This is a genomic window from Falsiroseomonas sp. (assembly GCF_030695085.1).
Lineage (GTDB): Bacteria > Pseudomonadota > Alphaproteobacteria > Acetobacterales > Acetobacteraceae > Falsiroseomonas.
In genome coordinates this window covers 1-55,162 of sequence record NZ_JAUYTS010000064.1, presented here as the reverse complement: position 1 = coordinate 55,162, position 55,162 = coordinate 1, and the positions used below count along the sequence as shown (strand labels likewise).

The 55,162-nt window shown below is 70.5% G+C and carries 57 protein-coding genes (1 of these 57 cut by a window edge); 26 read left to right on the top strand and 31 right to left on the bottom strand.

The window, feature by feature from the left end:
- Positions 1-516, top strand: partial view of a YncE family protein gene (locus Q8S40_RS08055; RefSeq protein WP_305669970.1) — the 3' portion only. Its footprint begins 588 nt before the window's first position; 516 of the gene's 1,104 nt are visible here — the last part of the coding sequence; its start codon lies off the left edge, out of view; its stop codon occupies positions 514-516.
- A complete protein-coding gene (locus tag Q8S40_RS08050) occupies positions 513-1,283 on the top strand; it encodes a polysaccharide deacetylase family protein (RefSeq protein ID WP_305669969.1) in 771 nt (256 codons plus the stop codon). Before Q8S40_RS08055 ends, Q8S40_RS08050 begins: the two co-directional genes overlap by 4 nt.
- A 1-nt stretch (position 1,284) precedes the next feature.
- Here Q8S40_RS08050 and Q8S40_RS08045 read toward each other — a convergent pair whose 3' ends face one another.
- A complete protein-coding gene (locus tag Q8S40_RS08045; RefSeq protein ID WP_304807745.1) occupies positions 1,285-1,629 on the bottom strand; it encodes a YMGG-like glycine zipper-containing protein in 345 nt (114 codons plus the stop codon).
- Positions 1,630-1,760: 131 nt separating this feature from the next.
- On the opposite strand from Q8S40_RS08045, the gene Q8S40_RS08040 reads away from it, so the two are divergent.
- Both Q8S40_RS08040 and Q8S40_RS08035 read left to right on the top strand, forming a co-directional pair.
- Positions 1,761-2,897, top strand: coding sequence for a galactose oxidase (locus Q8S40_RS08040; RefSeq protein ID WP_305669968.1), 1,137 nt, complete (start codon positions 1,761-1,763; stop codon positions 2,895-2,897).
- The gene (locus tag Q8S40_RS08035) at positions 2,897-3,532 is read left to right on the top strand and encodes a histidine phosphatase family protein (RefSeq protein WP_305669967.1); all 636 of its coding nucleotides are present in this window, start codon (positions 2,897-2,899) and stop codon (positions 3,530-3,532) included. The genes Q8S40_RS08040 and Q8S40_RS08035 overlap by 1 nt, the downstream gene beginning before the upstream one ends.
- On the opposite strand, the gene chrA is transcribed toward Q8S40_RS08035, so the two are convergent.
- The 3 genes from chrA to Q8S40_RS08020 form a co-directional block, all read right to left on the bottom strand.
- Entirely contained in the window at positions 3,489-4,823 is a 1,335-nt protein-coding gene (chrA, locus tag Q8S40_RS08030; RefSeq protein WP_305669966.1) for a chromate efflux transporter, read from the bottom strand. The genes Q8S40_RS08035 and chrA overlap by 44 nt on opposite strands.
- Complete coding sequence (locus Q8S40_RS08025) at positions 4,823-5,638, bottom strand: sulfurtransferase/chromate resistance protein (protein ID WP_305669965.1); 816 nt, start codon at positions 5,636-5,638, stop codon at positions 4,823-4,825. Before Q8S40_RS08025 ends, chrA begins: the two co-directional genes overlap by 1 nt.
- 303 nt (positions 5,639-5,941) lie before the next feature.
- Positions 5,942-6,673 carry a sulfite exporter TauE/SafE family protein gene (locus tag Q8S40_RS08020; protein WP_304807767.1) on the bottom strand — a complete coding sequence of 244 codons (732 nt, stop codon included), beginning with the start codon at positions 6,671-6,673 and terminating at the stop codon, positions 5,942-5,944.
- A gap of 109 nt (positions 6,674-6,782) precedes the next feature.
- Between Q8S40_RS08020 and Q8S40_RS08015 the strand changes: the two genes are divergently transcribed.
- Entirely contained in the window at positions 6,783-8,411 is a 1,629-nt protein-coding gene (locus Q8S40_RS08015) for a thiamine pyrophosphate-binding protein (RefSeq protein WP_305669964.1), read from the top strand.
- A gap of 11 nt (positions 8,412-8,422) precedes the next feature.
- Positions 8,423-9,040, top strand: coding sequence for a pyridoxamine 5'-phosphate oxidase family protein (locus Q8S40_RS08010; RefSeq protein ID WP_305669963.1), 618 nt, complete (start codon positions 8,423-8,425; stop codon positions 9,038-9,040).
- A gap of 6 nt (positions 9,041-9,046) precedes the next feature.
- Here the strand turns inward: Q8S40_RS08010 and Q8S40_RS08005 are convergent, their stop codons facing one another.
- The 12 genes from Q8S40_RS08005 to Q8S40_RS07950 all read right to left on the bottom strand — a co-directional run bounded on the left by Q8S40_RS08005 (position 9,047) and on the right by Q8S40_RS07950 (position 21,489).
- The gene (locus Q8S40_RS08005; protein WP_305669962.1) at positions 9,047-9,226 is read right to left on the bottom strand and encodes a hypothetical protein; all 180 of its coding nucleotides are present in this window, start codon (positions 9,224-9,226) and stop codon (positions 9,047-9,049) included.
- Between the two features lie 63 nt (positions 9,227-9,289).
- Positions 9,290-10,963 (bottom strand): acyl-CoA dehydrogenase family protein, encoded by a 1,674-nt coding sequence (locus Q8S40_RS08000; protein ID WP_305669961.1) that lies wholly within the window; start codon positions 10,961-10,963, stop codon positions 9,290-9,292.
- 5 nt (positions 10,964-10,968) lie between these two features.
- Positions 10,969-12,177, bottom strand: coding sequence for a CoA transferase (locus Q8S40_RS07995; protein ID WP_305669960.1), 1,209 nt, complete (start codon positions 12,175-12,177; stop codon positions 10,969-10,971).
- 29 nt (positions 12,178-12,206) lie between these two features.
- Positions 12,207-13,940: a ShlB/FhaC/HecB family hemolysin secretion/activation protein gene (locus Q8S40_RS07990; protein WP_305669959.1), complete on the bottom strand. Its 1,734-nt coding sequence runs from the start codon at positions 13,938-13,940 to the stop codon at positions 12,207-12,209.
- A 41-nt stretch (positions 13,941-13,981) separates the two neighbouring features.
- Positions 13,982-14,770 carry a heme ABC transporter ATP-binding protein gene (locus Q8S40_RS07985; RefSeq protein ID WP_305669958.1) on the bottom strand — a complete coding sequence of 263 codons (789 nt, stop codon included), beginning with the start codon at positions 14,768-14,770 and terminating at the stop codon, positions 13,982-13,984.
- Positions 14,771-14,786: 16 nt separating this feature from the next.
- Positions 14,787-15,869 carry an iron ABC transporter permease gene (locus Q8S40_RS07980; RefSeq protein WP_305669957.1) on the bottom strand — a complete coding sequence of 361 codons (1,083 nt, stop codon included), beginning with the start codon at positions 15,867-15,869 and terminating at the stop codon, positions 14,787-14,789.
- Positions 15,869-16,738 (bottom strand): hemin ABC transporter substrate-binding protein, encoded by an 870-nt coding sequence (locus Q8S40_RS07975; protein ID WP_305669956.1) that lies wholly within the window; start codon positions 16,736-16,738, stop codon positions 15,869-15,871. The genes Q8S40_RS07980 and Q8S40_RS07975 overlap by 1 nt, the downstream gene beginning before the upstream one ends.
- Entirely contained in the window at positions 16,735-17,763 is a 1,029-nt protein-coding gene (locus Q8S40_RS07970; protein WP_305669955.1) for a hemin-degrading factor, read from the bottom strand. Before Q8S40_RS07970 ends, Q8S40_RS07975 begins: the two co-directional genes overlap by 4 nt.
- An 18-nt stretch (positions 17,764-17,781) precedes the next feature.
- On the bottom strand, positions 17,782-19,797 hold the full coding sequence (locus Q8S40_RS07965) for a TonB-dependent hemoglobin/transferrin/lactoferrin family receptor (protein WP_305669954.1): 2,016 nt from the start codon (positions 19,795-19,797) through the stop codon (positions 17,782-17,784).
- Between the two features lie 82 nt (positions 19,798-19,879).
- Positions 19,880-20,062: a hemin uptake protein HemP gene (gene hemP, locus Q8S40_RS07960; RefSeq protein ID WP_304811397.1), complete on the bottom strand. Its 183-nt coding sequence runs from the start codon at positions 20,060-20,062 to the stop codon at positions 19,880-19,882.
- 116 nt (positions 20,063-20,178) lie between these two features.
- Positions 20,179-20,529 carry a hypothetical protein gene (locus Q8S40_RS07955; protein WP_304811396.1) on the bottom strand — a complete coding sequence of 117 codons (351 nt, stop codon included), beginning with the start codon at positions 20,527-20,529 and terminating at the stop codon, positions 20,179-20,181.
- 57 nt (positions 20,530-20,586) lie between these two features.
- A complete protein-coding gene (locus tag Q8S40_RS07950; RefSeq protein ID WP_304811394.1) occupies positions 20,587-21,489 on the bottom strand; it encodes a LysR family transcriptional regulator in 903 nt (300 codons plus the stop codon).
- Positions 21,490-21,633: 144 nt separating this feature from the next.
- On the opposite strand from Q8S40_RS07950, the gene Q8S40_RS07945 reads away from it, so the two are divergent.
- The 4 genes from Q8S40_RS07945 (at position 21,634) to Q8S40_RS07930 (ending at position 26,212) form a co-directional block, all read left to right on the top strand.
- On the top strand, positions 21,634-23,175 hold the full coding sequence (locus tag Q8S40_RS07945) for an MmgE/PrpD family protein (protein ID WP_305669953.1): 1,542 nt from the start codon (positions 21,634-21,636) through the stop codon (positions 23,173-23,175).
- Positions 23,176-23,253: 78 nt separating this feature from the next.
- Entirely contained in the window at positions 23,254-24,384 is a 1,131-nt protein-coding gene (locus Q8S40_RS07940; protein WP_305669952.1) for a bifunctional 2-methylcitrate synthase/citrate synthase, read from the top strand.
- A 318-nt stretch (positions 24,385-24,702) separates the two neighbouring features.
- Entirely contained in the window at positions 24,703-25,665 is a 963-nt protein-coding gene (locus Q8S40_RS07935) for a hypothetical protein (RefSeq protein ID WP_305669951.1), read from the top strand.
- Between the two features lie 76 nt (positions 25,666-25,741).
- Positions 25,742-26,212, top strand: a complete 471-nt coding sequence (locus Q8S40_RS07930; RefSeq protein ID WP_305669950.1) for a GNAT family N-acetyltransferase — start codon at positions 25,742-25,744, stop codon at positions 26,210-26,212.
- Between the two features lies 1 nt (position 26,213).
- Here the strand turns inward: Q8S40_RS07930 and Q8S40_RS07925 are convergent, their stop codons facing one another.
- From Q8S40_RS07925 to Q8S40_RS07870, 12 genes are all read right to left on the bottom strand, one after another.
- Positions 26,214-26,849 (bottom strand): aldolase, encoded by a 636-nt coding sequence (locus Q8S40_RS07925; RefSeq protein WP_305669949.1) that lies wholly within the window; start codon positions 26,847-26,849, stop codon positions 26,214-26,216.
- Positions 26,842-28,104, bottom strand: a complete 1,263-nt coding sequence (gene otnK, locus Q8S40_RS07920; protein ID WP_371136815.1) for a 3-oxo-tetronate kinase — start codon at positions 28,102-28,104, stop codon at positions 26,842-26,844. Before otnK ends, Q8S40_RS07925 begins: the two co-directional genes overlap by 8 nt.
- A 1-nt stretch (position 28,105) precedes the next feature.
- Positions 28,106-28,981, bottom strand: coding sequence for a class I SAM-dependent methyltransferase (locus Q8S40_RS07915; protein WP_305669948.1), 876 nt, complete (start codon positions 28,979-28,981; stop codon positions 28,106-28,108).
- Positions 28,981-30,024, bottom strand: coding sequence for a glycosyltransferase family 4 protein (locus Q8S40_RS07910; RefSeq protein ID WP_305669947.1), 1,044 nt, complete (start codon positions 30,022-30,024; stop codon positions 28,981-28,983). The genes Q8S40_RS07915 and Q8S40_RS07910 overlap by 1 nt, the downstream gene beginning before the upstream one ends.
- 2 nt (positions 30,025-30,026) lie before the next feature.
- A complete protein-coding gene (locus Q8S40_RS07905; protein WP_216876660.1) occupies positions 30,027-30,425 on the bottom strand; it encodes a 6-carboxytetrahydropterin synthase in 399 nt (132 codons plus the stop codon).
- A 12-nt stretch (positions 30,426-30,437) separates the two neighbouring features.
- Complete coding sequence (locus tag Q8S40_RS07900) at positions 30,438-31,415, bottom strand: zinc-binding alcohol dehydrogenase (protein ID WP_305669946.1); 978 nt, start codon at positions 31,413-31,415, stop codon at positions 30,438-30,440.
- Positions 31,412-32,188, bottom strand: coding sequence for a RibD family protein (locus Q8S40_RS07895; RefSeq protein ID WP_305669945.1), 777 nt, complete (start codon positions 32,186-32,188; stop codon positions 31,412-31,414). The genes Q8S40_RS07900 and Q8S40_RS07895 overlap by 4 nt, the downstream gene beginning before the upstream one ends.
- Positions 32,189-32,244: 56 nt before the next feature.
- Positions 32,245-32,757 carry a permease gene (locus tag Q8S40_RS07890; RefSeq protein WP_304811368.1) on the bottom strand — a complete coding sequence of 171 codons (513 nt, stop codon included), beginning with the start codon at positions 32,755-32,757 and terminating at the stop codon, positions 32,245-32,247.
- Positions 32,754-33,308, bottom strand: coding sequence for a permease (locus Q8S40_RS07885; protein ID WP_304811366.1), 555 nt, complete (start codon positions 33,306-33,308; stop codon positions 32,754-32,756). Before Q8S40_RS07885 ends, Q8S40_RS07890 begins: the two co-directional genes overlap by 4 nt.
- Positions 33,309-33,384: 76 nt before the next feature.
- Positions 33,385-33,780, bottom strand: a complete 396-nt coding sequence (locus tag Q8S40_RS07880; protein WP_304811364.1) for a hypothetical protein — start codon at positions 33,778-33,780, stop codon at positions 33,385-33,387.
- Positions 33,777-34,130 (bottom strand): rod-binding protein, encoded by a 354-nt coding sequence (locus Q8S40_RS07875; protein ID WP_305669944.1) that lies wholly within the window; start codon positions 34,128-34,130, stop codon positions 33,777-33,779. Before Q8S40_RS07875 ends, Q8S40_RS07880 begins: the two co-directional genes overlap by 4 nt.
- A complete protein-coding gene (locus Q8S40_RS07870) occupies positions 34,130-35,239 on the bottom strand; it encodes a flagellar basal body P-ring protein FlgI (protein ID WP_305669943.1) in 1,110 nt (369 codons plus the stop codon). Before Q8S40_RS07870 ends, Q8S40_RS07875 begins: the two co-directional genes overlap by 1 nt.
- Positions 35,240-35,432: 193 nt before the next feature.
- Between Q8S40_RS07870 and Q8S40_RS07865 the strand changes: the two genes are divergently transcribed.
- Entirely contained in the window at positions 35,433-35,861 is a 429-nt protein-coding gene (locus tag Q8S40_RS07865; RefSeq protein ID WP_305669942.1) for a flagellar assembly protein FliX, read from the top strand.
- A gap of 134 nt (positions 35,862-35,995) precedes the next feature.
- Positions 35,996-36,409 (top strand): RNA polymerase-binding protein DksA, encoded by a 414-nt coding sequence (dksA, locus tag Q8S40_RS07860; RefSeq protein ID WP_304811405.1) that lies wholly within the window; start codon positions 35,996-35,998, stop codon positions 36,407-36,409.
- Between the two features lie 33 nt (positions 36,410-36,442).
- Here the strand turns inward: dksA and rsgA are convergent, their stop codons facing one another.
- Together rsgA and Q8S40_RS07850 are read right to left on the bottom strand one after the other, a co-directional pair.
- Complete coding sequence (rsgA, locus tag Q8S40_RS07855) at positions 36,443-37,516, bottom strand: ribosome small subunit-dependent GTPase A (RefSeq protein ID WP_305669941.1); 1,074 nt, start codon at positions 37,514-37,516, stop codon at positions 36,443-36,445.
- Between the two features lie 30 nt (positions 37,517-37,546).
- A complete protein-coding gene (locus tag Q8S40_RS07850) occupies positions 37,547-38,275 on the bottom strand; it encodes an SOS response-associated peptidase (RefSeq protein ID WP_305669940.1) in 729 nt (242 codons plus the stop codon).
- A 219-nt stretch (positions 38,276-38,494) separates the two neighbouring features.
- On the opposite strand from Q8S40_RS07850, the gene Q8S40_RS07845 reads away from it, so the two are divergent.
- The 12 genes from Q8S40_RS07845 (at position 38,495) to phoB (ending at position 51,627) form a co-directional block, all read left to right on the top strand.
- Positions 38,495-39,439, top strand: coding sequence for a TAXI family TRAP transporter solute-binding subunit (locus Q8S40_RS07845; RefSeq protein ID WP_305669939.1), 945 nt, complete (start codon positions 38,495-38,497; stop codon positions 39,437-39,439).
- A 147-nt stretch (positions 39,440-39,586) separates the two neighbouring features.
- Positions 39,587-41,437, top strand: coding sequence for a TRAP transporter permease (locus tag Q8S40_RS07840; RefSeq protein ID WP_305669938.1), 1,851 nt, complete (start codon positions 39,587-39,589; stop codon positions 41,435-41,437).
- Between the two features lie 36 nt (positions 41,438-41,473).
- Positions 41,474-42,346: a fumarylacetoacetate hydrolase family protein gene (locus Q8S40_RS07835; protein ID WP_305669937.1), complete on the top strand. Its 873-nt coding sequence runs from the start codon at positions 41,474-41,476 to the stop codon at positions 42,344-42,346.
- Between the two features lie 83 nt (positions 42,347-42,429).
- Positions 42,430-45,237 carry an autotransporter outer membrane beta-barrel domain-containing protein gene (locus Q8S40_RS07830; protein ID WP_305669936.1) on the top strand — a complete coding sequence of 936 codons (2,808 nt, stop codon included), beginning with the start codon at positions 42,430-42,432 and terminating at the stop codon, positions 45,235-45,237.
- An 82-nt stretch (positions 45,238-45,319) separates the two neighbouring features.
- The gene (locus Q8S40_RS07825) at positions 45,320-45,661 is read left to right on the top strand and encodes an STAS domain-containing protein (protein ID WP_305669935.1); all 342 of its coding nucleotides are present in this window, start codon (positions 45,320-45,322) and stop codon (positions 45,659-45,661) included.
- Positions 45,658-46,083, top strand: coding sequence for an ATP-binding protein (locus tag Q8S40_RS07820; RefSeq protein WP_305669934.1), 426 nt, complete (start codon positions 45,658-45,660; stop codon positions 46,081-46,083). The genes Q8S40_RS07825 and Q8S40_RS07820 overlap by 4 nt, the downstream gene beginning before the upstream one ends.
- A gap of 153 nt (positions 46,084-46,236) precedes the next feature.
- Positions 46,237-47,298 carry a phosphate ABC transporter substrate-binding protein PstS gene (gene pstS / locus Q8S40_RS07815; protein WP_305669933.1) on the top strand — a complete coding sequence of 354 codons (1,062 nt, stop codon included), beginning with the start codon at positions 46,237-46,239 and terminating at the stop codon, positions 47,296-47,298.
- An 81-nt stretch (positions 47,299-47,379) separates the two neighbouring features.
- Positions 47,380-48,363 carry a phosphate ABC transporter permease subunit PstC gene (gene pstC / locus Q8S40_RS07810; RefSeq protein ID WP_371136814.1) on the top strand — a complete coding sequence of 328 codons (984 nt, stop codon included), beginning with the start codon at positions 47,380-47,382 and terminating at the stop codon, positions 48,361-48,363.
- Positions 48,364-48,366: 3 nt separating this feature from the next.
- Positions 48,367-49,269 carry a phosphate ABC transporter permease PstA gene (gene pstA, locus Q8S40_RS07805; protein ID WP_305669932.1) on the top strand — a complete coding sequence of 301 codons (903 nt, stop codon included), beginning with the start codon at positions 48,367-48,369 and terminating at the stop codon, positions 49,267-49,269.
- A gap of 95 nt (positions 49,270-49,364) precedes the next feature.
- The gene (gene pstB, locus Q8S40_RS07800; protein ID WP_304811403.1) at positions 49,365-50,150 is read left to right on the top strand and encodes a phosphate ABC transporter ATP-binding protein PstB; all 786 of its coding nucleotides are present in this window, start codon (positions 49,365-49,367) and stop codon (positions 50,148-50,150) included.
- A gap of 17 nt (positions 50,151-50,167) precedes the next feature.
- Positions 50,168-50,887, top strand: coding sequence for a phosphate signaling complex protein PhoU (gene phoU, locus Q8S40_RS07795; RefSeq protein ID WP_305669978.1), 720 nt, complete (start codon positions 50,168-50,170; stop codon positions 50,885-50,887).
- 26 nt (positions 50,888-50,913) lie between these two features.
- Positions 50,914-51,627 carry a phosphate regulon transcriptional regulator PhoB gene (phoB, locus tag Q8S40_RS07790; RefSeq protein WP_304811341.1) on the top strand — a complete coding sequence of 238 codons (714 nt, stop codon included), beginning with the start codon at positions 50,914-50,916 and terminating at the stop codon, positions 51,625-51,627.
- A gap of 10 nt (positions 51,628-51,637) precedes the next feature.
- Here phoB and Q8S40_RS07785 read toward each other — a convergent pair whose 3' ends face one another.
- Positions 51,638-52,642 (bottom strand): hypothetical protein, encoded by a 1,005-nt coding sequence (locus Q8S40_RS07785; RefSeq protein WP_305669931.1) that lies wholly within the window; start codon positions 52,640-52,642, stop codon positions 51,638-51,640.
- 131 nt (positions 52,643-52,773) lie between these two features.
- Here Q8S40_RS07785 and Q8S40_RS07780 point away from each other — a divergent pair, with 131 nt between their 5' ends.
- Positions 52,774-53,178: an OmpA family protein gene (locus Q8S40_RS07780; RefSeq protein WP_305669930.1), complete on the top strand. Its 405-nt coding sequence runs from the start codon at positions 52,774-52,776 to the stop codon at positions 53,176-53,178.
- Positions 53,179-53,253: 75 nt separating this feature from the next.
- Positions 53,254-55,162, top strand: a 1,909-nt coding sequence (recQ, locus tag Q8S40_RS07775) for a DNA helicase RecQ (protein ID WP_305669929.1), incomplete at its 3' end; no start/stop codon positions are given.

The following is a 55,162-nucleotide window of genomic DNA, read 5'->3' as shown; positions in this document are numbered from 1 at the left end:
ACCCATTTCGTGGCGCTGGACCCCGCGAGCCAGGCGGTGGTGCCCGCCTTCACCCTTGGCCGCGGCGCCCACACCATCTACCCGGCGCCGGATGGCCGCGCGCTGTTCGCCACCAGCCGGGTGGATAGCCGCATCGCGGAGATCGACCCGGACACATTGGCGGTGCGGCGCTGGTGGGCGATTCCGGGCGGTCCCGATTGCCTGACCTTCGATACGCAGGGCCGCGTCTGGATGACGCTGCGCTGGTCCGGGCGCATCGCCATCCTCGACCCGGTTGCGGATCGGTGGGAGACGGCGCGGGTCGGCCGCTCCCCGCACGGCATCTTCTACAAGGCGCTCGGCCACGGGGCTGATTTCGCGCTGGCGATGCCCGGCGCCACCTCCGGCACCCGCCCGCTGGTGGCGCCGATGCCGGGGCGCCCTGCCGCGGTTCCGCCGCCGCCGCCTGGCCTGGTGCCCGGCAGCATCCCGGTGGCGCCACCGGTGCTGCCGGCCTCTCTGCGGCGCGCACCATGAGGCGGCGGCTCCTGCTCGGCGGCGCGCTGGTTGCAAAGGGTCTGGCGACCCTGGCCGCGCCGGCCCTGGCGCAGGTGGCGCCGCGCGGCTGCCGCGGCCCGGTCTACCTGACCATCGACACGGGCTGGAGCCGGGAGGCGGAGGCGATCGCCGCCATCCTGCGCCGCCACGCCGTGACCGCCACGCTGTTCATCGCGGATGAGCCGACCTTCCGCGGCGACACCTCCCTCTCCGAGTCCTGGGCGCCGTTCTGGCGCGCCCGCGTGGCGGAGGGCCACAGCTTCGCCAGCCACACCTGGCGGCACTGGTATTTTACCGGCGATCCGGGCCCGGGGCGCACCACCTTCCGGTCCCGGCGGGGCCAGGGGCAGGAGGTGCTGGACCAGACCGCGATGTGCGCCGAACTGGATCGGCCGATCGCGGCGCTGCGCCGTTTCGCGCCGGAAGCGCGGGTGCTGCCGCTGTGGCGGGCGCCGGGCGGCATCGTCACCCGCAACGCGGTGGCGCTGGCCGCCGGCTGCGGGCTGCGCCACCAGGGTTGGACCCGCAACGGCTTCCTCGGTGATGAACTGGACAGCGGCGCCCACCCCAACGCCGCCCTGCTGCGCCGCAACCTGGCCAATATCGGGCCGGGGGAGGTGCTGGTGATGCATTGGGGCGTGCGCAGCCGGCGTGAGCCTTTCGCCGGCATCATGGAGGCGCTGGTCACAGGCCTGCTGTCCCGCGGCCTGTGCTTCGAAGCCCTGCCGCCGCAGGGCGTCGCCTGACTCAGCGATAATTCGGGCGGTAGCCGGCGGGCGGGGCGCCCTGGTGCCAATTGCCATACTGGTCGTACCAGCCGCCGTAACGCGGGTCCGTCTGCTGCGCCACATAGGGGTCGCGCGGGATGCGATCCGGCTCTGGTGCCGGGGTCAGCGCGCCACCCACGGCGCCGAGTGCACCACCGATCAAGGCGCCGCGCCCGGCGCTGCCGGTGACCGATCCGATCAGCGCGCCGGCACCCGCGCCCAATGCGCCGCCTGCCAGGGCCCGCTGGTTGCGGTCATTCGGGTCGGAACATGCGGCCAGCAACACCAGCGGTGCGGCCAGCAGGGCGAGGCGGGCGGTCATCATGGGCAATCTCCTGTTCGTCCGGCGGTAGCGCACCATCATGGTCACAACGCCATCACGTTGCGTCGGTTCGTCGGGATCGGTCACGGCACCGGGTATTGAAGCTATCCGGCCATGTAGAACATATTGATGGCATGAACGCGGCGGGAGGCCAGGTGATGGACAGGCGGATGGTGCTGGGCGGTGCCATGGCATTGCTGGGCGGGGCCAAGGTGGCGGGCGCGCAGCAGGCGGTGCCGCATCACGGTCTGCCGATCCCCTCGGACCGGATGGCGCCGCTGCGGGGGCAGGGGCCGGTGGTGCTGACGCCAGCGCAATACGCGCAGCGCTTCGTGGACAGCCCCGCCCCGGCCGGCACGCCCGGCCGATGGGTCAACCGCGCGCCGCTGCCGCTGCCGCGCACGGAAATGGCCTGGGCCGCCGAATGGGATGGCAAGCTGCATGTCGTCGGCGGCTATGCCGAGCAGCAGGTGAACAACACCTGGCACCACATCTATGACCCCGCCGCCGATAGCTGGCGCGAGGCTGCCCGCCTGCCGCGTGGCGCCAACCATGTGGGCGTGGTGGCGCATGCCGGCCGGGTCTATGCCTTTGGCGGCTTCAGCAACCAGAATCGCGGCGCGGATACGCTGGCCTTCGCCTATGACGTGGCGGCCGATCGCTGGGACACGCTGGCACCCATGCCGCGCCCACGCGGTGCCGGCGCGCTGGCGGTGATCGACGGCAAGATCCACCATATCGGCGGTGCCTCGGAGCCGGAGCGGGAACGCGCCTCGGTCGGCTGGCATGAGGTGTACGACCCGCAGACCGACAAATGGGACATGCGCAAGGCGCTGCCCGGCGCGCGGGACCATGCCGGGGTGGTGGTGCATGATGGCGCCATCCACATCATCGGCGGCCGCTTCAACACCTTCGAATACAATACCGGCCTGCATCATGTGTACCTGCCGGACCGCGACACCTGGGTGGAACGCGCGCCGCTGCCAACGCCGCGTTCCGGCCATGGGCTGGTGCTGTACCGGGGCCGCTTCTTCGCCATGGGGGGTGAATCCGGCTGGTTCGAGAACCGCACGCTGACCGGCCATGTGCATGGCCAGGTGGAAAGCTACGACCCGGCCACCGATACCTGGCAGCACCACGCCCCGATGCCGACGCCCCGCCACGGCATGGGCGCGGTGACCATCGGCGACTTCATCTATGTGGCCGGCGGCGGCCCGGTGGTGGGCGGCAGTATCAAGACCGCGGTGCACGAGGCGTTCACGCTCGGCTGATGCGGCGCCGCTGGCTTCTGGCCCTGCCGGCCCTGCTCGCGGGGCGGGCGGAGGCGGCGACCGTGCGCGGCGAGGCTGCGGCGGCTCTGATCGCCGCGCTGCGCCGGGGTGGCGTGGTGGTGGTATTGCGCCATGCGATCACCGATCGCAGCCAGGTGGACCGCGGCGACCTCGCGGACCGCGCCGGGCAACGCAACCTGTCCGAATCGGGGCGGGCGCAGTCACGCGCGCTCGGCCGCGCCTTCGCCCAGCTGCCGCTCGGCCAGGTGCTGACCAGCCCTGTGTTCCGCGCGCTGGACACGGCGGAGCTGGCTTTCGGGGCGCGCGCGGCGGTGGAGCCGCGGCTGACGGCGGATGACTACACGCATGACATGGCGCTGCTCGCGGCCAACATCGCCTGGCTGCGCGAGCGCATCCGCCAGCCTTCCGCGCCGGATGCGGTGGATGTGCTGGTCGGGCACATCGTGCCGCTGGGCATGGTGCTGGGGCGCGGCCTGAGCCAGGCGGAATACCCGGAGGGCGCGCTGGCGATATTCGCCCCGGGCGGCCGGCTGCTCGGTGTGCTGGCGGCGGAGACGCTGGGCGAGGCGCTCAGCCCAGCACCGCCCGCATCAGGAACCCCGCCGCCGCGGTGATGCCGAGCGTCCGCAGCAGGCCGAGCTTCAGGCCGAACAGGCACAGCGCGGCCAGCAGGCTCAGCGCCAGCGCATCCAGCTGCAGGCTGGCGAGATCCGGCAGGTCCAGCCGCAGCGGCCCGAAGGCGGTGGTCTCGACCCGCGCGAAGATCACGCGCAGCGCGAACCACAGCGCCAGGCTGGCGATCACGCCGACCACCGCCGCCGTCACCCCCGCCAGCGCCGCCTTCAGCCGGGGCTCGGCATGCAGCCGCTCCACGAAGGGGGCGCCGAGGAAGATCCAGGCGAAGCAGGGCGCGAAGGTGACCCAGAGCACCAGCAGCGAGGCCAGCACCCCGCTCCACAACCCATTCGCCGAGACGCCGGCCAGGAAGCCGACGAATTGCAATACCAGGATCAGCGGGCCGGGCGTGCTCTCCGCCAGGCCGAGGCCTGCCAGCATGTCGGTGGCGGTCAGCCAGCCGTAGCCCTCCACCGCCTCCTGCGCCACATAGGCCAGCACGGCATAGGCGCCGCCGAAGGTCACCACCGCCATCTTGGAGAAGAACCAGGCGATGTCGCCCCAGGGCGGGCTTCCCATCAGCATCGCCACCGGCCAGACCCACAGCGCCAGCGCCACCAGCCCGGCGGTGCGCGCCCGGCGGGCCATGCGGGGGATGCGTTGCGGGTCCTGCAGGATCATCGCATCGAGCAGGGCCGGTGGGCCATCCCGCGCATCGCCATGGCCGCCGCCGCCCCCGAAGGCCTGCGGCAGGGCGTAGCCGATCGCCATCGCCGTCAGCACCACGACCGGGAAGGGCAGGTTCAGCGCGAACAGCGCGATGAAGGCCGCCACCGCCAGCGCCCAGGGCAGGCGGCCCTTCAGCGCGCGCCGCGCCAGGCGCAGCAGTGCTTCCACCACCACCACCAGCACGGCGCATTTCAGGCCGAAGAACAGCGCCGCCACCAGCGGCACCGTGCCGAGCGTCACATACAGCACCGACAGCGCCAGCATCACCGCGGCACCGGGCAGGATGAACAGCAGCCCGGCGATGATCCCGCCGCGCACGCCATGCATCAGCCAGCCGAGATAGGTGGCAAGCTGCTGCGCCTCCGGCCCCGGCAGCAGCATGCAGAAATTCAGCGCGTGCAGGAATCGCGCATCGGAGATCCAGCGGTTCTGCTCGACCACCTCCCGGTGCATCAGCGCGATCTGCGCGGCGGGTCCGCCGAAGGACAGCAGGCCGATCCGCAGCCAGGTTCGCATGGCCACCCGGAGGGTGGGAAAATCCGCGCTCTGCGGGGTGTCCATCAGGCGACTCCCTGGGTCGGCCAGTCGTGAGTTTCCCCTGTGGCATCCCGGCACCACAAGTAGAAGGCGTCATAAAGCGACAATCCCGCGTCGAACTGCGCGAGGTCATCGCCATGCAGGCGCGACAGGCCGAGCGAGGCGGCCAGCAGCCCGGCCGCCTCCGGTGCCAGGTCGGGCCGTGCCGTATCAGCGCCGCGCACCAGCAGCGCAAGACGTTGCAGGGCTGGACTCGTCAGGCCGAATTCGGCCAGCAGCGTATCGAAGGTGCAGGTGTCACCGCGATGGCTCCAGAACACGCCATCGATGTCGAAGGGCGTCGCGCCGTAATGCGTGGTCACGGCGGCGACCTCCGAGGCAGCGACGAACAGGAACACCGCATCGCGGTCGATGAAGCGCCGGATCAGCCAGGGGCAGGCGATGCGGTCCACTTTCGGCCGTGCCCGGGTGACCCATAATGTGCGGCCCACCGCATCGCGGGGCGGCAGGGGCGCATCCCGGAACAGTGGCAGCCCGGCGGCCCGCCACGCGTTGAAGCCGCCCTGCAGAACCTTGGCCTCTGCACCTTCGTGCCGAAGCCAGGCGGCTGCCCCTTCCGAGAGCTTCAGCCCGCGCTGGCAGATGACGACCACTTGCCGGCCGCGCTGTGCCGGCGCCCAGGCGGTGATCTTGCGATGGTCCCGGCGCTGTGCCGCGGGCAGGCTGCGCGGATCGGCGGCGGCATCCTCCGCCAGTCGCACATCGATCAGCAGCGGTGCATCGGGCAAGCCGATCCTGCGGACGAGATCATGGGGTGTGATGGTGGGCAGTTCAGGCATGGGCGTCCATTCCCTGACGGGTGGTTGGACGCGATGCTTGGGCACACGCCTGGCCGGGCATCAAATGGTGACCGGGCATGTGACTGATGGGGCGATCGCGGTGGCCCCGGCCAAAAACTAGGATCGATCCGTTGTCGCGGTCAACCGGTGCGGCCTGCGCCGGCTCAACGCGGGCCGCGTGGCGAACCCGGCACACCGCAGCCGCAATCCTCCTGCGGTGGTGGTTCAACGGGCTGCGCCACGGCCGGCCAGGTGGCCAGGAGGAAAAGCATGATGATCAGCTTCATGTCCCGGCGCATCCCTTCACACCATCAGCGACAGGCCGGAAACCAGCAGCAGCCCCAGCAGCACCAGCCGGAAGCCCTGCGCGGGAATCCGCCTGTAGGCAAGCACGCCAAGCCAGGCACCCAGCACCAGGGCCGGCAGCGCCACCAGCAGCATGCGGGCACTTTCCCGCCCGAAGAAGCCCCCGGCCAGCAGCCCGATGGCGGCGGCCGCCTGCATCACCACGATGAAGGGCTGGAAGATGGCCCGCGCCTCATCCTTCCGCAGCCCCTTCAGATCCCCCCACATCGCCGGCAAGGCGCCCGAGAAGCCGCCGATGCCGCCCAGGATCCCGCTGGCAAACCCCACTCCGGCATCCGCCGGCGGCCCCGCCTGCAGCGCACCCGCCGCGCGCCCGCGGGCGATGCCGACCAGCGCCCAGGCCGAATAGGCCACCAGCAGCAGGCCGATTCCCCCGGTGATCGCGCCGGGATCGACCCGCGCCAGCACCAGCACCCCGATCGGCGTGCCCAGCAGCCCGCCGATGATGTAGGGCCGCAGCACCTGCCAGCGCACCGCCGGCCAGATCGCCCCCAGCGTGCCGAGCTGAACCAGCAGCGACCCCATCACCATCACCGGCGCCGCCTGCTGCGGCGGCAGCCAGTGCAGCAGGATGCCGGCAGCCACCAGGTTGAAGGCGAAGCCCGCCATGCCGGAGGCGAAGGCCGCGACGAAGCAGCCGCCGATCAGGATCAGGTATTCGAAGGGCATCACGGCTCCGGGCTTCGCTACCCGAAACAACCGCATCGAAGACCGAAGCGCCAGCCCCCGCCTTGTGCGGACCCGCCGCGCATGGTCCCTTCGCCGGCAATACGGGAGCATGGAAACGATGGCGCAGCGCGGTGCGGATGTCCTGGTCAGTGGCCTCAAGGCCGCCGGGGTGACGCGAATCTTCACCCTGTCCGGCAACCACATCATGGAGGTGTTCGACGCGCTGGTCGGCTCGGGGATCGAGCTGGTGCACACCCGGCACGAAGCCGCCGCGGTGCATATGGCGGATGCCTATGCGCGGCTGACCGGGCAGGTGGGTGTGGCACTCGTCACCGGCGGGCAGGGCCACGCCAATGCCACCGCCGCGCTGTGCACCGCCCTGGCGGGGGAGGTGCCGGTGCTGCTGCTGTCCGGCCACGCGCCGCTGGCCGATCTCGGCAATGGCGCCTTTCAGGAATTGCCGCAGGCGGCGCTCGCCGCGCCGCTCAGCAAGGCGTCCTGGGCGGCGCAGACTGCCGCGGGGCTGGCGGAGGATGTGGCGCGTGCCTTCGGCATCGCCCTCGGCGGCCGCCCGGGCCCGGTGCATCTCAGCCTGCCGACGGATGTGCTGGAGGCGAAGGTGGCGGATGCGCCGGTGCCGGAGAATGGCGCCTTCGCCCGCAGCGCCATGCCGCTGGGGGCCGAGACGGCGCTGCTGGTTGCCCAGGCCGTGGCGGCGGCGGCGCGGCCGCTGCTGATCGCCCCGCCGGCGCTGTGCACCCCCTCCGGCTTTGCCGCCATGGCGGCGCTGGAGGCCTCCAGCGGCCTGCCGGTGGTGCCGATGCAATCCGCCCGTGGCCTGGCCGACCCGACGCTCGGCGCCTTCGCCGAGGTGCTGGCGGAAGCTGATCTGGTGGTGCTGATCGGCAAGGCGATGGATTTCACGCTGAAGTTCGGCCGCAGCCCGGCCACCGCCGCCGGCTGCAGCTGGATTGTGCTGGAGCCTGAGGGCGCGCTGGTGGCGCGCGCGCAGCGGCTGGTGGAGGATCGGCTGGTCTTCGCCGCGGTGGCCGATGCGGCGGCCAGCGTCGCCGCGCTGGCCAGCGTGATGCGGCCGGTGGCGGCGCAATCCGCCTGGGCGGATCGGGTGCGGGAGGCGGTGGCCTGGCGGCCGGCGGAATGGGCGGCGCTGGCCGGCGCGCCGGCAGGGCCGATCCGCTCCGCCACGCTGGGCCATGCGGTGAATGCGGCGGTGGCCGCGCATGGCGCCACCTTCGTCTGCGATGGCGGCGAGATCGGCCAATGGGGCATGTCGCTGGTGCGCGCCGGCACGCGCATGGTGAATGGCGTGGCAGGCGCCATCGGTGTCGGTATTCCCTTCGCCATCGGCGCCCGCGCCGCGAAGCCGCAGCCGACGCTGGCCTTGATGGGCGATGGCAGCTTCGGCTTCCACATGGCGGAGCTGGACACCGCCGCACGGCACGGCCTGCCCTTCGTCGCCGTGGTCGGAAATGACAGCCGCTGGAATGCCGAGCATCAGATTCAGGTGCGTGACTACGGCGCGAACCGCGCCCATGGCTGCGACCTGGCCCCCGGCACGCGCTACGACCTGATCGCGACCGCGCTGGGCGGGCATGGCGAAACCGTGGACCAGGCGCGTGACCTGGCCCCCGCGCTGGATCGCGCCTTTGCCAGCGGCAAGCCCGCCGTGGTCAATGTGGTGCTGGACGCACAGCCGGCGCCGACGCTGCGCCGATAGGAGAACGGGTGATGCAGGATCCGCATGCGGTGGATAATCTGGCAGCGCTGGAGGCACTGTATGGCGCGGCGGTGCCGGCATCCTTGCAGAAGGTGCGGCACGACCTGGATGCGCCGAGCCGCGACTTCATCCGGTCCAGCCCGTTCTGCATCCTGTCCACCCGCGGCGCCGATGGCGCGGTGCATGGCACGCCGCGCGGCGATGCGCCGGGCTTCGTCAGCGTGCTGTCCGGCACCGAGATCGCCATGCCGGACCGGCGCGGCAACAACCGCATCGACGCGCTGCGCGACATCATCGCCGATCCGCAGGTGGCGCTGCTGTTCCTGATTCCGGGCGTGGGGGAGACGCTGCGGGTTGCCGGCCGCGCCACCATCACCACCGACCCGGCGCTCTGCGCTCGGCTGGCCGAACAGGGCAAGCTGCCGGCGACCGTGCTGCGGATTGCGGTGCGGGAGGTGTATTTCCAATGCGCCCGCGCCCTGTTGCGGTCCGCCTTGTGGGGCGATACGCCGCGTCCGGCGGGCGTGCCGACGGCAGGCCAGTTCCTGAAATCCGCTACCGCCGGCGCCTTCGATGCGGAAAGCTATGACCGCGAAGCCCCGGCGCGGCTTGCCACCAGTCTGTACTGAAGGGCGCTACCGCGCATCCGGCGGGTCGCGCCGCTGCATCCAGGTGATCAGCGCCATCACCAGTCCGATGACGCCCGCCACCAGCGCGACGCCCAGAAGTGCCAGCGACACGCCGAGTTGCAGCATGCGCGCCATGAAACCCAGCGCCGCCAGAAGCACGGCGATCCCGACCACCCATCGTAGCATTCTGTGCGGTACCCCTCGGCTGAGCCTTGAAAGCGCGCCGAGGGATGAAGGGTTCCGATACCCTCAGTTGATCCGGCCGAGCATCCCGCGCACGATCACCTGTGCCTGGATCTCCGCCGCACCCTCGAAGATCGAGAGGATGCGCGCATCGCACAGCACGCGGCTCACCGGGTATTCCACCGCATAGCCATTGCCGCCATGGATCTGCAGCGCGCAATCGGCGTTGGACCAGGCGACGCGGGCGGCAAGCAGCTTGGCCATGCCGGCCTCGATGTCGCAGCGCCGGTCGGCATCCTTCTGGCGGGCGGAGAAATAGGTGAGCTGGCGCGCCATCATCGTCTCCGTCACCATCCAGGCCAGCTTGGCGTAGACGCGCGGGAAATGCTGGATGGTCTTGCCGAACTGGTTGCGGCCCTCCGCGTAATGCGCCGCCAGCTCGATGGCGTTGCGCGCCACGCCCAGCGCGCGCGCCGCGGTCTGGATGCGGGCGCTTTCGAAGGTCTCCATCAACTGCTTGAAGCCGCGGCCCTCGACGCCGCCGAGCAGGTTGGCGACCGGCACCTCGAAGCCATCGAAGGTGATCTCGTATTCCTTCATGCCGCGATAGCCGAGCACGGGAATCTCGGTGCCCGCCATGCCGGGGGCGGGGAAGGGGTTATCCTCCGTACCGCGCGGCTTCTCCGCCAGCAGCATGGACAGGCCCTGGTAGCCCGGCGCATCCGGGTCGGTGCGGACCAGCAGCGTCATCAAATCGGAACGCGCGCCGTGGGTGATCCAGGTCTTCGCGCCGTACACCCTGAACACATCGCCGTCCCGCACCGCGCGGGTCTTCAGGCTGCCGAGGTCGGAGCCGGTATCCGGTTCGGTGAAGACCGCGGTCGGCAGGATCTCGCCCGAGGCGATGCCGGCGAGGAATTTCTGCTGCTGCTCTGGCGTGCCGGCCAGGCGGATCAACTCGGCCGCGATCTCGGAGCGGGTGCCGAGCGAGCCGACGCCGAGATAGGCGCCCGACAGCGCCTCCGACACCAGGCACATCGCCACCTTGCCGAGGCCGAGGCCGCCGAATTCCTCCGGGACCGTCAGGCCGAAGACGCCCATCTCGGCCAGCTTCTGCACCGTGGGCATCGGGATCAGCTCGTCATTGCGGTGCCAGTCCTGCGCGAAGGGCTCGATCTCATTGGCGGCGAAGCGCAGGAAGGTGGCCTGCGTCGCCTCCAGCATCTCGTCTTCCAGGTGATCGGCGCCGAGCAGATTTTCCGTGGCGGATTTCGCCAGCAGGCGGCGCGCGGCATCCAGTTGCGCGAGGTCGGACAGCGCGGCCAGCGCCGGTTCCGCCTGGAAACGCGCCAGCGCCTCCGCCGGCACGCCCATATCGGCGGGGCGGATGATTTCCGTCTGGCTCATCGGGATGCCACCCGAAAGCTGCGCCAGGTATTCGGCGAAGCCCAGATGCAGGATGGCCTGTTCCAGCGCACCGAATCGCCCCGCACGGTCCAGACGCTGCGCCCAGGCCAGCGTCTCCCGCAACGCCGCGACATAGGTGGCCTGCCAGGCGAGGCCGTGGCCGGCGAGCTGGTGGCGTTCGAGCAAGGCGCCGCTGACCTTGCCCTGCGGCGCCAGCAGCGCGGCCAGCGCCGCGCGCGTCACCTCATGCAGCCGCTCCGCCGCTTCCAGCCCGGCGGAGGCGCGGGCGAACAGGTCGCGGGTGGTGCTGGTATTGGCCACGATCTGGTCCATGCGTCCTACTCCTTCGGGCCGGCAATGGTGCCGGCATCATGCAGCTTGCCGATGGCGGAGGTGGTGAGGCCGAGCACTTCCGCCAGCACCTGTTCCGTGTGTTCGCCAAGCCGGGGCGCCGGCGCGGCGGGGGCGCGTTCGGCAAAACCCAGCGGCACGGCGGGCGCGAGAATGTCGCCCACGCCAGTCTGGGCGATGGTGGTGAACATCGGGTTGGCGGGGGAACAGCGCGCATCCTCCCGCACCAGTTGCCCGAAATCCTGATACGGCCCCCACAACACGCCCGTGCCGGCGAAGGCCTCGCCGATCTCCGCCAGCGTGTGCCGGGCCAACCAGGGGGCGAGCACGGCATTGATGGCGTGGCGCGCTTCGAACCGCCCGCCCTCATCGTTCAGGTCGACATCCAGCATCGGGCCGATCATCGCGATCTTGTCCGTCAGGCCCGTGGCCTTGCCGACCGCGGCCCATTGCCGGTTGGAGATGGCGCAGACCATCACCCGCCGGCCATCCTTCGTCGGAAAATCCCGCCCCCAGGCGCCGTACAGGTCGTTGCCCATGGCCGGGCGGACCGAATCATTCACCTGCACATCGGCGACGTAGCCGAGCGTCGCGACGGAGGCGAGCATCACATCAGACAGCGCCAGCGTCACTTCCCGCCCCTTGCCGTCCTTGCGGCGCGCGCGTTCGGCGCCCAGCAGGCCGGTGGACAGGTAAAGCCCCGCGGCGATGTCCCAGGCCGGCAGCACATGATTCACCGGCTCGCCCCCCGGCCCGGTGGCGGTGGGGAAGCCGCTGGCGCAGTTCACCGTGTAGTCCACGGCGCCGGATCCATCATGGTTGCCGGTCAGGCGCAGCATGATCAGGTCCTCGCGATGCTTGGACAGCTCCGCATGGCTCATCCAGCCGCTGGCGGGCAGGTTGGTCAGCAATATGCCGCTGCCTTCACCGGGGGCGCAGATCAGCGCGCGGGCAATCTCCCGCCCCTCCGGCTTGTTGAGCGCCAGCGCCACGCTGCGCTTCGATTTGTTGAGGCCGGTCCAGTAGAGCGAGGTCCCGGTGGGGGCCAGCGGCCAGCGGCGATAGTCGATATTGCCGCCGATCGGGTCGATGCGGATCACCTCCGCGCCCATCTGCGCCAGCGTCATCCCGCCGATCGGCGCCGCGATGAAGGCGGAGACTTCCACCACCCGGAGATCGCTGAGAAAGCCCGCCATGTGAAACCCCCGGTAAGTGCCCGGGTGGTTTAGAACCGGATCAGCAGGCGGGTAAACACCGCCCCCTCATCCAATGCACGCACACCCGTGCCTTCCGGCTGGCGCGTGATTCGGCGCAAGCCTTCGATCTCGATCTGCGCTTGCTCCGACAATTGTAGCCGCACCCCGCCGCCCCAGGAGGCGAGACGCCGCGCGCCCACATCGCTGCGGTTGTCGGTGGCGCGAGCCTCGTCGCGGAACAGGTAGAACTGCGCGCCGCGCGGATCGGCCGACCAGGGCAGGGTCAGGTGGGTGGCCGCCTGAAGCTCCAGGCTGCCGGCGATGGCACGGTCGCCTGCCAGTTGCCCGGCGAAGAAGCCGCGGCCCAGCCGGTTGCCGCCGAGGTAGAACTTCTCCGCCGGCGGCAGCGCATCATCCGCCCATTGCAGGGCGCCCGCGCCAAAGGCCGAGATCATCCAGCCTTCCGCCGGCTGCCACAGCGGCTGCAGCCGCGTCGCCTCCGCCACCGCGCGGAAGAAGCCGAAATCGCTGCCGAACCGCGCGCTGGTGCCGTGGCTGCCGCTGCTGGCGCCGAACACCTCCAGCCCCCGATGCAGGCGCAGGCTGGCGGTGCTGGTCGCGGCGGCAGGGGCGAAGCCGAGCCAGGCATCCCGGACCTCACCATCCACCCCCAGCCGCAGGGCGCGCACAGCATCCCGGCTGGCGCGCTCGCGCGGCGCGCCATCCCCGGCCCGCAGCCGCACCAGGCTCTCAAAGGCATCAAGCTGCGCCGTCAGCGTCAGGTTGCGCGGGCGGGACCGGATGATCGGCTGGCTTAGCGCCAGCCCCGCCACCCTTGTCTCCCCGGCATAACCCAGCGCCGCCAGCGCCCCACCCGGCGCCGCCCGCCCGGCGCCCGCGAAGCCGCGCAGCCGCAGGCCGGAAGCGCCGAGGAAGATCTCATGGCTGAGCTGGCCGAAGCTTTGGCCGTGCTGGTCGGATTGGAACAGCGCCAGCTCGGTGCGCTCGCCGCGGCTTGTGAAGGCGTTCAACTGGCCTACCGCGAGCCCCTGCCAGGCGCCGGTCGCCGTGTTGCCGCGATTATCGAGGCTTGCGAAGCCGCTCAGCGCCTGGCGTTCCAACCGCACCAGCAATTCCAGTGCCCCCGGCTCGCCCTCCACAGGCCGCAGCAGGCCGCGGGCGGTGACGCCGGGAATGTCGCCGGCCAGCAGCAAAGCGCGCTCCAGCGCGGCATGGGGCAAGGGGCGCTGGCCGACCAACGGTTCCAGGAAGCGCCGCACCTGGCGTTCCGCCGTGCCGATCGCGCCCTCCAGCGCCAGGGCGGCGACAAAGCCCTCCGTCACCGTCAGCAGCAGGTCGGCACGGCCCTCCGCGCCGGCCGAGAGGCTGGCGCCGACCGCGACATAGGCGAAGCCGGCAGCACGGTAGGCGGCGAGCACGGCAAGGCGCGCGGCTTCGATTTCTGCCAACGCAACCTCGCGCCCGCCCAGGCCGTACGGCACCGGGATGGGCAGCGCCGTGTTGCCGGCGATCCGCACGGCGCCCAGCGGCACCCGGCGCTGCGCGCCAGGGCCGGTCGCGGCGAGCGGTTCCGGCGGCAGCAGGGCCGGCCCAAGGCTGGGGGCAGGGCTGGGGGCGACCCGCTCGATCAGCCCCGGCTGCGGCGGCGGTGCTTGCGCCAGCGCCGGCCCGGCGAGGAATCCCGCGACCAGGACAGCGCAGGCACGGCTTCTCGAATTGCCCTGCAACGCCCCCGCCTTCACCCGAATCCCGCAACTTCTGCGCGATCACCCTGACGGAACGTCTACCCCTGCGTCAACGCGCCTTCCGCAAGCATGGGAATCGGGCCGAGGCCCGGCAGATGGCGGAAGGGCAGGCCATAGACCCGTTCCAGCAGCGCCGTATCCAGCGCCACCTCCGGCGGGCCGCAGGCCAGCAGCCTTCCCTGTTCCAGCAGCGCCACCCGGTCCGCCACGAAGGCGGCCTCCTGCAAATCATGCAGCACCACCAGCACTGCCAGCCCCCGCCGCGCCAGGCGGCGCAGCAGGCGCAGCAGCGCAGCACGGTGGCCGGCGTCGAGGCTTGCCGTGGGTTCGTCCAGCATCAGCGCGGCGGGCATGCCGGCGCCATCGAGCTGCGCCAGGGCGCGCGCCAGATGCACCCGCTGGCGCTCACCGCCCGAAAGCGTTGCGTGGGCGCGGTGCGCCAGATGCGCCACATCGGCCTCCTCCAGCGCCGCGGCGATCGCCTCGGCATCCCGCGCCGTCTCCGCCGGATGGCCGTGCCAGGGCAGGCGGCCGAGCGCCACTACCTCCCGCGCCAGCATCGGGAAGGCGACGCCGACATGCTGGCCGAGCACGGCGCGGCGCCGGGCGAGGTCGCGCGGATGCCAGGCGGGCAGGGGGCGGCCATCGAGGCTGACCTGCCCGGCGCCGGGCGAGACCTCCCCGGCCAAAATCTTCAGCAATGTGGATTTGCCGGCGCCGTTCGGGCCGGCGAGGACCAGCACTTCGCTCGGCCGCATCTCCACCGAGACATCGGCCAGCAGCGCACGGCCGCCGGCCTTCAGGCCGATGCCCTGAGCGGCAATCATGCGCCCGCCTCCGAGATCATGGTGACGCGCCTGCGGCGCGACGGCGCAGCAGCCACAGGAAGAAGGGTGCGCCGATCAGGGCGGTCACCACGCCCACCGGCAGTTCCGCCGGCGCTGCCAGGCTGCGGGCGGCGAGGTCCGCCAGCACCAGCAGCGCGCCACCCAGCAGCGCCGATCCCGGCAGCACCAGCCGGTGGCCGGAGCCGAAGCCGAGCCGCAGAAGATGCGGCACCACCAACCCGACAAAACCGATCAGCCCGGTGAAGGCGACGCCCGCGGCCACCGCGACGGCGGCCAGCGTCACCGCCACGCGCTTCACGGCCTCGACCCGGTGGCCGAGATGGAAGGCCTCCGCCTCACCCAGCAGCAGCGCATCCAGCGGGCGGGCGAGCGCGATCAGGCCGAGCGTCGGCAGGCCGACCAGCGCGGCCACCACCGGCACCTGTTCCCACCGCGCGCCCGCCAGGCTGCCCAGGGTCCAGAAGGTGATGTCGCGCACCTGGCGGTCATCGGCGGTGAAGATCAGCAGCCCGGTCAGCGCACCGGCCAGGGCGTTCACCGCGACACCCGCCAGCAGCAGCGTCGCCACCCCAGTGACGCCGCCGACACTGCCGAGGCGGGCCATCAGCAGCGTCGCCGCCAGCCCGCCGATGAAGGCCGCCAGCGGCAGCATCCACAACCCGAGCACGCCGGCCGCCGCGCCGAACAGCGTGGCGCCGAAGACAATGGCGGCCACCGCCGCCAGCGCGGCGCCGGCCGAAACGCCGATCAGCCCGGGGTCGGCCAGCGGATTGCGGAACAGCCCCTGCATCGCGGCCCCGGCCGCGCCGAGACCCGCGCCGATGATCGCTGCCAGCAGCACGCGCGGCGCGCGGATCACGCCGAGCACCGCCGCATCGCGCCGAAAGGCCTCCGGCAGATCGGCCAGCCCCAGCGCATGGGCCAGCACCGCGCCCAGCCCGCCGGGGGAGATGCGCGCCGGGCCAAGCAGCACGCCCGCGGCCATCGCCGCCAGCAGCACCGCCACGCCGCCGAGCAGCACCCACAGCCTGCGATCCGGCTGGACCCGCAGGGCGGGCGCGACGCGGGCGATGTGCATCACACCCAGGGCCGGCCGGGCAGGGTGGGAAGGCCGGCGCCGGGATGCAGAAGGGCAGCCAGGTCGCGCCGCGCATGCGCCGCGCGCGGACCGAAATTGAGCAGGTAGGACCCCTCCAGCGCCACCACGCGCCGCGCGGCGGCGGCCGGCGTCACAGCCAGCGCCGTGGCGCGCAGCACGCCATTGACGCCGCCGGCCTCGGCCAAAGCGTGTTCCATCATGACGATGACATCCGGCGCGCGCTGCGCGGCGGATTCAGCCGAAAGCGGGCGGTAGCCCTGGAAATCGGTGACGCAGTTCTCCGCCCCGACCGCGGCCAGCAGCGCATCGGCATGGGTGTTGCGGCCGGAGACCAGCGGCGCACCGCGCGCGGCAGAGAGCACGAACAGCGCCCGCACCGGACGCAGCGCCGCGATCGGCGCATCCAGCGCGGCCCAATCCGCCGCCACCGCATCCGCCAGAGCGCCGCCATCCTGGCCGAGCGCCCTGGCGATGGCGGTGATCTTGCGCCGCACCGCAGCCGCGCCCGCACCATCCGGGATCATCGTCACCGGCGCCCCGGCGGCGCGCAGCACCGCTATGGATTGCGGCGGCCCGGCCTCATCGGACAGCAACAGCAAATCGGGGTCGAGCGAAACCAGGCCCTCCGGTGCCAGGGCGCGCAGATAGCCCACCTGCGGCAGCGCCCGCGTGGCGGCGGGGAACAGGCTGGTGCTGTCCACCGCGACCACCTGCGAACCGGCGCCGAGCGCGAAGACGGTCTCCGTCACCGCGCCGCCCACGGTGATGATCCGCGCTTCATCCGCGCGCGCAGGGCCGGCGAAGGGAAGGCTCGCGGCCAGGCCGAGCAGGGTGCGGCGCTGCGTCACGCGGCGCGCTCGGCGGGCCAGGGCGTGCCGGAGACATCGGCGACCACCGCGCGCCAATCCTCCCGCTCCGGCTGGCCGGGCTTGCGGGCGCCGAACATCATGGCGATCGTCTCGCCTTCCGCATCCAGCAATTCGATGCTGGTCACGTCGCCATCGGCGGTCGGCTTCACCACGCGCCACGCCTCGGCCACGCCGGATTCGCGGAGGTGGAGGTTGAAGGTGGGGTCCAGAATGTTGAACCAGCCGGGCGTGGCGCGCAGCTTTGCGACCGGGCCGGTGTGGATCTGGATGGCGCTGCGATTGCCGACGAAGATCATGATCGGCACTTCGGCACTCGCCGCGCGCTGCAACGTCGCCACGGCGGCGGCAGGCGGCAGGCGCAGCGCCAGGTCATCACCCACCAGACGGAACGCCTGGCGGCGGCTGGCCTTGTGGCGGCGCAGCAGGGTGATGAAGTCGTGCGTGTCCTGCAGCGCCTGCCATTCCTCGCGCAGCTTCGCCTGGTCCACCGGGGTCTCGGTGGCGCGCGCGGCAGGCTCGGCGGCGGTCATCGGCGGCAGGGCGGCCGCCGGCGCGGTGAATTCGGCGACCACCGCATCCCAGCCGGCCTTGTCGGTCTCGCCGGTGGCGAAGACCTTGTGCGCGGCGTTGCCGTCCTTGTCGAAGATCTGGATCGAGGGACGCTCGCCACCCAGCGCATAGGCATGCGCCCAGCGGCCGGGGAACAGCCGCAGGTCGATATCCGGGCCGAGCACCAGGATATGCCCGGGGCCGGAGGAGACATCGACGAAGCGGCCATGTCGCTCATGCACCGCATGCTCGTTGCGCGTCAGGCACATGATGCCGCCGAGCCGCGGCATGGCGGCGAACAGCGCGCCCCAATCGGTCTTCAAGGGTGTCGCCGCGCTGGTGACGCCGGCGGCGACCAGCGCCGCCTCCGTCGTTCCCAGGCGCTGCGCCGCCTCGCGCACCCGGATTGGGCCGGCTTGCATCAGCTCTGCGTAGCGTTCGTTGAGGCTGGGCATGTCCTGGTCTCCCCTGGATCAGAAGCTGACGCGCACGGCGCCGCGGATGTTGCGGCCGACATCGTAGAAGGGCGGCGACGGATCGCTGTTCCAGTTGGCGCGGCGGTAGGCCTGGTCGAACACGTTGTCGATCGCCACCGAGAGCCGGACATTCGGCGCCGCATTGGGCGTCCAGGAGGCATGCAGGTCGAGCAGCCCGTAGCCGCTGGTGCGCTGCGCCACGCCGGGCACATTCGGCGCGCGGTCCTGTTCCGCCGTCGCGGTGATGCGCCCGCCGACCACGACGCCGTGATCGAGGAAGCGGTAGCCGCCTGACAGCGTCACGCGATGCGCCGGGATGGAGGCCAGCGGCTGGTCGGTGTCGCGGTTGTCGCCCTTCAGCGCCGCGGCGCCGATGCCGGCATACCAGAAGCCCGCATCATACTGCGCCTCCGCCTCGACACCCTCGATCCGGGCCTTGTCGACATTGGCGGAGACCGTCGTGGTCCGCAGCACGGTCTGCTCGATGAAGTCATCCACGTCGTTGCGGAAGGCGGCGACGCGGATGCGCAGGCGGTCGCCGCCCTGGAACACGTCCGAGAAGCGGAGATTGGCGCCGATTTCCTTGTTGCGGGACACTTCCGGCCGCAGGTTCGGATTGGGGATGAAGTTGTTGCCCGGGAAATGCTGGCCGCCGACATAGAGCTCGGTCAGCGACGGCGCCCGGAAGCCCTCGGCATAGCTGACATAGGGCTGCAGCCAGGGCGTCACCTGCCAGGCGAGGGAGACGCGCGGGGAGGCACGTTCGGAATCCCGGTCGTTCTGCCCATCCGGGCTTTCCTGCTCGAAGCGATCGAGGCGCACGCCCGGCGTCAGGGTGAAATTGCCGAAGCCGATCTCATCCTGGATGAAGAAGGCGGTGATGGACTGCTCGGCGGAGGGGAACTGCGCCCGCGGCGCGCCATTGGCGGTGCCTTCCTGCTCGTCCCGGTAGATCTCCGTGCCGAAGGTCAGCGCGTGGCGGGTCGGGCCGAGGTTGAAGCGGGAGGTGTTCTGCGCGTCGATGCCGATGGTGGTCAGCTCCGTCCGGTCGCGCACCCGCGCGCCCGTCAGGCGTTGCTCCGTCAGGTCGACATGGGTGCGGTAGAGCACCACCTGCGGGTTGAACAGCGGGTTGGCCGGATCCTCATAGGACCAGCGGAAGGACAGGTTTTCCGAAACCGTGTCGCGATCCGTGATGCCCGTGGTGGTGGCGGTATTGGCCGAGATCGGGATCTGGTGGTCGTCCCGGAAGCGCAGCGCCGAGAGCTGGAAGCGGTGGTGGCCCGGATTCCAGCCCAGCTTGCCGAGCAGCGAGGTCGCATTGTCCCCGGTATAGGGAATGGTGTTGTCCGCGCCATCGGTGAAGTTGTTGTTGGTGAAGCCCGCGATGGCGCCGAGCACCGTGAAGTCACCGGCCCGTGCGCCCAGCGCCAGGCTGCCGCGCGGCCCGCTCCCCTGGCTCTGCCAGCCGGCGCCGAGCGTGCCGCCGAAGCTCGCACTCGGCCGGAGGATGTCCTCCACCTCGATCGTCCGCAGCGAGATGGCGCCACCCAGCGCGCCGGAGCCGTACAGGGTGGAGGCCGGGCCGCGCAGCACCTCGACCTGGCGCAGCAGATCCGGGTCCACGAAGGTGCGGCCGCGATGGCCGGCGTTGAAATTGTTCCGCGCGCCATCCGTCCGCAGCACGATGCGTGCATCGCCCAGGCCGCGAATGGTGGGCTGCAAGGCGGTGGTGCGCGGCGCGCCGGAGGATTCGACCCCGGGAATATCCTGGATCAGGTCGATCACGCTGCGCGCGTCGCGGCGCTCGATCTCCTCACGCCCCACCACGGTGACCGGCGCGGCGACATCGCCGGAGACGGCACGGGTGCGGGTGGCGGTGGTGGTGATGGCATCCAGCGGCGTGACCGCCGTGCCGGTGGGCGCGGCCTGTTGCGCCGCGGCGGGGCCTGCGGCGGCCAGGGCGATGATGGCAGCAGTAATCTGGGCTGAGGCGAGCCGGCGGTCGGCCATGAGGGCGCTCCGAGGGAGGATCGGGGCCTGGCTGGCTTCGGCGTCGGCGGGCGCGTCGGGCTGGCTTGGCGGGAAAGGGCGGTTACTTGGTGAGGATCAGCTTGTCGTTGCTGGTCAGACGCAGGCGGTAGGTGTCGCCATGATGCTGGATCAGCAGTTCACGGTTGCCGCGCAGCAGGTCCGTGCTCTGGACCCGTGCGGCATCCTGGCTGGCGGTGGCGCTGATCGCGGCGGTTTCCCCGGGCGCTGCGGCGGGTTCGGTCATGCTGGGGTCCATCGGGACAGTGGCCCGAGGCAGATACCGCAAGTGAGAGTCATTCGCAATAGCGGGCGTGGTGTCAGGCGCCGGTTTCCCGGCGCCCGTATCCTGGCGCCGAGCGTTCAGCCGCCGCGCGGGCTGCGCGGCCGGCCGCGCCGGATCACCTGCGCACCGCGGCCACCACGGCTCTCGGCGGCCAGCGCCAGGGTGGCGGAGGCATCGGCTGCCTCGGCTTCCTGCAGCGTCTCCGGCGGCGGGGCCGCGACCTCCCCGGCGGCGGCGCCGAGCAGCGGCGTCAGCGTGCCATGCGTCTCGTAGAAGCCGCTATCGGCGCGCTGGGCCAGATGCGGCACGCCATCGATGCGGAAGATGCGCCGCTGCATGGTGAGACGGGCCACCTGGTCATCGGTGGCGGGGATGAAGGCGCAGCCCGCCGCGCGGGCCGACCGGAGCTGTTCAGGTGATAGGTCCATGATGACCGGTTAGCGCATTCATCAGGCTTTGTCTGCGGTGGTCCCGGCCTGTTGTTGTTACAGCGGCTGCGGGAACAGGGAATCGGCCAGGGTCAGCGCCAGCCGCGTCGCCTCCGTCTCCCGCTCCGCATTCCAGGCAAGCGCCACGCCGACCGCATGGATCGGCCCGGCCAGCGCCCGGAAGGCGACTCCGGGCGGGCGCAGCCGGGCCATGCCGGCGGAGACCAGCGCCACGCCGAGCCCCGCCGCGACGAAGCCGAGCTGTGCCATGGCGGAGCCCACTTCGCGTTCCGCGCGCGGTGCGAATCCGGCGTCGCGGCAGGCGGCGACCATGGCATCCGAATAGGCCGGGCTGATGGCGCGCGGCAGCACCAGCATCGGCTCATCCGCCAGCGCCGCCAGGTCGAGCGGCCCTTCGCCATCGGCCAGCGGATGCGCGGCGGGCAGGGCGGCGGCCAGCACATCCCGCCCCAGGCTGCGCAGCCGCACCGGGTGGCGGTCCCGCTCCAGCCGCAGCAGCGCCAGGTCCACCTCGCCCCGGCGCAGCGCCTCCACCGCATCGGCCGTGTCCATCTCCCGCACCGCGATGGCGGAGGAGGGACGGGCGGCCTGCAGGCCGCGTACCAGCGGCGGCAGGTAGTCGAACAATGCGGAGGTGACGCAGGCGAGTGCCACCGGAGCATGCCGCCCGGCGCGCAATTCACGGGCGAGCTGTTCCAGCTGCCCGGCGCCTTCCGCCAGTCGTCGCGCCAGCGGCAGCAGCGCTTCCCCCGCGCGGGTCGGGCGCGCGCCCTTGCCGGTGCGGTCCAGCAGCCGCACGCCGAGTTCGCGTTCCAGCGCCTGGATCTGCGCCGTCAGCGGCGGCTGCGAAATGCCGAGCCGTGCGGCGGCGCGGCCGAAATGCCCTTCCTCCGCCACCGCGAGGAAATGGCCGAGGCGTCGGACCAGACGGAAATCCATGGTGGGTTCACCCTTGGGCGGGTCTGCCTTGCGCGATACGGAAACCCTATCGCGTTGTCATGCCAATCGGAATGGACGATGACGGTCGCGCGGTCCACAAGACCCGACGCAGGTATTTGCACGGCAGATCGAGGAACAAGACGCATGAAGATGCACCCGGTGAAGGTCCACCCCTCCAAGGCGTTGCTCAAGCGCGAGGACCAGCTCGCCTGGAAGATGGCCGGCGTGGCGACGGACAAGGTGGCGGTGCCGAAGGACACCACCGCGATGATCATCAACCGGATCATCGACAATGCCAGCGTGGCGATCGCCGCGATCAACCGCCGCCCTGTCGTCTCCGCCCGCGGCATGGCGCTGGGCCACGCCAAGAAGGCGGGCGGCGCCACGGTGTTCGGCGTGAAGTCCGGCGCTACCGTCTCCCCCGAATGGGCGGCCTGGGCGAATGGCACGGCGGTGCGCGAGCTCGACATGCACGACACCTTCCTGGCCGCCGACTACTCCCACCCCGGCGACAACATCCCCCCTGTACTGGCCGTGGCGCAGGCGATGGGGCGGTCCGGCCGCGACCTGGTGCGTGGCTTGGCGACCGCCTACGAACTGCACATCAACCTGGTGAAGGCGATCTGCCTGCATGAGCATCGGGTCGATCACATCGCCCATCTCTGCCCTGCCGCCGCCGCCGGCATCGGCACGCTGCTCGGCCTGAAGCAGGAGGTGGTGTTCCAGTCCATCCAGCAGGCGCTGCATACCAGCGTTTCCTTCCGCCAGTCCCGCAAGGGCGAGATCAGCTCCTGGAAGGCCTATGCCCCGGCCCATGCCGGCAAGCTGGCGGTGGAAGCCGTGGACCGCTGCATGCGCGGCGAGGGTGCGCCGAGCCCGATCTATGAAGGCGAGGACTCGGTCATCGCCTGGGTGCTCTCGGGCCGCACGCAGGCCGACAGCAAGGGCCGCAAGACGGTGTTCGACCCGGTGTACTACGAGGTGCCGCTGCCCGAGACCGGCGAGGGCAAGCGCGCGATCCTCGACAGCTACACCAAGGAGCATTCGGCGGAATACCAGTCCCAGGCGCTGATCGACCTGGCCTTCCGGATGCGGGAGCAGATCCAGGACATGGAGGCGATCGAGAAGATCATCATCCACACGTCGCATCACACCCACTACGTGATCGGCACCGGCGCCAACGACCCGCAGAAGATGGACCCGAAGGCGAGCCGGGAAACGCTGGATCATTCCATCATGTACATCTTCGCCGTCGCCCTGCAGGACGGCACCTGGCACCATGTGGACAGCTACGCGCCGAAGCGCGCCAGCCGCGCCGACACCGTCCGCCTGTGGCACAAGATCGAGACCACGGAGGATGCGGAGTGGACCCGCAAGTACCACTCCCGCGATCCGGAGGAGCTGTCCTTCGGTGGCCGCGTCGAGATCCTGATGAAGGATGGCTCGAAGCTGGTCGATGAGCTGGGCGTGGCGAATGCCCACCCGAACGGCGCCCGGCCCTTCGGCCGCGACGAATACATCAACAAGTTCCGCATCCTGACGGACGGCATCATCACGACGCGGGAACAGAACCGCTTCCTGGAACTGGTGCAGGACCTGCCGAAGCTGACGGCGGAGCAGCTTCCCGGCCTGAACGTGGTGCTGCCGGCGGGTACGCTGGCGGATTCCAAGCCGGGCATCTTCTGACCGCGCCCGCGGAGAGGAATGACAGGGAGCCGGCCGGCGCAATCCGGCTGCTCCCCCGCCGCAACACGGAGAAACCCAATGACCGAGCCGACCATCTACAAGGGCCTCGTCGGCGTCTATGCCGATGTGTCCGCTGTATCCAAGGTGATGCCGGAGACCAACAGCCTGACCTATCGCGGCTATGCCGTGCAGGATCTGTGCGAGGAGACGGATTTCGAACAGGTGGCCTATCTGCTGTGGCACGGGGAACTTCCCACCGCCGCGCAGCTTGAGGCCTTCCGGGCGGAGGAACGCGCGAACCGTGCGCTGTCCCCCGCCTTGCTGCGCGTGCTGCGGGACTTCCCGAAGGACGCCCACCCGATGGACGCCATCCGCACCGCCGTGTCCTTCATGGGCATGGAGGATCCGGAATCGGCCGACGTCTCCGACGCCGCCCAGCGCCGCAAGGCGATGCGCCTGTTCGCCAAGGCGCCGACCGCGGTGGCCGCCGCCAACCGGCTGTCCAAGGGGCTGGAGCCGATCGAGCCGGATGCGTCGCTGCCCTACTGCGAGAACTTCTTCCACCTGGTCTTCGGCAAGGTGCCGCAGCCGGAGGTGATCAAGTCCTTCGACGTGTCGATGATCCTTTACGCCGAGCACACCTTCAACGCCTCCACCTTCACGGCGCGGACGGTCACCTCGACCGGCGCCGACATCCACGGCGCCATCGCGGCCGGCATCGCCGCGCTGAAGGGGCCGCTGCATGGCGGTGCCAACGAAGCCGTGATGCATATGCTGAAGGAAGTGGGCAGCCCGGAGGCGGCGGTGGACTGGCTGGAAGGCAAGTTCGACCACCGCGCCCTGGTGATGGGCTTCGGGCATCGCGTCTACAAGAGCGGTGACTCGCGCGTCCCCACGATGACCAAATACGCCGAGAAGATGGCGGAGGTCGTCGGCGACCGGCGCTGGATGGAGACCAGCCGGGTGCTCGCGAAGCAGATGCTGGAGCGGAAGAACATCCACCCCAACCTCGATTTCCCGGCAGGTCCTGCCTACTACCTGATGGGCTTCGACATCCCGATGTTCACGCCGATCTTCGTCTGCTCCCGCATCACCGGCTGGGCGGCGCATGTGTTCGAACAGGCGGCCGACAACCGGCTGATCCGCCCGCTGTCGCACTACACGGGTGTCGAGCAGCGTGCCGTCCCGTCGCTTGCCGCAAGGGGTTAATGCAATCCTGCCGCGCCGGTGAAAGCCGGCGCGGTTTGCTTTCGCGCACCGGTGAAAGCCGGTGCGACAGACTGATCCGGCGCGTTACGGACGCGCTTCGGGTAACGCGGATGCACCGCATCGCCACCCTTGCTGCACAGCACATGCACAACTCTGCACGGCTTTCGTGCGATTCCGTTTGACAGGCAGGTTGCGCGCACGGATAGCGTGGCATTGCACGCATCGCTTGACGCGATTCGCGCAGGGGCTTCGCTGCCGCATGGCGACGCAGAACCGGCGCAGCACGACAACGGAGCACGCAGCAGGAAGGATCGGTCCATGGACCGCAGGCTCGTGGGGCAAAGGATCGTGCAGCGCACGCCGCGTCCCGCACCGTCGCATGGCGGGTGCCGGCGTGACGCGGATCGCGGCAGCAGTGGCACGGCGCGATACCGGTTTCGTGCCGACCGCGGAACCGCGTGCTCCAACCTGACTTTGTGGGGTGCGGTGTGGCGCCAGCCAGGCAGCCTCGCCAGCACCAGCGGAACACCATTCACCGGAACTGAAGCGGAGACCCAGATCACCATGACCGACATCAACGACACGATCGCGACGGAGGAGGCCGCACCGCGCGCCCAGCCGATGGCGATGGCCGCTGCCCGCAAGACGGCAAAGAAGCCGGCCGCCAGGAAGCCGGCGGCGAAGGCGCCCGCCGCGAAGAAGGCTGCGCCGAAGAAGGCCGCGAGTGCGAAGAAGCCGGCCGCGAAGAAGGCCGCGCCGAAGAAGGCTGCCGCCGTGAAGAAGGCCGCGCCGAAGAAGGCCGCGACCGCGAAGAAGGCTGCGCCGAAGAAGGCCGTAAGCGCGAAGAAGGCCGCGCCGAAGAAGGCCGCCGCCGCGAAGAAGCCCGCCGCCCGCAAGGCCGCCGCGCCGAAGAAGGCTGCGCCGAAGAAGGCCGCCGCCGCGAAGAAGCCCGCCGCCCGCAAGGCCGCAGCACCGAAGAAGGCCGCATCGGCCAGGAAGCCGGCCGCTCGCGCCGCCGCGCCGCGCAAGGCCGCTGCGCCGAAGAAGGCAGCGACCGCGAAGAAGCCTGCCGCCCGCGCCGCCGCGCCGCGCAAGGCCTCTGCACCGAAGAAGGCCGCCGCACCGCGCAAGCCTTCGCCGACCGCCGCTGCCAAGGCCGCCACCTCCGCCCGTTCGGAAGCCGCCCGCAAGGGCGCTGCGACCCGCGCCGCGAAGAAGGCCGCCGCCGCCGCCGCTGCTGCCGCCGAGGCACCGGCGACGACGCCCGAGGCCGCTTCCTAAGCCTCTCGGTCCCTACCAGCGAAAGGGCGCTGTCCGCTTGCGGGCGGCGCCCTTTTCATGTCTGGAACATGCCTGCATGACCCCGCACATCGCCCCCTTGCCACGCGACCAGCGCCATCGCCTGGCGCCACTGCTCGCGCTTTATGCGCAGGAGATGCGCGGCGTGCTCTCCGGCGCAGAGGTCGCGACGCCGGAGGCGCAGGCGGCATTGCTGGCGCGCCATCCGGCGGCGGAGGTGCTGCTGGCGGAGGATGCGGAAGGTCGCGCGCTCGGCTTCGCCATCCTGTTCGACCTGCCGGAGGTTGTCTTCGCGCGAATCTGCGGCAACCTGGATGATCTTTTCGTGCGGCCGGAAGCACGCGGCCGGGGCATTGCCCGCGCGCTGATCGCGGCCGCCATCGCCGAGGGCCAGGCGCGTGGCTGGAGCCATCTGCGCTGGATCGTGCCAGAGGGCGATGTCGCGGCCATCGCCTTGTATGAGCGCATCGCGACGCGCGCCGACTGGCGCAGCTATGTGGTGCGGCTGGACCCGGGCGCCTCGCTGTAGTTCAGCCGAAGGTCTTCAGCAGGTCGTCCACCTGCGCCGCATTCAGCGCCCGCACGCCCGGCACGCCGCGCAGCAGCAGCGCGAGCCGTGCGGCTTCCTCCAGCTCCTCCGCCGCATGCACCGCATCCACCAGCGTGGCGCCGGAAACCACGGGGCCGTGGTTGGCCAGCAGCAGCGCCTTGGCGGCGCGCGCGGCTTCATGCACCGCGGGCTCCATCGCCGCATCGCCCGGGCGGTAGTAGGGCACGCAGGGCAGGCGGCGGCCGATGCGCATGACGAAGTACGGCGTCAGCGGCGGGATCTGCGCGTCCGCGCCCTCAGGCGTCAGGCAGGAGATGGCGGTGGCGTGGGTGGAGTGCAGATGCACCACTGCCCCCGCCTCCGGCCGCGCCTGCAGCACGGCACGATGCAGGAAGACTTCCTTGGAAGGCTTGTCGCCGGACAGATGCGCCCAATCCGGGCCGAGCTTGCTGATCCGCGCCGGGTCCAGCCGGCCGAGGCAGGAATTGGTCGGCGTCATCAGGTAGCCATCCGGCAGCCGCACACTGATGTTGCCGGCGGTGCCGACGCTGTAGCCGCGGTCGAACAGGCTGCGCGCCAGTTCGGCGAGCTGCGTGCGCGCGGCGTCCTCAGACATGCTGGAACGCCTTCAGGAAGAAGTCGCGCCCGCCGAAATTGCCGGATTTGAGCGCAAGGTGGATGTTTGCAGGTTCGGCAAACGTCCAGGGCACGCCCGTGTCGATCTCCGCGCCGATCCGCAGCGTCCGCACGCCCAGCGCGGAGACGACGGCGCCGGAGGTCTCGCCACCCGCCACCACCAGCCGCCCGACGCCGCGCGCGACCAGCCCCTGCGCCACTGTTGCCATCGCCTGTTCCACCAGCGCGCCGGCCGCCTCCCGCCCCAGCTTCGCCTGCAAGGCCGCCACCTTCTCCGGCGATGCGCTGCCAGCGATCACGACGGGATGCTCGGCGGAGAGCTTGCCCTCGCACCAGGCCAGCGCCTGCGCCGCCAGAGCGGCGGCATCCGGCGTGGCCAGCGCATCCAGCTCCAGCACCGGCGCGTGGTCCCGGGCGAAGCCGATCTGGCCGAGGGTGGCGCGGGAGCAGCTTCCCGCCACCACGGCGCACAGCCCCTTCGCTGGCGGCAGAGCCGCCGCATCCGGGCGCAGCGGCAGCAGGCCCTGGGCGCGGAAATTGGCCGGCAGGCCCATGGCGATGCCGGACCCGCCGGTGATCAGCGGATGCTTCGCCGCAGCCTCGCCAATTGAGACCAGATGCGCATCGGTCACGGCATCGACGATGGCGTAGCGGCGCCCGCCCTCGGCCAGCCGCGTCATCGCCTGGCGGATTGCCGTGGCACCCTGTTCCACCACGGAGAAGGGCACCAGCCCGACCGAGCCTTCCGTCTGCCGGCTCAGCACGCGCACCAGGTTCGGGTCGCGCATCGGCGTCAGCGGGTGGTTCTCCATGCCGCTTTCGTTCAGCAGATGCGCGCCGGCAAACAGATGGCCCTGGTAGATGCTGCGGCCATTCGCCGGGAAGGCGGGGCAGGCGAGTGCGAAGCCGGCGCCGAGCCGCTTCAGCAGCGCATCCGCCACCGGGCCGATATTGCCGGCATCGGTGCTGTCGAAGGTGGAGCAGTATTTGAAGAACAGCTGCGTCGCCCCGGCCGCCAGCAACGCCTCCGCCGCCGCCAGGCTTTCGGCGATGGCCTCGCTGGCCGGCGTGGTGCGCGACTTCAGCGCGATGACGATGGCATCGGCTTCTGGCAGCGGGCCGGTGGGCACACCGATCACCTGCACCGTCGCCATGCCGTTCTTGACCAGCATGGAGGCGAGGTCGGTGGCGCCGGTGAAGTCATCAGCGATGCAGCCGAGCAGCAGGGGCATCATTCTATTCCTTGGGCGGCAGGCAGAGGATGTCGGCATGGCCGATGCGGGCGGAAAGCCGCGATAGCCCGGCCTGGGCGCGGCGGTCCACCGCCCAGTCGAGGAGGCGGTGGCGTTCGCGGCGCAGCTGCCCCATGGCGGCACGCGCATGGCCGCTGGCAAGCTCCGCCACCATCAGCGGGTCGTGGCGCGGAATCCGCCAGTCGCTCGCCGCGCGCTGCACGGCATAGCCATGGGCTGCGAAGGCCTCGGCGATGATGGCGGGTGCGCGGGCGCCGAGTGCGATGCCACCAAAACCCTTGTCGCGCAGCTGGTCGCGGGCGAAGCCGCGGGCCACCAGCGCATCGGCCGGATGCGGTGGGTCGAAACGCTCCCGCCCCGTCACGTTCAACGCGGCGTAGAAGGGCAGGCGGTGCTTCGCGCAGGCCGCGGCCATGCGTGCCACCCAATCGGCCGAGACCAGGTCGCACAGCGCCGTGTTCACCACCGCATCCACCTGGCCGAGCGGCAGCCCCTTCGGCGCGTCGCGCAGATCGGCGATCAGCCCCTCCACCCGCCATGCGCCGCCGGGCGCATGCACCAGCAGCGTCTTGCGGTTGGCATAGGTGGCGCGCCAGTCCTGGTCCTCGGCGAAATCTGCGGTGGTGGTGAAGGCGCGCGACAGCAGCCCGCCATCCGCATCCACCAGCGTCCAGGCCTGGGCGCGGCCGATCATCGGCGCCAGCCAGCGCAGCAGCGACCCGGTGCCGGCGCCGAGGTCGAGAATACGCGGCCGCGCCGGCAGCGCCTGTGCCAATGCGGCGGCGAGGTCCGGGTTGCGGGCGGCGGAATCATGCGGCTCGCGCAGTTCCAGCCAATCACCGTCAAAGCTCTCGGCCATCAGGCGGCTGCCTTTTCGATCTCGGCGAGGAAGGCGGCGGCGCGATCCTCCCAGCGCGGCAGTTTCTGGCCAGCCTTCCAGGCGGCCTCCGCCATTTCGGCGCGCAGGTCGGTGTCGAAGATCGCGCGGCGCATCGCCTTGCCGAGCGAGACGTGGTCGCCGGGCGGGGAGATCACGCCGGCCTCCACCGGCACCACCTCCGCGATCGCGCCGCCTGCGGTGATGGCGACGGGCACGCCACGCGCCAGGGCTTCCGCCGCGGCCATGCCGTAGCCTTCCCAATGGGTGGCGAGCGCGAACAGGTCGGCGCCGGCCCACAGCATATCCAGCTGCGCGCCCGAAACCTCGCCGGCGAAGGTCACGCGGCTGGTCAGGCCGAGTTCTTCCACCAGCGCCAGCAGCCCATCCGCATGCACCTTGTCACGCGGGCTGCCCGCGATGGTCAGCGTCCAGTCGAGATCGGAAAGCCCGCCCAGCGCGCGCAGCAGCACGTCATGCCCCTTGCGCGGCACCAGCGTGCCGATGGCAAGGATGGCGCAGCCGGGGCCACCGGAACCCGTGCTGCGCGGCGCCGGGTCCGTGCCCGGTTCCACCACGCCGATGCGCGCTTCCTCCGCGCCGAATTCGGGCGGCAGGCGGCGGGCGGTCAGTGGGCTGGTGGCGACCAGGCGGGCGAGGCGCGGGAAAATCGCAGCCTCTGCCGCGCGCAGCGCATCGCGCACCGGGCCGGGATTGCCGTGCTCCAGCGCCGTCGGGTGATGGATCAGCCCGATCGCGCCACGCTGTTCCAGTTCATCCAGCGAGGACTCGAAGGCGGGCAGCCCGAGGCCGTCGATGACAAGCCGCGCGCCTTGCGGCAGCGCACGCAGCGCGGCACGGGCACCCGCCAGCGCGGCGTCATCCGGCTGCGGATGCGCCCCCGGCAGTTCCATCACCTGCACGCCATGGCCCAGCGCACGCAGGCCCGCCACCAGCCGGCGGTCGTATTCGTAGCCGCCGGAGATGGCATCGAGGGGGGCGGGGACGAGGAAGGCGATGTCCAAGGTCAGACGGGCCCCTCGAAGGCGGCCCAGGCGATGTGGCTTTCACGCAGCAGGATCTTCAACCCCGTCACGGCCTTGCCGCCATCACCCAGCACGCCATCGCGGCAGGCCGCGGCCAGCAGGCCATGGATATGCAGGCACAGATATTCCGTCGTGGTGTTCTTGCCGGCGAAGGCATCCTCGGCATCGAGGTTGCGGTAATCCATCGGCGCCAGGATGGCGCGGAGATGATCCTTCGCCAGGCCGATATCGACCAGCAGATGCAGGTCATCGAGCTGCGGCGCGCGGAACTCCGCCTCCACGATGAAGGTCGCGCCATGCAGCCGCTGCGCCGGGCCGAAGGCCTCCCCGCGGAAGGAATGCGCGATCATGATGTGGTCGACGACCGTCAGGCTGAACATGGACACACTCTCTTATAAATAGGTGACGACGGGGCAGAGCGGTTGATGTGACCCGGAAGGTGGCGACAGCAAGGCGCCCAATGCATTCGGCAGTTCGGAAAACGGCGTGTCGGGGCCGAGCAGCGCATCCAGCCGCGCATCATCCAGCAGCGAAAGCGCGAGCGCGAGCCGGTCGCCATGCGTGCGCCGGCCACGCATCGCCGGTGCCACCTGGCCCACCTGGGTCGAGATCACCGACAGGCGCTTTGAATGAAAGGCCTCGCCCAGCGGCAGGTCGCAGGCCTTGTCGCCGAACCAGGAGGCCTCGACGATGCGCCCCTCGAAGCCGCAGCGGGACAGCGCGAGGCGCAGACCCTCCGGGCTGGCGGAGGCGTGGATCACCAGGTCGCGCTCCGGCGGTGCATCCTCGGGCGCGCAGAAGGCTGCGCCGAAGGATTGCGCGAGATCGCCGCGCGTCGCATCGAGGTCGCAGACATGCAGGTCGAGGCCAGGCATGCGGCCGAGCAGGAAGGTGACCAGCAGGCCCACCACGCCGGCGCCCACCACCAGCACGCGTTCGCCGACCAGCGGCCGCGCATCCCAAAGGATGTTGACGGCGGTTTCCATATTGGCGGCGAGCACCGCGCGGCGATCCGGCACCGCATCCGGGATGGGGATGCACATGGCGGCGGGTGCGACGAAGGCATCATGGTGCGGGTGCAGGCAGAATATCCGCCTGCCGTGCAGATGCGCCGGCCCGGCCTTCACCGTGCCGACAGCGGCATAGCCGTAGGAGAGCGGCGCCGGGAATTCGCCATACTGCAGCGGCGCGCGCATCGCCGGCCACTGGCTTTCCGGCACGCGCCCGGCGAAGACCAGGCGTTCGGTGCCGCGCGAGATGCCGGAGGCGTGCGTCACCACCAGCGCCTGGTCGGGGCCCGGCACCTCCAGCGCGTGTTCGCGCAGCTCGGCCTGGTAGGGGCCGGTAATCCAGAGCGCCTTGGCCTTCATGGCAGTTTGCCTTCGGTGCAGATGCCGGGCCGGGCGCGGCCGAGGGCGATGTCGAACAGCATGTCCTCGCCGATGCGGTGCGGCGTCCAGTTGAAACGCAGCCCGTCATCGATCCGCGCCGCCTGTGGCAGTGAAAAGGCCGGGATGCCGGAGCCGAGGATGATGGGCGCCACCGTCAGATGCAGCCGGTCCAGGCAGCCGGCGGCGAGGAAGGCGGAGATGGTGCGGCCGCCACCCTCGACGAAGATTTTCGTCAGTCCGCGCGCGGCGAGGCCCCGCAGCAGGCCCGGCAGATCCGCATGCACCAGAACCTCCGCCTGGCCATGCGTTGCGGCGCCGGGCGTGATGGTGGCCAGCAAAGTCGGTGCGGCGCCGTCGCAAAAGACCTTGTGCGTGGCAGGCAGGCGGCGGCCGGGGTCCAGCACCACGCGCACCGGGTTGGGGCCGGAAACCTCCCGCGTTGTCAGCCGCGGGTCGTCATGGTGCACGGTGCCGGCACCCACCAGCACCACGTCGCACAGCGCCCGCAGGCGATGGGTGTGCAGGATATCGCCGCGCCCGCCGATCCATTGCGACGCGCCATTGGTGCAGGCGATGCGGCCATCCAGCGTCTGCGCCAGCCGTCCGATCACGATGCAGCCATCCGTGGCCTGCGGGGCGGTGAGGATTGGCGCGAACAACGCGGCCAGTTGCCCGGGCGGCAGCGCGCCACCGCGCCGCGCAGCCAGCAGCGCGGTCCATTCGGTGTCTTCGGTGGGGGGCGCGTCGTTCATCTGCGGGTGATGCTATGCCGAAGCGGCGGCATTGCGGCAATGTCGGGTGATGCGCGTCAGCGCAACGTCGCACCCGGAAACAGCGGCAGCAGCAATTCCGCCGACAGCCCCGCCAGCACCGGCAGGGTGAAGCTGGCCAGCAGCCGCAGCACAATGAAGCGCCCGCCGAGGATCGGCAGTTCCCACGCCAGGGTCCGGTGCAGGCCGAGGATTGCCCAGCCCGAGATCAGTGCCACCATCTGCGCCGGCCCGGCGCCGGCCTTGAGGAAACCCAGCACCAGCGGAAACGCGACGAACGGCCCGCCCGGCAACAACCCGCCCGCCAGTGAGGCCAGCACCACGCCGACCACGCCGCTATCCGGGCCAAGCCAGGCCTCCGCCCAGCCGGCGGGAATCAACTCGGCGATCAGCGCGGCCATCGGCAGCGCCATCAGCATCACAGGCAGCACGCGCCACAGCGCGCTGCCGGCATCCACCACCGCGCGCCGCGCCACCACCGGGCTGCGCCGCAGGCACAGCGCCAGCGCGCCGAGTGCCACGATCCAGATGCCGATGACGCCGAAGGTCATGGTTTGGTCTCGTGCCGCGGCTGCATCCCGGGCGCATCGGCGGGGGTCCAGCGGATCGGCAGCCAGCGCGCGAACAGCCCGGCCAGGATCGGCAGCGGCAGGCCGCAGATCAGCCGCAGCAGGGCGAAATCCGGCCCCAGGATCGGCAATTCCCACACCACGATCCGCTGGAAGCCGTTCAGCGACCAGGCAAGCACGAAGGCAATCAGCGCGCCCCGATCCGCGCCCGCCTGGGCCAGCACCAGCACCACGGGAAAGGCGGCGACCGGACCGCCGGGCATCACCATGCCGGCGGCCGTCGCCACCAGCAGCCCGCGCAGCCCACTTTCCGCTCCCATCCAGCGCGCCAGCGCGCCGGGCGGCACCAATTGCCGCAGCGCGGCGGACAGCAGCAGCCCGCCGAGGATGGAGGGCAGCACCGTCAGGATCAGGTCCCAGGTCGCCGCCAGCGCATGCTGCACGGCGCCCATGCCGCGCAGAACCCAGACCGCGACGGCGGCGGCCAGGGTGAGGGCGGAGATCACCAGGAATGTTGCGTTGCGGCGGAGCATGCGAGGGCCGCAAGCTGCGCCCCCGCATGCAATCCGGCAAGCCGCCCGCCTGGGCCCCCCGCCTGGGCCCCCCGCCTCAGGCCCGTGCGGAGAGTGATAGCGGCGTCTGGCGCCCATCCCGGTTCAGGCCGCGATCGCCATAGGTGCCGGGGCCGGCCGGGCGGGTGGCGCCGGCGATGGTCTCGATGACGCGGGACTGCAGGTCGATCGCGCGTTCCAGCAGGCGGCGATTCTCCGCGCCCAGGTCGCGCAGCCGCAGGGCCAGTTCCTCGGCCCGCGCACGATCCTCGCCCTCGGCCTTGCTCTGGGTGCGGCTGGCGGCGGCATAGGCGGCGGCGAAGGCATCGGAGGCCTGCTGCTTCGGCAGGGCCAGGGCCGCGGCACTATTGAGGTCGAGGCGGGCCAGCGCCTCGTTCTCCGCACGCAGCGCTTCGGTCAGGCGCTGGGCGGCAATGATCAGGGGCTGCATCATGGGGTGGGCCTTTGCGTGGAGGAGGGGGAAGAAGTTCCGGCGACCTGGTCCCCTTGGGGCGGGAGGCCGGCGAGGCGGGTCAGCTCCCGCAGCACTGCCTCCCCGATCCCGAGGCCGCCGGCTTTCGCCAGGTCTTTGGCGATGGCATCGACCAGCATCGGGCGCCATTGGCCCTCCGCCGGCCCGCCGCCGAAGGGCGCCTTGGTGTCGAGGCCCTGGAACATCGGCTGCAGCAGGGCCGCCAGGGCCTGGGCCTCGAATTCCCGTGCGGCACGCCGCAGCGCGGCCGGGCTCTGGTTCGCGCGGGGCCCGGCGAGCGGCGCGGGTGCGATGGCCGGGGCGATGTTCATCAGCGCACCTCCAGCTCGGCCTGCAACGCGCCGGCGGCCTTGATGGTCTGCAGGATGGTGATCATGTCGCGCGGCCCGACGCCGAGGCCGTTCAGCCCGCGCACCAGATCCTCCAGCGTCACCGCGCCACGCAGGATGCCAAGGCGACGTTCCGCCTGGTCGTCCACCTCCACATTGGTGCGCGGCACCACCGCGGTCTGCCCGCCCGCCAGCGCATTGGGCTGCACCACCTGCGGCGTCTCGGTGATGCGGATGGTCAGGTTGCCCTGCGCGATCGCGACGGTGGACAGCCGCACATTGGCGCCCATGACGATGGTGCCGGAGGCCTCCTCGATCACCACGCGGGCAACCTGGTCCGGCTCCACCCGCAGCTGCTCGATCTGCGCGAGGAAGGCCACCGAATCCCGCCCGGCCAGGCTGAGGCTGACGGTGCGCGGGTCGGTCGCGGTGGCGGGGGTGCCGCCCACCGTGCGGTTGATGACGGCGGCGATGCGCCGCGCCGTGGTCAGGTCCGGGTTGCGGAGCGACAGGCGCAGCCGGTCGCCGGAGGCGAAGCTGTAGGCCACCTCGCGTTCCACCGTCGCGCCATTGGCGATGCGGCCGGAGGTCGGCACGCCACGGGTGACGGACCCGGCGGCACCGCGGGCGGAAACCGCGCCGGTCACGATCGGCCCCTGCGCCACCGCATAAACCTCCCCATCCGCGGCCAGCAGGGGGGTCACCAGCAGCATGCCGCCGGTGAGGTTGGTGGCATCGCCAAGTGCGGAGACCGCAATATCGATGCGGCTGCCGGTGCGGGCGAAGGCAGGCAGGTTGGCGGTCACCATCACCGCCGCGACGTTGCGGGTATCGAGCTGGCGTTCCTGGTCCCGCGTATTCACGCCAAGGCGCTCCAGCACGCCGATCAGCGACTGCCGGGTGAAGACGGCGGAGCGCAGCTTGTCGCCCGTGCCGTTCAACCCGACCACCAGCCCGTAGCCAACCAGCTGGTTCTCCCGCATGCCCTCGACATCCGCGATGTCCTTGATGCGAACCTGGCCAAGCGCGCCCGCCGGCGAGAGGAGGAGGATGAACAACAGCGCCAGCCATGGGCGCCGGAGACCGCTCATCCTCAGGCAAGGTTTTGTCGCCACACTCTCCTCCTCGCCGCCGCCTTCCTGGTGGAGGGGCGTGGGGAGACCTTCGCAACCGGCGTGCCAGGGCGGAGGGCCCCTTCGACCGGCAGGCTTTGCCGGGGCGGGGCAGGGGCTGCCGGGACCCGGCAGCTTGTGCGGCAAGGACAAGGGATGGGGGAAGGCGAGGATGGCAGTGGGTCCGGTGCGGCCGGTGGGGTTCAGCGGGGTTCAGGCGGGACGGCCGCGGCGGAGTGCCGGCGGCTTTGCGCTGCCCGATGCTGGCGGCGATGCGGCCGCCACCGCCGGGGTGGCCGCGCCGCCCGCGATGGGCGGGCTGCTGGCGTTGCAGGAATCGGGCGCGCCGGACCGGCCCGAGGCGGTGGCTGACCGCGCCCGCCGCCGCGCATCCCAGGCGCTGGATGAGCTGCGCGGGCTGCAACTGGACCTGCTGCGCGAGGATCCCCGCGACGCCGGGCGGCTGGCCCGGCTGGAGGCGCTGGCGGCGGCGCCGGAGGCCGGCCTGGCACCCGAACTGGGCGCCCTGCTGGCCGAAGTTCGGCTGCGGGCGCGGCTGGAGTTGGCGCGCAGAACTGTCGCGGTTAGGTCATCCAATTGAAAAGCACGCGAAGATCAGGAGCTTGCGGCGAAACGAGGCCTTGCACCGGCCCCATTCCCGCCACTATGGTCCGGCCGCTTTCGCCCCCCGGGCGCCGGGCCCTGGGCGGCTAAGGTTGGGGAAGTCCTGCCATGCTGGTAACCTTGCCGCCGGATTATCGTCCGAGCAGCGACGAAGAGTTCATGAACCCACTCCAGCTGGAGTATTTTCGGCAGAAGCTTTTAAAGTGGCGGGCGGATCTGGTGCGGGAGGCGGGTGAGACCCTGACCTCCATGGGCCAGGGGGGAATCATCGAGGCTGACCTGACCGACCGGGCCAGCGTCGAGACCGACCGGGCGCTGGAACTTCGCACCCGGGACCGGGCGCGCAAGCTGATCTCCAAGATCGACCAGGCGCTGGAGCGGGTGGAGAACGGCACCTACGGCTATTGCGAGGAGAGCGGGGAGCCGATCGGCCTGCGCCGGCTGGAGGCCCGCCCGATCGCCACCATGTCGATCGAGGCGCAGGAGCGCCATGAGCGGATGGAGCGGGTGCACCGCGACGACTGAGGACGGGCGCGGGGCAGAGCCCGCGCCGCCATATCAGGAGGAAGGGCCGAGCAGGTCCTTCTTCGACGACCGGTAGGCTCGCTGCTGCCCCGCCTGGCGACGGCGCTGAACCTCCTGCGCCGCCCGGTCTTTTGCCTGGCCCGACGCGGCCAGTTCCTGCTCCAGCTTCTGGAAATGCGCCCAGCGCCCGGCGTCGAGCGTACCCGCCTCCAGCGCGGCGCGCACCGCGCAGCCGGGTTCGGAAGTGTGGCTGCAATCGCGGAAGCGGCAATTCCCGGCCAGTTGCTCGATATCCTCGAAGACGGTGCTGAGACCGGCCTCGGCGTCGATCAGGCCGACCTCCCGAATGCCCGGCGTGTCGAGCAGCAGCCCGCCGCCCGGCAGAAGAATGAGGTGGCGGGAACTGGTGGTATGGCGCCCGCGCGCGTCCGCGGCCCGGATTTCCTGGGTCGCCATCCGCTCCTCCCCCAGCAGGGCATTCACCAGCGTGGATTTGCCGACGCCGGAGGAGCCGATCAGCACGCAGGTCTCGCCGGGCCGGATGTGCTCCATCATGGCGCCAAGGCCCAGCCCCTGGCGCGCGGAGACGATCAGCACCGGGCAGCCCGCGGCAAGGGTGGCGATCTCGGCGGCCTGGGCTTCGGGTTGCTCGGCCAGGTCGGCCTTGGTCAACACCACCACCGGCCGCGCCCCGCTCTGCCAGGCCGCGGCCAGGAAACGCTCCAGCCGCCGCGGATTGAGGTCCGCATTCAGCGAGGTGACGACGAAGACCACGTCGATATTGGCGGCGATCACCTGCAAGGTCTGCACGCTGTCCGCCGCCCGGCGCACGAAGGCGGTGCGGCGCGGCAGGACGGCGTGGATGGTGGCGGTGCCCTGCTCGGCCTTGGCGGACAGGGCCACCCAGTCGCCGGCGGCGGGATGGCCGGCCTCCCGCGCCTCATGCCGCAGCCGGCCCGAGAGCCGCGCCGTCAGGATGCCGAGGTCCGTTGCCACCAGATTGGCTTCGCGCCGCTGCACGATGATGCGGCCGGGGATATGGCCGGCGCGCGCATGCGGCTCGAAGGCCAGCCGCCACGCCTCGGACCAGCCATGGTGTTCGATCAAACGGGGGTCTCTCGCAGGGTGTGCGGCATCCTAGGCCACCCAATCCGGCGGTGCGTCGTCCAATTCGGGCGGCGGGCTGGCGGTGGGGTCGCGGCGGGGCAGGCGGGCGTCGTTCTCCGAGACCTTGCCGACGCGGTTATCCACGGGCCAGGCGAGCAATTCCTCGGCCGGGCAGGGCACCAGCAATTCCTGCAAATCCTCCGGCTCCGCCGGTTCCTCACCCAGCCAGGCGTCCCAGACCTCGGGCGGCAGCACCACGGGCATGCGGGCATGCACCAGGGCCTGCTTCTCATTCGCCTCCGTCGTGATGACGGTGAAGGTCCGCAGCCAGGCGCCATCGGGCTGTTTCCAGCCTTCCCACAGGCCGGCAACCGCCATCGGCAGGCCATCCGCCTGCGCCACGGCATAGGCCTGCTTGCTGCCATCCTCCGCCTTGCGCCATTCGTAGAAGGCATCCATCGGCACCAGGCAGCGCCGCTTGCGGAAGGCCTCGCGGAACGAGGGTTTCTCGGCGATGCCGTCGGCGCGGGCGTTCATCAGCCTGGCCGCGTCCTTGGCATCCGCGGCCCAGCGCGGCACCAGGCCCCATCGCAGCGCATCCAGGTGGCGTTCGCCGCTTTCCGGGTGGCGGCGCACCACCAGGGAGGTCTGCGTCACGGCGATGTTCCAGGATGGCGCGTGGTTCGGAGTCGGGTTGCTGGTGGCGAAGAACTGCGCCAGCTCGGCCGGGGTCCGCTGCAACAGGTAGCGTCCGCACATGCGCCGCGAATCCCCTCTCATCGCTTGCTGCGCGCATCCTAGCCCGGCGGCGCCGGGCGGCCCAGGCCAGGAAGACTATCCTGAACCGCACTGGGCGCCGGTGGGCGATGCGGGTTTGTGGCGGAAATGTGCGGCCGCCAGCATCACGCGGGGTTGTCGGACGACTTCCCATCGGGAATACCCCAGGGCACGACCAAGATGCGTTCAGGGAGAAAAAGAATGACCATCCGAACCGCCGCCGCGGCATTTGCCATGCTGGGCGCCGCCGTGATCGCAACCCCCGCCACGGCGCAGGAGACGATGCGCTTCATGACCGGCCCGCAGGGCGGCGCCTGGGTGCCGATCGCGGGCGCGCTGAAGAACATCTGGGAAAGCGCCATGCCCGGGCTGACGGTGCAGACGCTGCCGGGTGCCGGTGTGGCCAATGTGCGCGGCATCGGCGCCAACCGCGCCCAGGTGGCCTTCGGCAACTCCATCAGCACCGTGGACGGCATCGCCGGCCGCGCGCCCTTCCCCGAGGCGGTGAGCAATGTCTGCAACATCGGCTCGCTCTACCCGCAATGGTTCCAGGTGATCGCCCTGGCCGATTCCGGAATCAATTCCATCGAGGACATGCGCGGCCGTCCGATCGCGCTGCAGCCGCGCGGCAACACGGCCGAGGTGGTGACGCAGCACATCCTGCAGGCCGCGGGCATGCGCTACAGCGATGTGCGCGCCAGCTTCCAGTCCAGCTACACGGATGCGGTGGGCCTGCTGCGTGACGGCCATGCCCAGGTCTTCACCCTCGGCACCACCATCCCGGCCAGCGCCGTGATGGACCTGGCCAGCGCGCGCCAGATGCGGATCATCGACCTGTCCCGCTACGTGGACAAGATGCGGGAGATCAACCCGGGCTACCAGGGCGCGCCGCTGCCGGCCAACACCTATCCGCAGCAGGAAGGCACGCCGACCCAGATCACCTACACGGCGCACCTGATCACCAATTGCGACCGCAACCCGGATCAGGTCTACCAGATGGTGAAGCTGCTCTGGGACAATGTCGGCACGCTGCGCAACATCGTGGCCGCCATGCGTGACAGCACGCCGGCGACCGGCGGCGCCGATATCGGCGTGCCGATGCATCCGGGTGCGGCGCGCTTCTACCAGGAAGCCGCGTCTCGCTGAGGCCATGAGGGCGCGCCCGGCGGGTCCGGGCGCGCAAGACGACGCGAAGGGCCGGATGACGGGCTGCCACGGCAGGCCCGGCTCCGGCCCTGATGCATCCGCCCAAAAACCAAATTACACAGCGTTCAGGATACGGGAAAAACGGCGATGACCTATGCGCGCGCCATGCATTGGCTGGCCGGCACCATCGCGGCTGTCATGGCCGTGTACCATATGTGGGCCATCGCAACCTCACCGCCCGAGGCGGTGATCTTCCGTGGCACGCATCTGCTGTTTGCCATGGCATTGGTCTTCATCCTGTTCCCGTTGCGCCCTCCCAAGGACGGCAGCCGCCCGGTCCCGGGGCCGGAGGATTGGCTGCTCTGCGCGCTGTCCATCTGGGCGGTCGGCCGGCTGTTCGTGGAATATGACTGGCTGGTGAACCGAATTCCCTACATCGATGACCCGCGGCCAGCCGACATCATCGGCGGCTGGGTGCTGGTCGCGCTGATCCTGGAAGCCACGCGCCGGGTCATCGGCTGGGCGCTGCCGCTGACCGCCTCGGTCTTCCTGCTGTGGTCCTACTTCTTCACCGATGTCGGCGCGCTGGCCATGCTGGACCAGCTGTACCTGACCACGGATGGCATCTTCGGCTCCACGCTCGGCGTCTCCGCCGGCTTCGTGGTGATCTTCGTGCTGTTCGGGTCGTTCATGGAACGCTCGGGCGTCGGCAAGCTGTTCATGGATTTCGCACTGGCGCTGACCGGACGCAGCAGTGGCGGGCCTGGCAAGGTGGCGGTTGTCTCCTCCTCCCTGTTCGGCTCCGTCTCCGGCTCCGCGGTCGCCAATGTGATGGTGACGGGGCAGGTGACCATCCCGCTGATGAAGCGCAGCGGCTTCCGCCCGCAATTCGCGGCGGGCGTGGAGGCGGTGGCCAGCACCGGCGGGCAGATCATGCCGCCGATCATGGGGGCTGCCGCCTTCGTCATGGCCGAATTCCTCGGCGTGTCCTACATCCAGGTCATCACCTGGGCGCTGATCCCGGCGCTGCTGTATTACGTGGCCACCTTCGCCGCGGTGCATTTCGAGGCGAAGCGCGCCGGCCTGGCCGGCCTTCCGGATGACGAGGTGCCGAAGCTGCGCGACGTGCTGCGCGAGAGCTGGCACCTGTTCATGCCCATCCTGGTCATCATCATCGGCCTGTTCGGCGGCTATTCGGCGCCGCTGGTGGCGCTGGTGGCGACGCTGGCCTGCTTCCCCGCCGCGGCGCTGCGCGCCAACAGCCGCCACCATGTCACCATCGCCGCGGTGTGGGATGCGCTGCTGGATGGCGCCCGCAACACGCTCGGCATCGCCATGGCCTGCGCCTGCGCGGGCATCGTCATCGGGCTGATCGCGCTGACCGGGCTTGGCATCACCTTCACCCAGCTCGTGGTGAATGTCGCCGACAACAACCTGATCTTCGCGCTGATCCTGACCATGATCGCCGGCATCATCCTCGGCATGGGGATGCCGACCACGCCGGCCTATATCGTCATGGTCTCCCTGCTCGTGCCCGCCCTGATCGCGATGGGCGTGGTGGTGCCGGCAGCCCACCTGTTCGCCTTCTACTTCGCCATCCTGTCCGCCATCACGCCGCCGGTGGCGCTCGCGGTCTTCGCCGCGGCGGGGCTCGCCAAGACGGATATGTGGGCGAGCGGCTGGGCGGCGATGAAGATCGGCGCGGCCGGCTTCATCGTGCCCTTCATGTTCGTCTTCCAGCCGGCGCTGCTGCTGATCGGCACCTGGGGCGAGGTGATCTTCGCGGTCAGCAGCGCCACCGCAGGCTGCCTGCTGCTGGCGGCATCGCTGCACGCCTACCTGCTGCGGCCGACGCCGATGTGGGAAAGGGTGGCGCTGTTCATCGCGGCGATCGCGCTGATCAAGCCCGGGCTGCTGACGGATGGCATCGGCATCGTCTTCGGCGGCGGCGTGCTGCTGCTGCAACTGGTGCAGCGCCGCCGCGCCGCGGTGGCCTGAACCTCGCCTTCCACTTCATTAGGACGGGAATCGAACATGCGCCTGTTGAGCTTCGACGATGCGGGGCGCGTCGTCGCCGGCGTGCGGATCGGCGACCAGGTGGTGCCGGTGGCGGCGCTGTCCGGCTTCGCGGATGATACGCTGGCGCTGCTCCAGGCCGGCGGTGACACGCTGGCCCGGCTCGGCGCCGCGGCGGCGGCGGCCCCGGCCTCCACCCACCTGCCGCTGGCCGGGCTGACCCTCGCCATGCCGATCGCGCGTCCCGGCAAGGTGGTCTGCATCGGGCTGAACTACGCGCTGCACGCCAAGGAAGGCGGCAACCCGATCCCCGACTATCCGGCCGTGTTCCTGCGCGTGCAGACCAGCCTGACCGGGCCGGGTCAGCCGATGCTGCGGCCGAAGGGCGCCTCCGAGAAGCTGGACTATGAGGCGGAGCTGGCCATCATCATCGGCCGCCGGGCCCGCAACGTGACGGAAGCGCAGGCGCTGGACCATGTGGCCGGCTATTCGCTGTTCAACGATGGCTCGGTGCGCGACTACCAGCGCAAATCCACGCAGTGGACCATGGGCAAGAATTTCGACCGCACCGGCGCCTTCGGGCCGGAGATCGTGACGGCGGATGAACTGCCGCCCGGCGCCGCGCCGCTGCGGATCATGGCCCGTGTCGATGGCCAGCTGGTGCAGGACAGCACCACCGGCGACATGATCTTCCCCGTCGCCCGCTGCATCGCCATCCTGTCCGAGGTGATGACGCTGGAGCCGGGCGACGTGATCGCCACCGGCACCCCCTCCGGCGTCGGCTATGCGCGCAAGCCGCCGCTGTTCCTGGCGCCGGGGATGCAGATGGAGGTCGAGGTGGAGGGGATCGGCGTGCTGCGGAACAGCATCGCGGATGATCCGGCTTTCTGACCTCGGGGCGCGGTGCCCTTAACCGCGCTTTCACCGCCCGCGCCCTACGCCTTCCGAAGCAACCGCCAGGAAGGCACCCGAGAATGCGCACCCCACGCCTCCGTTCGCGTCACCTGCTGGGGGGGGCGGCCAGGCTGCTGCTGTCGGCCTCTGCCCTGGCGCTGGCGGCCGCCATGCCGCGTCCCGCCGCGGCGGAGACCGCCACGTTCTTCGACAGCATCTTCGAGGGCCGGCAGGCTTTCGACCAGCGCGTGACGGATGCCGGCGGCACGGTCAACATGGACCTGCTTTCTGGCCTGACCAGCAATGTCGCGAGTTGGGCGCGCAGCGGCTACACCATCACCTCCGGCAATGCCGGCAACCGCAGCACCAGCACCAGCGCCTTCGCCAGCATCCAGGGGCCGGGCGGCAGCTTCGCCAGTGGCAACGGCATCCGCATGACCGCCGCCGCGATCGATTCCCCCGGCAGCGGCCTGGTCTTCACCTTCGACAGCCCGGTGAATGCCTTCGCACTAGATCTGCAGGGCTGGGCCACCTGTTGCTTCCCCAGCGCGCTCTACATCGCCTTCGATGGCGGCACGCCGATCCTGGTCGGCAGCGCGGCCGAGCGAAACGATAATCCGGGCGAGGCCCGCTACAACGAATCGATGACCTTCGTCGCCGCCATCAGCGACAGCGACACCTTCACCACCGTCGCCTTCTATGGCGCGGCCAGCGGCGATGCCATGTGGGGCGGCGGCGTCATCCGCTACGCGCTGGTGCCGCTGGGTGGCCTGACCGACGGCCCCCCTGCTGATCCGCCCGCTGATCCGCCCGTTGATCCGCCCGTTGATCCACCGGCTGGGCTGGTGATCGATGGCAGCCGGCCGTTCTTCACCGAGGGCGATCCTGCCGTGCAGAGCGCCACCGTGACCTTCAATGGCGGTACCTTCCGGCCCAACAGCGCCACCGCGGTGACGCAGCCGGTGGTGCTGGAGGCCGGCAACGGCACGATCGATACCAGCCTGGGGCCGGTCATCCTGCTGGGGGACATCAGCGGCACCGGCCAGCTTCAGGTGCTGGGCGGCGGCGTGCTGACGCTGGTGGGCAACGCCAGCAACAGTGGTGGGGCGCAGGTGCAGTCCGGCACGCTTTCCATCCAGGGCGTCTTCCTGGGTTCGGTGACCGTGCTGCCCGGCGGCACGCTGACCGGTGGCGGCAGCATCGGCGGCGGCACCATCGATGGCGTGCTGTCCCCGGGCGCCTCTCCGGGCACCATCGTGTTCACCGCGCCCGTTACCCTCGGGGCCGGTTCCACGACGCGGCTCGAGATCGACGGGCCGGGCACCGGCACGGGCGCCGGGTCGCATGACAGGGTGCTGGTCATCGGCGCCGGCAGCACGCTGACCGCGGGCGGCACGCTGCAGCCGGTGCTGCGCGGCATCACGGGGTCCGCCACCAACAGCTTCACCCCGGTGCTCGGGCAATCCTTCCGGGTGATCCAGGCGGAAGGCGGACTGCTTGGCAGCTTTGGCGGCCTGGCCCAGCCGGCGGCGGGCCTCCCCGGCGGGGCGCGCCTCGATGCGCTGTATGGCGCGAACACGCTGGACCTGGTGACCACCCCGGCCAGCTACGCCAACCTAGGCCCGCTCGGCATCGACCAGCGCCGGAACCAGGCGGCGGCCGGCGGGGCGCTTGATGCCATTCGTCCCGCAGCCGGGCCACGGATGACGGGCGATGCGGCCGCCACCTTCGGCGCCCTGTACGCGCTGCCGGCCGCCGCCATCGCCCCGGCGCTGGACCAGCTCTCGGGCGGCGTGCACGCCGATGCGCTGGCAGCCGCGCTGGCGCACCGGCGCATCCTGGGTGCCGGCACCGCGCAGCGCATGGCGGCCATCCGTGCCGGTGATCCGGCGCTGGTGATGGCGCAGGGGGCGCTGGCGCCGCGCGTCGCGCTGGACAGCGCGCGCAGCGTGCAGATGAGCGCGATGCCCGGCGGCGGCCAGCCGGCGGATTGGGAACCGGGGCTCGGCCAGGCCGATGGCGGCGACGGCGCCGAGGGTGCCTTCACCGGATGGTCCGCCTGGGGCCGCGCGCTCGGCGGTTGGGGCAGCACGGGCGGCGACGGCGCCGCGCCGGGCCATTCCCGGCAATCCGGCGGCGCGCTGGTTGGCGCAGACCGCCGCTTCGCCCCGGGCCTGACCGGCGGCATCGCGCTGGGCTTCCTGCGCGGCACGGTGGATGGCGATGGCGGCACCGGGGAGGTGCGGCTGGATAGCTACCAGGCCAGCCTCTATGGCCTGTACGCACCGCCGACCACGGCCAGTGTGAAGCCCTTCATCGATGCGACGCTCGGCACCGGCCTCAGCCGCTATGACAGCCGCCGCAACATCGCCTTTGGCACCCTGTCCCGCCGCGCCAATGCGGATAGCGACGGCACGGATGTGACGGCGGAGGCCGGCTTCGGCGTGACCACGCGCGTGGAAGGGGTGGATCTGGAACCGCGCGCCTTCCTGCGCTGGGACCGCATCGCACGCGGCGGCTTCACCGAATCCGGCGCCGGGTCGCTGAACCTGGCGGTGGATGGCCGCGATGCGGATGCGCTGCGCGCCGGCATCGGCCTCAGCGCCGCCCGCACCCTGCGCCTGGGCGAGGGCTTCCAGCTTCGGCCCGAGGCCCGCATCGGCTATGCGCGGGAAATGCAGGGTGGGCTGGGCCGCGGCACGCATCGCCTGGGCGGTGCCGCCTTCAGCGTGGAATCGGCCCGCACCGGGCGGGATGCGCTGACCGCCGGCATCGGCGCCACCGCCTATCGCGGCGACCGCTTCGCCGTGGTGGCGGATTACGACCTGCAACGCAGCAGTGGCGGCACGGACCACGTGCTGACCCTCGGGCTGCGCTGGGTCTGGTAGGCCGCGACTGTCAGCAAACTGTCATGCTTCTGGGACGGGGTGCCGGTCTAGACAACCGCGCCCCGATTCACGGAGACCGTCAGTGCGCTTCGAAGTGCTTGAGATCAGCCCCACGGCCAACAAGGTGATCCTGGTGGGGCGGCTGGATTCCACCACGGTGGGCCAGGTGGAAATCGGCTTCACCGCCGCCGTCGCGGCGTCCGGCCGCAATGCGGTGCTGGACCTGACGGGGCTGGAATTCCTCTCCTCGCTCGGTATTCGCCTGCTGCTGTCCTCCGCCCGCGTGGTGTCGCGCCGCGGCGGTGCGGTGGTGCTGTTCGGCGCCCAGCCGATGGTGGCGGATGTGCTCGAATCCATGGGCATGGACCAGGTCCTGCCGCTGGTCGCCAGCGAAGCCGAGGCGATGGCCCGCCTGCCGGGATGAGCCTGCGGCTGGAGATCCCGATCTCCCTCGCCGGGCTGGCAGCCGCGCAGGATGCGGCGGAGGCCTGGGCGGAAGGGCAGGGGGTGCCGCCCCGGGGGGCGCTGCGGCTGCGCCTGGTGGTGGAGGAGTTGATCGCCAACCTCATTGAACACGCCGCCTGGCCCGGCCTTGCCCCCGGCGCCGCGCCGCCCGCCGCCCGGCTGGATTGCGAATGGGAAGCCGGTGCGCTGCGCCTGGTGCTGCGGGATGCGGCGGCACCCTTCGACCCGCTGACGGCGCCGGAGGCCGCCCCGCCTTCGCTGCAGGATGACCGGGTGGGCGGGCTCGGCCTGGCGCTGGTGCGGCGGATGAGCACCGATCTTGCGTATGGGCGCGACCCCGGGGGCGGCAATTCCACGCGGCTGACGCTGCGTCTGACCTGATGGTAACCAGACAACACGCTTGGGTTGTGGAGGGCGTTGTCATCGAAGCTTCATCAAACTGCAATCGTCTGGTCGCCGGACCTGCCTAGAACGCGCCCAACGGCATTGCCCGCTTCCGGCAGGCCGTTTCGAACAGGACCGGAGAGAGACACAGTGAACAGGCGCACCCTTCTGCTCGGTACCGGCGCGGCACTTGGCGCCGGGCTCCTCGGCGCCCGCGGCGCGATGGCCCAGTCGGTGACGATCACCGGTGCCGGCGCGACGTTCCCCCGCCCGGTCTATGAGCGCTGGGCCAATGCGGCGCGTGAGGCTGCTGGCATCCAGCTCAACTACCAGTCGATCGGCTCCGGCGGCGGCATCAACCAGATCACCAACCGCACCGTCGATTTCGGCGCCACCGATGCCCCGCGCACGGTCGAGCAACTGCGCGAGGGCAACCTGATGCAGTTCCCGACCGTGATGGGTTCGATCGTGCTGATCGTGAACCTGCCGGGCGTGGCCGACCGCCAGTTGAAGCTGACGCCGGAGGTCATCACCGACATCTTCTTCGGCCGCCTGACGCGCTGGAACGACCCGCGCATCACCGAGCTGAACAGCGGCCTGCGCATCCCGAGCCTGCCGATCTCGGTGGCCTACCGCGCCGACGCCTCTGGCACCACCTGGGGCTTCACCAATTACCTGGCGCGCGTTTCCTCGGCCTGGCGCGACGGCCCGGGCGCCGGCACTTCCGTGCAGTGGCCGGCCGGCCAGGGCGCCCGCGGTAATGAGGGTGTGTCCAACGCCGTCCGCAACACGCCGGGCGCCATCGGCTATGCCGAGAATGCTTATGCGGTGGTGAACCGCCTGGTGACCACGCAGATTCGCAACAAGGCCGGCAACTTCGTCGAGCCGGTGCAGGCGAGCTTCGTCGCCGCCGCCGATGCGGCCGATTGGTCCGTGCCGAACATGGCGCCCGACACGCTGGACCTGCCGGGCGCGCAGGCCTGGCCGATGACGGTCGGCACCTACATCCTGCTGCCGACCAACCCGGCGGCGGACAAGGTCGAGGGCAGCCGCAACACGATGCGGTTCTTCGACTGGGCCTTCAAGAACGGCGCGACCATCGCGGGCCAGTTGGAATACATCCCGCTGCCGGAGAGCGTGACCAACGTGATCCGCCGCAACTGGGCCGCCAACATCAAGACCCCGGACGGCCAGGCCATCTGGACCGCCTGAACCGAGTTTGGCTACTTCCCCCCGGACGCTTGCCGTCCGGGGGGCTTTGCATTCCCTGAACCCCTGATCAGGACCTTGCCGGTGAGCGATGTGACAATGGGCGCGGGGACCGCGCCAAAGCCGGTTGGTCGCAGCCGCGGTATCGATGTCGGGGACCTTGTTTTCGAATGGCTCTGCCGCGGCGCAGGGTTCGTGGTTCTGTTGCTGCTCGGCGGCATTATCGTAACGCTTTTTATCGGCGCCTTGCCGGCCTTCCGGGAATTCGGCCTGGGCTTCCTCACCAGCACGGATTGGAACCCTGTCGAGGGCCGCGAGAATTATGGCGGCGCCGTCGCCATCTTCGGCACCATAGCCTCGGCCATTCTGGCCATCGTCTTCGCCGTGCCGGTGGCCTTCGGCATCGCCTTCTTCCTGACCGAGCTGGCGCCCGAGTGGTTGCGCCGCCCGGTCGGCACGGCGATCGAACTGCTCGCGGCGGTGCCCTCCATCATCTACGGCATGTGGGGGCTGTTCGTGGTAGTGCCCTTCGTGCAGATGTATATCCAGCTTGCGCTCGGCGACTACCTGACCGCCATCCCGCTGGTTGGCTTCCTTTTCGAGAGCCGCTTCTTCGCCGGCACCTCGCTGTTCACCGCCGCGATCGTGCTGGCCATCATGATCCTGCCCTTCATCGCGGCCACCATGCGCGATGTGTTCCTGCAGGTGCCGCCGGTGTACAAGGAAAGCGCCTATGGGCTGGGCGCCACGCGGTGGGAAGTGGTGAAGGGCGTGGTTCTGCCCTACACGCGCATTTCCGTGGTCGGCGGCATCATGCTGGGGCTGGGCCGTGCGCTGGGCGAGACGATGGCGGTGACCTTCGTCATCGGCAACGCCAACCGAATGCCGCAGAGCCTGTTCGACCCCTCCACCACCATCGCCTCCATCGTCGCGATGGAGTTTCCCGAAAGCCTGATGGGCAGCCTGAAGCAATCGGCGCTGTTCGCGCTCGGCTTCCTGCTGTTCGTCATCTCCTTCCTGGTGCTGGCGGCCTCGCGCTACCTGCTCCGCTCTCGCCTGAAGGCCTGATCCATGAGCAGCACCACATTCCAGGCGGAGCCACGCGGCGCAGTGCGCCGCAGCTCGGCGCTCGCCTCCCGCCGCAAGATCGTCGACCTGATCGTCAAGTGGCTCTGCATGACGGCCACGTTGATCGGGCTGTTCTTCCTGGCCTCCATCATGGCGACGCTGCTCTGGCGCGGCCTGGCCTCGATGGACTGGATCGTGCTGACGGAGGAGTTCCGCCCGACCCGCTACGGCGATGAGAATGCGCCGAAGGGCGGCCTGATCCACGCCATCCTGGGTAGCCTGATCCAGACCGCCATAGGCACGGCGATCGGCACGCCGATCGGCCTGCTGGTGGGTACCTACCTGTCCGAATATGCACGCGGCTCCGCGCTCGGCAATACGCTGCGCTTCGTCTCGGATGTGCTGCTCTCGGCGCCGTCCATCCTGATCGGGCTGTTCATCTACCAGCTTGTCGTGCTGCCGATGGGCGGCTTTTCCGGCATCGCCGGCGCGCTCGCGCTTGCCATCATCGTCATCCCCGTGGTGGTCCGCACGACGGAGGACATGCTCCAGCTGATCCCGAACACGCTGCGGGAGGCGGTGATCGGCCTCGGCGCGCCGAAGTGGAAGATGATCACACTGGTCTGCTACAAGGCGGCGGCGTCGGGCATCCTGACCGGCATCCTGCTGGCGGTGGCGCGGATCGCGGGTGAGACGGCGCCGCTGCTGCTGACCAGCTTCGGCAACAACGTCACCAGCTTTGACCTGACCACCGCCATGGCCAGCCTGCCGATCGCCATCTACCAGCAGGCTAATTCCGGCTTCCCGGATCTGATCGAGATCGCCTGGTCCGGTGCGTTGCTGATCACGCTGGGCGTGCTCGCCATCAACATCATTGCCCGCCTCGTGCTGCGCGGGCGCAACTGAGCCAGGAAGGGCGGCCCTCAGGGCCGTGAGATGAGGACGATCCGATGGGCTCGATAACCGAACAGACCACCAGCTCCGCCTCCGGCTTCGGCGGCATGCAGGCACGATCCGCCGAGGTGCTGAACACCCAGGCGCGCATTTCGGTGCGCAACCTCGATTTCTACTACGGCACCAACAAGGCGCTGAAGGGCATCAACCTGGACCTGCCGGACCGCCAGGTGACGGGCATGATCGGCCCCTCCGGCTGCGGCAAATCCACGCTGCTGCGCGTGCTGAACCGCATGTACAGCCTGTATCCGGGCCAGCGCGCGGAGGGCGAGGTGCTGATGGACGGGCGCAACATCATCGACGCCTCGGTCGATCTGAACGAGCTGCGCGCCAAGATCGGCATGGTGTTCCAGAAGCCCACGCCCTTCCCGATGACGATCTACGACAACATCGCCTTCGGCATCAAACTGCATGAGAAGCTGCCGAAATCCGAACTGGACGACCGGGTGGAATGGGCGCTGAGCCGGGCTGCCATCTGGGGTGAGGTGAAGGACCGTCTGCAGTCCTCCGCCATGAGCCTCTCGGGTGGCCAGCAGCAGCGCCTGTGCATCGCACGCTCCATCGCCGTGCGGCCCGAGGTGATGCTGTTCGACGAGCCGACCAGCGCGCTCGACCCGATCAGCACGCTGAAGATCGAGGAGCTGATCGACGAGTTGAAGCGCGACTTCACCATCTGCATCGTCACCCACAACATGCAGCAGGCGGCGCGCTGCGCCGACCAGGTGGCCTTCTTCTACCTGGGCGAATTGGTGGAAGTGGCGCCGGCGGCGCAGCTTTTCACCGCGCCGCGCGAAAAGCGCACCCAGGAATACATCACCGGCCGGTTCGGCTGAGGACCCAGATCATGCCGATGGAAACCCAATCCGACCACATCGTCCGGTCCTACGACGAACAGCTGCGCAAGGTGCGCGACATGCTGGCGCGCATGGGCGGCCTGGCGGAGCGCCAGGTGAATGACGCGACCGTGGCGCTGGTGCGCCGCGATGCGACACTCGCCGCCGAGGTGATCGGCCGCGACGCGGCGCTGGACCAGTTGGAGCGGGAGGTCGAGACCTTCTGCATCCGCATCCTGGCCACCCGCCAGCCGATGGCGATCGATCTGCGCTTCATCGTCGCCGCCATGAAGGTTGCCCATAACCTGGAACGGATCGGCGACTACGCCCGCAACGCCGCCAAGCGCAGCATCGTCGTGGCACAGCAGCCGGCGCTTGGCAGCCTCAACGGCTTCTCCCGCATGGCGCGCCTGGTGCAGGAAAACCTGAAGGCCGCCATCGATGCGCTGGTGAATGACGATGCCGAGGCCGCGGCGCGGGTCTGGGGCAATGATGAGCCGGTGGATGATGTCTATAACGGCATCTTCCGCGAGATGCTGACCTTCATGATGGAGGACCCGCGCAACATCACCGCGGCGACGCATCTGCTGTTCATCGCCAAGAACCTGGAACGCATCGGCGACCATGCCACCAACATCGCCGAGACGGTGCACTACGCCGTGCGCGGCGACAGCCTGCCGGATGAACGGCCCAAGGCGGACAGCTCCGCCTATGCCGTGGTCCGGCCACCCGAATGAACCGACGACCGTTGGGAACCGCGAACATGCCGGACGCCACGGGCAGCCTCGCCAAACCGACCATCCTGGTGGTGGAGGACGAGGCGCCGCTGTTGACCCTGCTGCGCTACAATCTGGAAAAACAAGGCTTCCGGGTGGAGGAAGCCGCCGATGGGCAGGAGGCGCTGTTGCGCGTCTCCGAAGGCAAGCCGGACCTCATCCTGCTCGACTGGATGCTGCCGGCGCTGTCGGGCCTGGAGGTTTGCCGCCAGATCCGCCGGCGCCCGAACACCCGCGACCTGCCCATCATCATGGTGACGGCGCGGAGCGAGGACCAGGACGCGGTGCGCGCGCTGGATACCGGCGCGGATGACTACATCAGCAAGCCCTTCGTGATGGATGCGCTGCTCGCCCGCATCCGCGCCCTGCTGCGCCGGTCCGGCGCCGTGCCGGTGAAGGGGCGGCTGACCTACAAGGACCTGGTGATGGACCAGGATGCGCATCGCGTGACGCGCGGCAGCCGGTCCTTGCACCTCGGCCCCACCGAATACCGGCTGCTGGAATTCTTCCTCCAGCACCCTGGCCGCGTCTTCACCCGGGAACAATTGCTGGATGCGGTGTGGGGCCGCGACATCCATGTGGAGCCGCGCACGGTGGATGTGCATATCCGCCGGCTCCGCAAGGCGGTGAACGGCGATGAGGAGGCGGACATCATCCGCACCGTGCGCTCCGCCGGCTATGCGCTGGATGTGGAGGAGTAGCGGCGGCGGCTCAGTCTGTCGCCCGGTACAGCGGCTCCAGCGCCAGGCGGCGTAGCGCGTTGCGGGCCAGCGCCTCGATCTCGCGCCGGTCCGTGGTCTCCGGGTCCACGGCCAGCCAGGCGGCGGACAGCCGGTGCCAGAACACCGACAGGTCCAGCAGCCGGTCGCGCAGCGCAAGCTGGTCGCGCAGCAGCCGGGTCGGGGCCTCGAGCGGCAGCGGGCGCCGCATGGCCTGCTCGGCGGTTGCCAGCAGCGCGGCGGCGGCACGCCGCGGCCGCCCGATCATCGGCATCAGCCCGTCCATCGCCCGGGTCAGCAGATCCCCCGCCCAGCGCCGGTCGTTGCCGAGCGCATCCCGCGTGCGGCGGACCATGCGTTCCATCGCCTCGTAATCCGGCTGGCTGGCGGCGGCGGCCAGCACGCGGGCATGGGCGTTGGCCAGCAGTTGCAGGCGGCGGCCGAGGGGGGCCATCGTGCCCATGGGGAAGCCGCCCTTGGTGATGCAATGGGCGATCGCCGCCTCGAACATCGCCGGGCCGGGCGGGGTGCGGCGCATCGCCTCGGCCAGCGCCTCGCCTTCCTCCCCGGCCGTGGCGGCCAGGCGGGCAACGAGGCCGGAGGTGGCGGCGTAGAGGTGGTGTTCCTCCAGCGGCTCCGGGTCCTCATCCAGCAGCGGGCCGGGGACGGGGTCCCCGGGGGTGATGCGCTCGACACAGCGCAGCGCCGCAGGCACGAGGCGCAGCAGGCGGAAATCATGCGTGCCGGGGGCGATGTCCAGCAGCAGATGGGCGTTATCCAGATCCACCAGCATCCGCATATGGGCATAGGGCCGCACCAGGCCGATGCCGCCGGAGGGGTCCCGTTCAAACGCCAAACCTGGCTCCCGCAGCCAGCTTGCCTGGAACAGGAAATGCGGCGGCGGCCAGGTCTCGCCCTCGGTCGTGCCGGGGAAGCGGACCGGGTCGAAGCCGCGTGGATCCGGCAGGCAGGAGGGTGGGGACTCGGTCTGGGACACGGCGGCAAGATGCGGGATGCGGGTTAACGCGCCCTGACCGCGCCGTATCACGTGAAGGCGCGTGCGGAGGCGATTGACGCGGCCTGCCCAGCCGCGCGACCTATGGGCGATCTTTCCCCGGAGTCTCTCACATGCGTCGCCGCGCTTTCGCCCTGGCCGGACTTGTCCCGGTCGTCCTCCTGGCCGCCTGTGCCGCAGATCCGCGGGAATTGGTCGGCCAGCCGCCGCGCGTGGTGTTCTTCAACGAGGACAGCGTGGAACTGGATGAACCGGCCATGGCCGTGCTCGCCAATGCCGCCCGCCTGGCGCGGCGCCACCCGGAAGTGCCGGTGCAGGTGCGCGGCTTTGCCGGCCCGGCGGGTGGCCTGGCCTTCAACCAGGAATTGTCGCGCCGCCGCGCCCAGCATGTGGCGGATGAGCTGATCAAGCGCGGCGTCCCCGCCGGCCGCATCGCCGTGGTTGGCCGCGGCCCGGTACCCTTCGATGCGGTGCCGATCGAGAGCCGCCGCGTGGAGATCGTCGTCGGCTACCCCTGATACGCCAAGGGTGTTGTCGCTCCATCGGGCGTGGCAGAGAGAGCCATGCCCGATGACGGCCGATTCGCCTCCCTGATGCCCGACCACCCCGACGAAAGCACCGATCCGCTGGACGTGCTGAGCCGCGTCTTCGGCCACCCCGGCTTCCGGGGGCGGCAGGAGGAGGTGGTGCGCCATGTCGCCGGCGGTGGCTCCGGCCTGGTGCTGATGCCGACCGGCGGCGGCAAATCCCTGTGCTTCCAGGTGCCGGCCTTGTGCCGTCCGGGGGTGGGGATCGTCGTCTCCCCGCTGATCGCGCTGATGGAAGATCAGGTGGCGGCGCTGCGCCAGCAGGGCGTGGCGGCGGCGGCGCTGCATTCGGACCTGCCGGAGGGCGAGTCCCGCACCGTGCTGCGCGACCTGCACAATGGCGACCTCAAGCTGCTGTATGTCTCGCCCGAGCGCCTGGCGCTGGAAGGCATGCTGTCCCGGCTCGAGGAACTGCCCGTCGCCCTGTTCGCGGTGGATGAGGCGCATTGCGTGTCCCAATGGGGGCATCATTTCCGGCCGGAATATCGCGGCCTCGGCGTGCTGGCGGAACGCTTCCCGCGCACCCCGCGCCTGGCGCTGACGGCCACCGCCGATCCGCGCACGGTGGAGGATATCCGCCGCCAGCTCGGCATGCAGGACGACCCGGTGTTCCGCGGCGGCTTTGACCGTCCGAATATCCGCATCGAGGCCGCGCCACGCGAATCCGAGCGGGCGCAACTGCGCGCCCTGCTGCGGGAGGAAGCCAGCAAGGGTGGCGCCGGCATCGTCTATTGCGGCACCCGCAACAAGACCGACCAGACCGCCGAATGGCTGCGCGGCGATGGGCATGATGCGCTGGCCTTCCATGCCGGCATGGAATCCGAGGCGAAGCGGGACGCGCATCGGCGCTTCGCCCGCGGCGATTCCGTAGTGATGTGCGCCACCATCGCCTTCGGCATGGGCATCGACCGGCCGGATGTGCGCTGGGTGGTGCACCTCGACCTGCCGAAATCGCCGGAGAGCTGGTACCAGGAAATCGGCCGCGCCGGGCGCGACGGCCTGCCCGCGCGGGCGCTGCTGCTGTATGGCGCAGGCGACATCGCGCTCGGCCGGCACCGGATTGAGGAAAGCCCGGCGGCGCCGGAGCAGAAGCGGATCGAGCGGCAGCGGCTGGACGCCATGGTGGCGATCGCCGAGGCCGCCACCTGCCGCCGCCAGATCCTGCTGCGCTGTTTCGGGGAGGCCGAGCCACCGCCTTGCGGCAATTGCGACGTGTGCCTCAGCCCGCCGCGCCTGTTCGATGGCACCGTGGCGGCCCAGAAGATGCTCTCGGCCGTGCTGCGGACGGGGCGGCGCTTCGGCGTGGCGCATGTGGTGGACGTGCTGCGCGGCAAGCTGACCGACAAGGTGGCGCAATTCGCGCATGACAAGCTGCCGACCTTCGGCGTCGGCAAGGACCTTTCGGAATTCGCCTGGCGGGGAGTGGCGCGGCAGATGGTGGCGCGCGGGCTGCTGGATGTGGCGGTGGAAAACCACGGCGAACTGGTGCCGACGGATGCCGCCAAGCCGGTGCTGAAGGGCGAGGAGAAGGTGATGCTGCGGGAGGACCTGGTGCAGGCCAGCGCCGCCCCCGCGCGCAACGGCCGCAGCAGCGGCGGCGGTGGCAGCGCTGCGCCGGTGGGCGACGCGGTGTTCGAGGCGCTGCGCGACTGGCGGCGGGGGGAGGCGCAGAGCCAATCCGTGCCGGCCTATGTCATCTTCCAGGACAAGACGCTGGCGGAGATTGCGGCACAGCGGCCGCGGAGCCTGGACCAGCTCGGCGGGATTGCGGGGGTGGGGCGGACCAAGCTGGACCGGTATGGGGTTGAGGATGATACGGATCTGGAATTGCAGGCCTTCCACCCGCCTTTGGTGCCGCCCGCCGCCTTCCCGCAGATCATGGTGGAACAGGTGACCTACGACGCGCACACCCAGC

Coding starts and splice junctions, on each gene's coding strand:
- Q8S40_RS08035 (WP_305669967.1), top strand. CDS start 2,897: ATGCGGCGCCGCTGGCTTCTGGCCCTGCCGGCCCTGCTCGCGGGGCGG.
- Q8S40_RS07945 (WP_305669953.1), top strand. CDS start 21,634: ATGAAGATGCACCCGGTGAAGGTCCACCCCTCCAAGGCGTTGCTCAAG.
- Q8S40_RS07970 (WP_305669955.1), bottom strand. CDS start 17,763: ATGCCCAGCCTCAACGAACGCTACGCAGAGCTGATGCAAGCCGGCCCA.
- Q8S40_RS07885 (WP_304811366.1), bottom strand. CDS start 33,308: ATGCTCCGCCGCAACGCAACATTCCTGGTGATCTCCGCCCTCACCCTG.
- Q8S40_RS07845 (WP_305669939.1), top strand. CDS start 38,495: ATGACCATCCGAACCGCCGCCGCGGCATTTGCCATGCTGGGCGCCGCC.
- pstA (WP_305669932.1), top strand. CDS start 48,367: ATGAGCAGCACCACATTCCAGGCGGAGCCACGCGGCGCAGTGCGCCGC.
- Q8S40_RS07895 (WP_305669945.1), bottom strand. CDS start 32,188: ATGAACGACGCGCCCCCCACCGAAGACACCGAATGGACCGCGCTGCTG.
- Q8S40_RS07890 (WP_304811368.1), bottom strand. CDS start 32,757: ATGACCTTCGGCGTCATCGGCATCTGGATCGTGGCACTCGGCGCGCTG.
- Q8S40_RS07980 (WP_305669957.1), bottom strand. CDS start 15,869: ATGCACATCGCCCGCGTCGCGCCCGCCCTGCGGGTCCAGCCGGATCGC.
- Q8S40_RS07840 (WP_305669938.1), top strand. CDS start 39,587: ATGACCTATGCGCGCGCCATGCATTGGCTGGCCGGCACCATCGCGGCT.
- chrA (WP_305669966.1), bottom strand. CDS start 4,823: ATGGACACCCCGCAGAGCGCGGATTTTCCCACCCTCCGGGTGGCCATG.
- Q8S40_RS07985 (WP_305669958.1), bottom strand. CDS start 14,770: ATGATTGCCGCTCAGGGCATCGGCCTGAAGGCCGGCGGCCGTGCGCTG.
- Q8S40_RS08005 (WP_305669962.1), bottom strand. CDS start 9,226: ATGCTACGATGGGTGGTCGGGATCGCCGTGCTTCTGGCGGCGCTGGGT.
- Q8S40_RS07850 (WP_305669940.1), bottom strand. CDS start 38,275: ATGTGCGGACGCTACCTGTTGCAGCGGACCCCGGCCGAGCTGGCGCAG.
- Q8S40_RS08040 (WP_305669968.1), top strand. CDS start 1,761: ATGAACGCGGCGGGAGGCCAGGTGATGGACAGGCGGATGGTGCTGGGC.
- Q8S40_RS07965 (WP_305669954.1), bottom strand. CDS start 19,797: ATGGCCGACCGCCGGCTCGCCTCAGCCCAGATTACTGCTGCCATCATC.
- Q8S40_RS07935 (WP_305669951.1), top strand. CDS start 24,703: ATGGACCGCAGGCTCGTGGGGCAAAGGATCGTGCAGCGCACGCCGCGT.
- Q8S40_RS07995 (WP_305669960.1), bottom strand. CDS start 12,177: ATGGCGGGCTTTCTCAGCGATCTCCGGGTGGTGGAAGTCTCCGCCTTC.
- Q8S40_RS08015 (WP_305669964.1), top strand. CDS start 6,783: ATGGAAACGATGGCGCAGCGCGGTGCGGATGTCCTGGTCAGTGGCCTC.
- Q8S40_RS07925 (WP_305669949.1), bottom strand. CDS start 26,849: ATGTCTGAGGACGCCGCGCGCACGCAGCTCGCCGAACTGGCGCGCAGC.
- Q8S40_RS08010 (WP_305669963.1), top strand. CDS start 8,423: ATGCAGGATCCGCATGCGGTGGATAATCTGGCAGCGCTGGAGGCACTG.
- Q8S40_RS07870 (WP_305669943.1), bottom strand. CDS start 35,239: ATGAGCGGTCTCCGGCGCCCATGGCTGGCGCTGTTGTTCATCCTCCTC.
- hemP (WP_304811397.1), bottom strand. CDS start 20,062: ATGACCGAACCCGCCGCAGCGCCCGGGGAAACCGCCGCGATCAGCGCC.
- Q8S40_RS07905 (WP_216876660.1), bottom strand. CDS start 30,425: ATGTTCAGCCTGACGGTCGTCGACCACATCATGATCGCGCATTCCTTC.
- Q8S40_RS08025 (WP_305669965.1), bottom strand. CDS start 5,638: ATGCCTGAACTGCCCACCATCACACCCCATGATCTCGTCCGCAGGATC.
- Q8S40_RS07955 (WP_304811396.1), bottom strand. CDS start 20,529: ATGGACCTATCACCTGAACAGCTCCGGTCGGCCCGCGCGGCGGGCTGC.
- pstB (WP_304811403.1), top strand. CDS start 49,365: ATGCAGGCACGATCCGCCGAGGTGCTGAACACCCAGGCGCGCATTTCG.
- Q8S40_RS07940 (WP_305669952.1), top strand. CDS start 23,254: ATGACCGAGCCGACCATCTACAAGGGCCTCGTCGGCGTCTATGCCGAT.
- phoU (WP_305669978.1), top strand. CDS start 50,168: ATGGAAACCCAATCCGACCACATCGTCCGGTCCTACGACGAACAGCTG.
- Q8S40_RS08020 (WP_304807767.1), bottom strand. CDS start 6,673: ATGCCCTTCGAATACCTGATCCTGATCGGCGGCTGCTTCGTCGCGGCC.
- Q8S40_RS07820 (WP_305669934.1), top strand. CDS start 45,658: ATGAGCCTGCGGCTGGAGATCCCGATCTCCCTCGCCGGGCTGGCAGCC.
- Q8S40_RS08000 (WP_305669961.1), bottom strand. CDS start 10,963: ATGGACCAGATCGTGGCCAATACCAGCACCACCCGCGACCTGTTCGCC.
- Q8S40_RS07880 (WP_304811364.1), bottom strand. CDS start 33,780: ATGATGCAGCCCCTGATCATTGCCGCCCAGCGCCTGACCGAAGCGCTG.
- Q8S40_RS07865 (WP_305669942.1), top strand. CDS start 35,433: ATGGCAGTGGGTCCGGTGCGGCCGGTGGGGTTCAGCGGGGTTCAGGCG.
- Q8S40_RS07875 (WP_305669944.1), bottom strand. CDS start 34,130: ATGAACATCGCCCCGGCCATCGCACCCGCGCCGCTCGCCGGGCCCCGC.
- Q8S40_RS08050 (WP_305669969.1), top strand. CDS start 513: ATGAGGCGGCGGCTCCTGCTCGGCGGCGCGCTGGTTGCAAAGGGTCTG.
- phoB (WP_304811341.1), top strand. CDS start 50,914: ATGCCGGACGCCACGGGCAGCCTCGCCAAACCGACCATCCTGGTGGTG.
- Q8S40_RS08045 (WP_304807745.1), bottom strand. CDS start 1,629: ATGATGACCGCCCGCCTCGCCCTGCTGGCCGCACCGCTGGTGTTGCTG.
- Q8S40_RS07780 (WP_305669930.1), top strand. CDS start 52,774: ATGCGTCGCCGCGCTTTCGCCCTGGCCGGACTTGTCCCGGTCGTCCTC.
- Q8S40_RS07950 (WP_304811394.1), bottom strand. CDS start 21,489: ATGGATTTCCGTCTGGTCCGACGCCTCGGCCATTTCCTCGCGGTGGCG.
- Q8S40_RS07835 (WP_305669937.1), top strand. CDS start 41,474: ATGCGCCTGTTGAGCTTCGACGATGCGGGGCGCGTCGTCGCCGGCGTG.
- Q8S40_RS07930 (WP_305669950.1), top strand. CDS start 25,742: ATGACCCCGCACATCGCCCCCTTGCCACGCGACCAGCGCCATCGCCTG.
- otnK (WP_371136815.1), bottom strand. CDS start 28,104: ATGATGCCCCTGCTGCTCGGCTGCATCGCTGATGACTTCACCGGCGCC.
- Q8S40_RS07900 (WP_305669946.1), bottom strand. CDS start 31,415: ATGAAGGCCAAGGCGCTCTGGATTACCGGCCCCTACCAGGCCGAGCTG.
- Q8S40_RS07915 (WP_305669948.1), bottom strand. CDS start 28,981: ATGGCCGAGAGCTTTGACGGTGATTGGCTGGAACTGCGCGAGCCGCAT.
- Q8S40_RS07830 (WP_305669936.1), top strand. CDS start 42,430: ATGCGCACCCCACGCCTCCGTTCGCGTCACCTGCTGGGGGGGGCGGCC.